The 57,671-nt window shown below is 36.6% G+C and carries 46 protein-coding genes and 1 tRNA gene (2 of these 47 running past the window's edge); 20 read left to right on the forward strand and 27 right to left on the reverse strand.

The window, feature by feature from the left end:
* The 13 genes from LOK78_RS08280 to LOK78_RS08340 form a co-directional block, all read left to right on the forward strand.
* On the forward strand, positions 1 to 995 hold the 3' portion of the coding sequence (locus tag LOK78_RS08280) for an MliC family protein (protein WP_232634563.1). 211 nt of this gene lie to the left of the window's left edge; 995 of the gene's 1,206 nt are visible here — the last part of the coding sequence; its start codon lies beyond the left edge, outside the window; the stop codon is at positions 993 to 995.
* 92 nt (positions 996 to 1,087) lie between these two features.
* Positions 1,088 to 2,053, forward strand: coding sequence for a bile acid:sodium symporter family protein (locus LOK78_RS08285; protein WP_232634564.1), 966 nt, complete (start codon positions 1,088 to 1,090; stop codon positions 2,051 to 2,053).
* A gap of 245 nt (positions 2,054 to 2,298) precedes the next feature.
* Entirely contained in the window at positions 2,299 to 2,754 is a 456-nt protein-coding gene (rplM, locus tag LOK78_RS08290) for a 50S ribosomal protein L13 (protein ID WP_053970500.1), read from the forward strand.
* On the forward strand, positions 2,754 to 3,140 hold the full coding sequence (rpsI, locus tag LOK78_RS08295) for a 30S ribosomal protein S9 (RefSeq protein ID WP_053970501.1): 387 nt from the start codon (positions 2,754 to 2,756) through the stop codon (positions 3,138 to 3,140). Before rplM ends, rpsI begins: the two co-directional genes overlap by 1 nt.
* A 187-nt stretch (positions 3,141 to 3,327) precedes the next feature.
* On the forward strand, positions 3,328 to 4,092 hold the full coding sequence (rpsB, locus tag LOK78_RS08300) for a 30S ribosomal protein S2 (RefSeq protein WP_053970502.1): 765 nt from the start codon (positions 3,328 to 3,330) through the stop codon (positions 4,090 to 4,092).
* Between the two features lie 94 nt (positions 4,093 to 4,186).
* Positions 4,187 to 5,161 (forward strand): translation elongation factor Ts, encoded by a 975-nt coding sequence (gene tsf / locus LOK78_RS08305; protein ID WP_232634565.1) that lies wholly within the window; start codon positions 4,187 to 4,189, stop codon positions 5,159 to 5,161.
* Between the two features lie 144 nt (positions 5,162 to 5,305).
* Positions 5,306 to 6,013 (forward strand): UMP kinase, encoded by a 708-nt coding sequence (gene pyrH / locus LOK78_RS08310; RefSeq protein ID WP_053970504.1) that lies wholly within the window; start codon positions 5,306 to 5,308, stop codon positions 6,011 to 6,013.
* Between the two features lie 66 nt (positions 6,014 to 6,079).
* Positions 6,080 to 6,634 carry a ribosome recycling factor gene (gene frr / locus LOK78_RS08315; RefSeq protein WP_053970505.1) on the forward strand — a complete coding sequence of 185 codons (555 nt, stop codon included), beginning with the start codon at positions 6,080 to 6,082 and terminating at the stop codon, positions 6,632 to 6,634.
* Positions 6,635 to 6,692: 58 nt separating this feature from the next.
* Entirely contained in the window at positions 6,693 to 7,976 is a 1,284-nt protein-coding gene (locus LOK78_RS08320) for a DUF5686 family C-terminal domain-containing protein (protein WP_166956157.1), read from the forward strand.
* 60 nt (positions 7,977 to 8,036) lie between these two features.
* A complete protein-coding gene (locus LOK78_RS08325; protein WP_232634566.1) occupies positions 8,037 to 10,454 on the forward strand; it encodes an efflux RND transporter permease subunit in 2,418 nt (805 codons plus the stop codon).
* A gap of 53 nt (positions 10,455 to 10,507) precedes the next feature.
* Positions 10,508 to 11,941, forward strand: a complete 1,434-nt coding sequence (asnS, locus tag LOK78_RS08330) for an asparagine--tRNA ligase (protein ID WP_053970508.1) — start codon at positions 10,508 to 10,510, stop codon at positions 11,939 to 11,941.
* A gap of 91 nt (positions 11,942 to 12,032) precedes the next feature.
* A complete protein-coding gene (gene rpoN / locus LOK78_RS08335) occupies positions 12,033 to 13,499 on the forward strand; it encodes an RNA polymerase factor sigma-54 (protein ID WP_232634567.1) in 1,467 nt (488 codons plus the stop codon).
* On the forward strand, positions 13,496 to 14,104 hold the full coding sequence (locus LOK78_RS08340) for a hypothetical protein (RefSeq protein WP_232393412.1): 609 nt from the start codon (positions 13,496 to 13,498) through the stop codon (positions 14,102 to 14,104). Before rpoN ends, LOK78_RS08340 begins: the two co-directional genes overlap by 4 nt.
* Here LOK78_RS08340 and LOK78_RS08345 read toward each other — a convergent pair.
* The 8 genes from LOK78_RS08345 to LOK78_RS08380 form a co-directional block, all read right to left on the reverse strand.
* On the reverse strand, positions 14,099 to 14,812 hold the full coding sequence (locus tag LOK78_RS08345; protein ID WP_232634568.1) for a porin family protein: 714 nt from the start codon (positions 14,810 to 14,812) through the stop codon (positions 14,099 to 14,101). The two genes, LOK78_RS08340 and LOK78_RS08345, sit on opposite strands and share 6 nt — an antisense overlap.
* A gap of 88 nt (positions 14,813 to 14,900) precedes the next feature.
* The gene (locus LOK78_RS08350; protein WP_053970512.1) at positions 14,901 to 15,386 is read right to left on the reverse strand and encodes an ExbD/TolR family protein; all 486 of its coding nucleotides are present in this window, start codon (positions 15,384 to 15,386) and stop codon (positions 14,901 to 14,903) included.
* A 24-nt stretch (positions 15,387 to 15,410) separates the two neighbouring features.
* Entirely contained in the window at positions 15,411 to 16,043 is a 633-nt protein-coding gene (locus tag LOK78_RS08355) for an ExbD/TolR family protein (protein WP_053970513.1), read from the reverse strand.
* A 2-nt stretch (positions 16,044 to 16,045) separates the two neighbouring features.
* A complete protein-coding gene (locus LOK78_RS08360; protein WP_053970514.1) occupies positions 16,046 to 16,495 on the reverse strand; it encodes a hypothetical protein in 450 nt (149 codons plus the stop codon).
* A gap of 21 nt (positions 16,496 to 16,516) precedes the next feature.
* The gene (locus tag LOK78_RS08365) at positions 16,517 to 17,293 is read right to left on the reverse strand and encodes a MotA/TolQ/ExbB proton channel family protein (protein ID WP_053970515.1); all 777 of its coding nucleotides are present in this window, start codon (positions 17,291 to 17,293) and stop codon (positions 16,517 to 16,519) included.
* A 73-nt stretch (positions 17,294 to 17,366) separates the two neighbouring features.
* A tRNA-Ser gene (locus LOK78_RS08370) sits at positions 17,367 to 17,454 on the reverse strand.
* Positions 17,455 to 17,528: 74 nt separating this feature from the next.
* Entirely contained in the window at positions 17,529 to 18,557 is a 1,029-nt protein-coding gene (locus LOK78_RS08375) for an asparaginase (RefSeq protein ID WP_232634569.1), read from the reverse strand.
* A 1-nt stretch (position 18,558) separates the two neighbouring features.
* Entirely contained in the window at positions 18,559 to 19,326 is a 768-nt protein-coding gene (locus LOK78_RS08380) for a TatD family hydrolase (RefSeq protein ID WP_232393414.1), read from the reverse strand.
* Between the two features lie 50 nt (positions 19,327 to 19,376).
* Here LOK78_RS08380 and LOK78_RS08385 point away from each other — a divergent pair, with 50 nt between their 5' ends.
* Both LOK78_RS08385 and LOK78_RS08390 read left to right on the forward strand, forming a co-directional pair.
* Complete coding sequence (locus tag LOK78_RS08385) at positions 19,377 to 19,820, forward strand: retropepsin-like aspartic protease family protein (protein WP_166956177.1); 444 nt, start codon at positions 19,377 to 19,379, stop codon at positions 19,818 to 19,820.
* A gap of 61 nt (positions 19,821 to 19,881) precedes the next feature.
* Positions 19,882 to 20,508, forward strand: coding sequence for a response regulator transcription factor (locus tag LOK78_RS08390; protein WP_053970519.1), 627 nt, complete (start codon positions 19,882 to 19,884; stop codon positions 20,506 to 20,508).
* 454 nt (positions 20,509 to 20,962) lie between these two features.
* On the opposite strand, the gene odhB is transcribed toward LOK78_RS08390, so the two are convergent.
* Together odhB and LOK78_RS08400 are read right to left on the reverse strand one after the other, a co-directional pair.
* Complete coding sequence (odhB, locus tag LOK78_RS08395) at positions 20,963 to 22,180, reverse strand: 2-oxoglutarate dehydrogenase complex dihydrolipoyllysine-residue succinyltransferase (RefSeq protein WP_166956180.1); 1,218 nt, start codon at positions 22,178 to 22,180, stop codon at positions 20,963 to 20,965.
* A gap of 26 nt (positions 22,181 to 22,206) precedes the next feature.
* The gene (locus LOK78_RS08400; RefSeq protein ID WP_166956183.1) at positions 22,207 to 24,966 is read right to left on the reverse strand and encodes a 2-oxoglutarate dehydrogenase E1 component; all 2,760 of its coding nucleotides are present in this window, start codon (positions 24,964 to 24,966) and stop codon (positions 22,207 to 22,209) included.
* A gap of 112 nt (positions 24,967 to 25,078) precedes the next feature.
* Between LOK78_RS08400 and LOK78_RS08405 the strand changes: the two genes are divergently transcribed.
* Positions 25,079 to 25,612, forward strand: a complete 534-nt coding sequence (locus LOK78_RS08405) for an alpha-ketoglutarate decarboxylase (RefSeq protein ID WP_232634570.1) — start codon at positions 25,079 to 25,081, stop codon at positions 25,610 to 25,612.
* Here the strand turns inward: LOK78_RS08405 and LOK78_RS08410 are convergent.
* Both LOK78_RS08410 and LOK78_RS08415 read right to left on the reverse strand, forming a co-directional pair.
* The gene (locus LOK78_RS08410) at positions 25,609 to 25,959 is read right to left on the reverse strand and encodes a hypothetical protein (RefSeq protein ID WP_232634571.1); all 351 of its coding nucleotides are present in this window, start codon (positions 25,957 to 25,959) and stop codon (positions 25,609 to 25,611) included. The two genes, LOK78_RS08405 and LOK78_RS08410, sit on opposite strands and share 4 nt — an antisense overlap.
* Positions 25,959 to 26,933: a polyprenyl synthetase family protein gene (locus LOK78_RS08415; RefSeq protein ID WP_232634572.1), complete on the reverse strand. Its 975-nt coding sequence runs from the start codon at positions 26,931 to 26,933 to the stop codon at positions 25,959 to 25,961. The genes LOK78_RS08410 and LOK78_RS08415 overlap by 1 nt, the downstream gene beginning before the upstream one ends.
* Positions 26,934 to 27,040: 107 nt before the next feature.
* Between LOK78_RS08415 and LOK78_RS08420 the strand changes: the two genes are divergently transcribed.
* The 4 genes from LOK78_RS08420 to LOK78_RS08435 are packed head-to-tail and all read left to right on the forward strand — an operon-like array spanning position 27,041 to position 33,712.
* Positions 27,041 to 27,676 carry a TetR/AcrR family transcriptional regulator gene (locus LOK78_RS08420; RefSeq protein ID WP_232634573.1) on the forward strand — a complete coding sequence of 212 codons (636 nt, stop codon included), beginning with the start codon at positions 27,041 to 27,043 and terminating at the stop codon, positions 27,674 to 27,676.
* The gene (locus LOK78_RS08425; RefSeq protein ID WP_232634574.1) at positions 27,648 to 28,994 is read left to right on the forward strand and encodes a TolC family protein; all 1,347 of its coding nucleotides are present in this window, start codon (positions 27,648 to 27,650) and stop codon (positions 28,992 to 28,994) included. Before LOK78_RS08420 ends, LOK78_RS08425 begins: the two co-directional genes overlap by 29 nt.
* A gap of 18 nt (positions 28,995 to 29,012) precedes the next feature.
* Positions 29,013 to 30,188, forward strand: a complete 1,176-nt coding sequence (locus tag LOK78_RS08430) for an efflux RND transporter periplasmic adaptor subunit (RefSeq protein WP_053970526.1) — start codon at positions 29,013 to 29,015, stop codon at positions 30,186 to 30,188.
* Positions 30,189 to 30,226: 38 nt separating this feature from the next.
* On the forward strand, positions 30,227 to 33,712 hold the full coding sequence (locus LOK78_RS08435; protein WP_232634575.1) for an efflux RND transporter permease subunit: 3,486 nt from the start codon (positions 30,227 to 30,229) through the stop codon (positions 33,710 to 33,712).
* Positions 33,713 to 33,759: 47 nt separating this feature from the next.
* Here LOK78_RS08435 and LOK78_RS08440 read toward each other — a convergent pair whose 3' ends face one another.
* The 15 genes from LOK78_RS08440 to LOK78_RS08510 form a co-directional block, all read right to left on the reverse strand.
* Positions 33,760 to 34,587: an endonuclease/exonuclease/phosphatase family protein gene (locus LOK78_RS08440; RefSeq protein ID WP_232634576.1), complete on the reverse strand. Its 828-nt coding sequence runs from the start codon at positions 34,585 to 34,587 to the stop codon at positions 33,760 to 33,762.
* A 2-nt stretch (positions 34,588 to 34,589) separates the two neighbouring features.
* Positions 34,590 to 36,443, reverse strand: a complete 1,854-nt coding sequence (locus LOK78_RS08445) for a family 43 glycosylhydrolase (RefSeq protein ID WP_232634577.1) — start codon at positions 36,441 to 36,443, stop codon at positions 34,590 to 34,592.
* Entirely contained in the window at positions 36,440 to 38,131 is a 1,692-nt protein-coding gene (locus LOK78_RS08450; protein ID WP_232634578.1) for a sulfatase family protein, read from the reverse strand. The genes LOK78_RS08445 and LOK78_RS08450 overlap by 4 nt, the downstream gene beginning before the upstream one ends.
* Positions 38,131 to 39,015, reverse strand: a complete 885-nt coding sequence (locus LOK78_RS08455) for a carboxylesterase family protein (protein WP_232634579.1) — start codon at positions 39,013 to 39,015, stop codon at positions 38,131 to 38,133. The genes LOK78_RS08450 and LOK78_RS08455 overlap by 1 nt, the downstream gene beginning before the upstream one ends.
* Positions 39,016 to 41,577 (reverse strand): glycoside hydrolase family 2 TIM barrel-domain containing protein, encoded by a 2,562-nt coding sequence (locus LOK78_RS08460; RefSeq protein ID WP_232634580.1) that lies wholly within the window; start codon positions 41,575 to 41,577, stop codon positions 39,016 to 39,018.
* A gap of 71 nt (positions 41,578 to 41,648) precedes the next feature.
* Positions 41,649 to 42,566, reverse strand: a complete 918-nt coding sequence (locus LOK78_RS08465; RefSeq protein ID WP_232634581.1) for a T9SS type A sorting domain-containing protein — start codon at positions 42,564 to 42,566, stop codon at positions 41,649 to 41,651.
* Positions 42,567 to 42,572: 6 nt separating this feature from the next.
* Positions 42,573 to 44,402 carry an SGNH/GDSL hydrolase family protein gene (locus LOK78_RS08470; protein ID WP_232634582.1) on the reverse strand — a complete coding sequence of 610 codons (1,830 nt, stop codon included), beginning with the start codon at positions 44,400 to 44,402 and terminating at the stop codon, positions 42,573 to 42,575.
* Between the two features lie 25 nt (positions 44,403 to 44,427).
* Entirely contained in the window at positions 44,428 to 46,650 is a 2,223-nt protein-coding gene (locus tag LOK78_RS08475) for a glycoside hydrolase family 3 N-terminal domain-containing protein (RefSeq protein WP_232634583.1), read from the reverse strand.
* A 6-nt stretch (positions 46,651 to 46,656) separates the two neighbouring features.
* The gene (locus LOK78_RS08480) at positions 46,657 to 48,573 is read right to left on the reverse strand and encodes a family 43 glycosylhydrolase (RefSeq protein ID WP_232634584.1); all 1,917 of its coding nucleotides are present in this window, start codon (positions 48,571 to 48,573) and stop codon (positions 46,657 to 46,659) included.
* Positions 48,574 to 48,654: 81 nt separating this feature from the next.
* On the reverse strand, positions 48,655 to 50,928 hold the full coding sequence (gene bglX / locus LOK78_RS08485) for a beta-glucosidase BglX (RefSeq protein WP_370465564.1): 2,274 nt from the start codon (positions 50,926 to 50,928) through the stop codon (positions 48,655 to 48,657).
* Positions 50,929 to 50,978: 50 nt separating this feature from the next.
* Positions 50,979 to 51,749 (reverse strand): carboxylesterase family protein, encoded by a 771-nt coding sequence (locus LOK78_RS08490; RefSeq protein WP_336246331.1) that lies wholly within the window; start codon positions 51,747 to 51,749, stop codon positions 50,979 to 50,981.
* A 27-nt stretch (positions 51,750 to 51,776) separates the two neighbouring features.
* On the reverse strand, positions 51,777 to 53,132 hold the full coding sequence (locus LOK78_RS08495) for a glucoamylase family protein (RefSeq protein ID WP_232634656.1): 1,356 nt from the start codon (positions 53,130 to 53,132) through the stop codon (positions 51,777 to 51,779).
* Complete coding sequence (locus LOK78_RS08500; protein WP_232634586.1) at positions 53,132 to 55,303, reverse strand: glucoamylase family protein; 2,172 nt, start codon at positions 55,301 to 55,303, stop codon at positions 53,132 to 53,134. The genes LOK78_RS08495 and LOK78_RS08500 overlap by 1 nt, the downstream gene beginning before the upstream one ends.
* Positions 55,296 to 56,663 carry a glucoamylase family protein gene (locus LOK78_RS08505; protein WP_232634587.1) on the reverse strand — a complete coding sequence of 456 codons (1,368 nt, stop codon included), beginning with the start codon at positions 56,661 to 56,663 and terminating at the stop codon, positions 55,296 to 55,298. Before LOK78_RS08505 ends, LOK78_RS08500 begins: the two co-directional genes overlap by 8 nt.
* 122 nt (positions 56,664 to 56,785) lie before the next feature.
* Positions 56,786 to 57,671: the 3' portion of a LamG domain-containing protein gene (locus tag LOK78_RS08510; RefSeq protein ID WP_232634588.1), read on the reverse strand. It continues 860 nt past the right edge of the window; 886 of the gene's 1,746 nt are visible here — the last part of the coding sequence; its start codon lies off the right edge, out of view; it ends in the stop codon at positions 56,786 to 56,788.

Consider the following 57,671-nt stretch of genomic DNA (forward strand, 5'->3'; position numbering starts at 1 on the left):
TGACGAGGAAGTCATCGGGAAGTGGCGAAAAATATATGACTGCCGACGGAAAGATTCTTTGGCTGAAAGGGGAAAACTTTATGTGGGGAACGGATAACCAAACTGAATATCAAGGTACCATTCGCAGTGCAGAATCTATCACTATGTCAAGTAGCGAATCCCATGGAATCTATGGTACTTATGTTGATGATAGTTATGAGAAACGTAATGAAGGTTATGATTGGGTTTCAGTAACTGTGACTCCATTCAATGAGCACCAAGCGCTCATTTCTGTAAGATCTCGCATCGACCAAAAGAAACCAACATGCTCATTTGATGCTTTGGCAAATATTCAAGACACCAACACCATGAGCTGTAATATAGATGGAGCATATATAATCTTTTCTTTCAATGACGATAAAATTTCCATTAACGGGAATAATGAAGAAGACAACAACAAATTGTACTTTTTCTGTTCAGGTGGTGGAACCATAAAAGGAACTTATAAAAAATTGGATACCCCAATTGACAAAACACAAGTAGACAATACCGATTACATTAGGTTTCATAGTTACCCAAACGGGTTGGCTGCTAGGATAACTACTAAGGACAAAAACTTACAAATCTCTCCCATTGGTCTTACCCTAAAAGACCAAGATGCAAATATCCCTTATCAAGGTGATGTCTATAATTCTGAAATGGATGACCTAGACGCCAATGGCTCACCCGAAATCTATATTTATGTACAAGAATTAAAAAATGGCATCCCATTTAGAAAAGTCATTGCTTACTCCTTTAATGGAACATCTTCTATGACTCCAATTTATATGGCGCCTATTGAAGATAACCCCGAACTATCAATAGGTTATGAAGGTTATGATGAGTTTGCTGTAGTAGAAGGCAGCTTGATCAGGCGGTTTCCTAATGCAGAAGGAGGTATCAAACAAATACAATACAAACTTACTCCAGGAGAAGCCATGTGGCAGCTAACGCCCGATAAAGTGACTACCTATTAAAGGAATTTGGATATTTATTAAAATCAGTTTTTTTAATTTTATCAAACCCAATTAATTAGGAAAGGTTTACTTTTGTCCACCAGTGTTCCCAAATGAAATTTAAACTAGATAAATTTGTTTTAGCTATTATAACGGTGGTTATTTTAGCTTATTTTTTTCCAGATCTCGCTAAGGAAGACAGCCCAATAAACTTGGGTAGAATAGGCAGTATTGGCATTTCATTTATTTTTTTCTTTTACGGTTTGAAATTAAGCCCCAAGGAAATCGCTTCCGGCCTTAAAAACTGGAGACTACATGTATTAATTCAAGCTACTACTTTTTTACTGTTCCCTTTATTGGTGCTTCCATTTAAACCGCTTATTTCAGCTGAAAATGAAACCTTGTGGTTGGCATTTTTATTTTTGGCGGCACTCCCATCTACGGTATCTTCATCTGTGGTAATGGTCTCCATAGCAAAAGGCAATATTCCTGCTGCCATTTTTAACGCCAGTATTTCTGGATTAATTGGTATAGTTGTGACACCTTTATGGATTGGACTGTTCCAAAATCAAAGTAATTCTGATTATGATTTAGGGCAAATTTACCTCAAATTATTAACTGAAATATTACTCCCAGTTTTCATAGGTTTGATCCTCCATCGCTTTCTAGGCAAATTCGCCAAGAAGAACAGCAAGTACTTGACCCTTTTTGATAAATCGGTTATCCTCCTTATTATATATAAGAGTTTTTCTGAATCTTTTCTTGGGAAAATTTTTGAATCCGTTAATTTCATGGATTTGATTCTTATTTTTTGTTTGGTGATCACCATCTTTATAATAGTCTATTTAACCATAGGGAAAATTTCAAAATGGTTGGGTTTTTCAAAAGAAGATCAAATAACAGCCAAGTTTTGTGGCACTAAAAAATCACTAGTACATGGAACCGTATTCTCAGATATTCTATTTCAACACACTTCGGCCATCGGAATCCTATTATTGCCTTTAATGTTATTTCACGCCATCCAGATTTTCATCATCAGTATCATTGCTAATAAATTATCCCAACACAGCATAGAATAGAATTAAAAGTATTACAATAATCGTTATAAGAAACCTAGTTTTACCTTGGAATTGAATTATGCGCACCAGAAGACCCCAAAAATATTTTCAAAACATCCTTCAATAATCTTCTTTATACCAAACTTTTACCTTAAAAACAAGCCATTCTAAAAAATAAAACCATACTATTTGGTAATCAGCAAGATTATCGTAAATTTGCAAACTCTTTTTAGGAGAGGAATGTTTAATTATTAAATTTTAAAAGTGTGGACACATTAAGCTACAAAACAGTTTCAGCAAACAAAGCCACTGTAAACAAAGAGTGGGTTTTGGTTGATGCTGAAGGACAGTCTTTAGGTCGCTTAGCTTCTAAAGTTGCAAAACTTTTAAGAGGTAAGCACAAGCCTAACTTCACGCCACACGTTGATTGTGGGGATAACGTGATTGTTATCAACGCGGAAAAAATCAACTTAACCGGAAACAAGTGGACGGAAAAGGTTTACCTACGTCATACAGGTTATCCAGGTGGGCAAAGAAGTTTAACCGCTACCGAAATGTTCGCTAAAGATCCAGCGAGATTGGTAGAAAAATCAGTAAAAGGAATGTTGCCTAAGAACAAATTAGGGGCAAATTTATTCCGTAACCTTAGCGTTGTTGTTGGTTCAGAGCACACTCACGAAGCTCAAAAACCAAAAACAATCAATTTAAACGAATTTAACTAATGGAAGTAATTCACAAAATTGGCCGTAGAAAAACGGCTGTTGCACGTGTGTATGTTGCCCCAGGAAAAGGGAACATCACGATTAACAAAAAGGACTTGGCTATCTACTTTCCTACTGCTACATTACAGTACAAAGTAAATCAACCTCTAGCCATGACCAACAATGATGGCAACTTTGACATTACTGTTAATGTCTATGGTGGTGGTATTACTGGTCAAGCAGAAGCAGTTCGTTTGGCTCTTTCTCGCGCTATGTGCGAAATTGATGCTGAAAACAGAACTATTTTGAAACCAGAGGGATTATTGACAAGAGATCCAAGAATGGTAGAGCGTAAGAAATTCGGTCAGAAGAAAGCTCGTAAGAAATTCCAGTTCTCTAAACGTTAATATATTCCGCTTGATTTGGGATATCATCCAGAATTACTCAAATCATTATATAAAATTAAATTATTAACCGTTTTTGTTGTCCTAGAGTAATTTCGGGATTTAGTTTAGCATCTAAATGGCTAAGGCATCTTTTTAAAGTACCACTTAACCATTGCTAATTCAACAGAACGTAAACTATTTACAAAAAATGGCAAACGCAGACGTAAAAGAGTTATTAAAAGCCGGTGTTCACTTTGGACACTTAACTCGCAAATGGGATCCAAACATGGCTCCTTACGTGTATATGGAGCGTAATGGCATCCATATCATTAACCTTTACAAAACAGCAGCTAAAATTGATGAGGCTTCTGAGGCATTGAGCAAAATTGCTGCTTCAGGTCGTAAAATTTTATTTGTTGCTACTAAAAAACAAGCAAAAGATATCGTAGCTGAAAAAGCTGGAGGAATCAACATGCCTTACATCACTGAAAGATGGCCAGGTGGAATGTTGACCAACTTTGTAACTATCAGAAAAGCTGTTAAGAAAATGGCTTCCATTGATAGAATGAAAAAAGACGGTACTTTCGCTTCTCTTTCTAAAAAAGAGAAATTACAAATTGATCGTCAAAGAGCTAAATTAGAAAAGAACTTAGGTTCTATTAGCGACATGACCCGTATTCCAGGAGCATTATTTGTGGTGGACATTAAGCGTGAGCACATCGCGATTAAAGAAGCACAAAAATTAAACATTCCAATCTTCGCGATGGTGGATACAAACTCTGATCCACGTCAAGTTGATTACGTAATTCCATCAAATGATGATGCTACTAAATCAATTGAAAAAATCTTAACCTATGTAACAGAAGCTATTTCTGGAGGTTTAGCAGAACGTAAAGCTGAGAAAGATTCTTCTAAAGCTGATAAGCCTGCAAAAGCTGCAAAGAAAAAAGCAGTTTCAGAGGAAGAAGAATAAACTAAACATAATCATTACATAACATTAAACAAGTCGTTTAGTTTGTTTCTTTACTGAACATCAACTAAACGACTTTTTTTAAAATACATAGACTATGAGTACTACAGTAAAAGTAACAGCTGCAGAAGTAAATAAACTAAGACAAGCTACTGGTGCAGGTATGATGGACTGCAAGAAAGCTTTAGTTGAGGCTGAAGGTGACTTTGATAAAGCCATTGATGTATTACGTAAAAAAGGACAAAAAGTAGCTGAGAAAAGAGCAGATAGAGATTCTTCTGAAGGAGCTGCTGTTGCTAAAATCAATGCAGACCAAACTGCTGGTGTTGCTATTGTTTTAGGTTGTGAAACTGATTTCGTTGGTAAAAATGAAAACTTTTTAGCGTTAGCTAACGAGTTTGCTGAGCTAGCTTTGAATTATGACTCAAAAGAAGCCTTTTTAGCAGCAGACTTTGGTGGAATGACCGTGGCTGATAAATTAGTTGAGCAAACTGGTGTTATCGGTGAAAAACTAGATATTACCTCTTTCGAGAAAATAGAAGCTGCTTATGTAGGTTCTTATGTTCATATCAATAAAATTGCTGCTTTAGTAGGAATTACTGCTAAAGTTGACAATGCTGATGTTTTAGTGAAAGATGTAGCTATGCAAGTAGCCTCCATGGGAGCATCTACTTTATCTTACAAAGATTTTGATCCTGCATTCGTTGCTTCAGAAACTGAAGCTAGAATTGCTGTTATTGAAAAAGATAATGAAGAATTAGCTCGTTTAGGAAAAACATTGAAAAATGTTCCTAAATACATTTCTATGGCGCAATTAACTCCTGAAGTATTGGCTCAAGCTGAAGCAGATGCTAAAGCGGAATTGGCTGCTGAAGGAAAACCAGAACAAATCTGGGATAGAATTTTACCAGGTAAAATGGAGCGTTTCATTTCTGACAACACAACTCTTGACCAAGAGAAATGTTTGTTAGATCAGAAATTCATCAAAGATGAAAAGCAAACCGTTGCTGATTATGTTTCTTCATATGGTGATGTTGAAATCTCTGGATTTAAACGTGCTACAGTAGGATAATAAACGGTCCTGATAAGTCAGGTAACCAATAAATACAACCACCATTCTTTTATTAGAATGGTGGTTTTTTTATTCATAAAACCCAATTGATATAAATTCAAAAAAGAAAAAATTATGTAGTTTTGCTAAACTTTCAAAGTCAGCATGAAATACAAAAGAATTCTCTTAAAATTATCAGGTGAAGCCTTAATGGGCGGTCGCCAATATGGAATTGATCCAGAACGTTTAGCCGAATATGCAGAAGACATTAAAGCCATAACAGAGCTAGGTGTAGAAGTTGCCGTTGTTATAGGTGGTGGTAACATTTTTAGAGGTGTTGCAGGAGCCAGTAATGGTATGGATCGTGTGCAAGGAGACCATATGGGTATGTTGGCAACCATTATCAACGGGTTGGCGCTCCAAAGCGCTTTAGAAAACGCAGGTGTTGGAACCCGACTTCAAAGTGCCATTAAAATTAATGAAGTGGCAGAACCTTTTATTAGAAGACGTGCCATGAGGCATCTTGAGAAAGGACGTGTCGTTATTTTTGGTGGTGGTACAGGGAATCCTTATTTCACTACAGATTCTGCAGCTGTTTTAAGAGCTATTGAAATTGAAGCTGATGTGATTTTAAAGGGAACTCGTGTAGATGGCATATACACAGCCGACCCTGAAAAAGATTCCAATGCAGTTAAGTTTGATTACATTTCTTTTGATGAAGTCCTTAAGAAAGGTCTTAAAGTTATGGATACAACCGCTTTCACTCTAAGCCAAGAAAACGAATTACCTATCATTGTATTTGACATGAATAAAAAGGGGAATTTGTTGAAAGTAGTTTCAGGTGAAAAAGTTGGAACTAAGGTTAATTTATAATATCTTTTACATCAAGCTTTGGCTTGTTTTTTGTAGCTATCATTTAATTTTTAATTACAATATTCTATGAACGAAGAGATTGATTTCATTTTAGATACCACAAAAGAATCTATGGATAGTGCCCTTAAGCACTTAGAAAAACAACTCGTAAACATTCGTGCCGGTAAAGCAAGTCCTGCTATGCTAGGAAGTGTCATGGTTGATTATTATGGATCACAAACTCCTTTAAGCCAAGTGGCCAATGTTAATACTCCTGATGGTAGAACTATTTCAGTACAACCTTGGGAAAAATCCATGCTTCAAGAAATAGAAAAAGCCATCATGATTGCTAACTTAGGTTTCAATCCTATGAATAATGGAGACATGATCATCATTAATGTTCCACCTTTGACAGAGGAAAGAAGGAAAGATTTGGCTAAACAAGCAAAATCTGAAGCCGAAGATGCCAAGGTAGGAGTTAGAAATGCACGAAAAGATGCAAACAATGATTTAAAAAAGTTGGATGCTTCAGAAGATTTAAAGAAGAATGCAGAAATTGATGTACAAGAATTAACTGATAAATACGTTAAGCAAATAGACCAAATATTAGAAGTTAAGGAAAAAGAGATCATGACAGTATAAGAAAAAGCGACTTCTATAGGTCGCTTTTTAATTGCTATTATAAACCCACATACAATTAATGCTGAAGTACTGTGCCATTTTTTTCATTTTACTGTCCTTCCAATTTGCACAGTGCCAGAACAAAGGCGCTAAAGAACAAGACAGCATTAAATCCCAAAATGATTCTATAAGAAGATCCCAATTTCTTAAAAAATTGGGAAACGGTTATATAACGCTCGGACAAGCCTTTGAAGTAGATATTAAATATCTATTCAAATACAACCAACATGAAGCCATACGAACTGGTTTTGGAGGTGTTACCAATGACGAGTTTTCAAAGCGCTATCATTTGGATGGTTATGGAGCTTATGGATTTGGAGATCAAAAATTTAAATATTCCTTAGGTGGTGGTTTTCGACTAGCCCCCAAAAGCAATACCTGGATTGATCTCTCCTATACCGATGATATTGAGGAGACGGGTAGTTCTACATTTTTAACAGACAAACGCTTTTTTACTTTTTTCCAACCCCGCCTTCTTAATATTGAGCTTTTTCATAGACATGTAACAAAATCTATTTCTATAAGCCATAAATTATCTCCTAAATTACTTTCTGAAGTAAAACTAGCAGTAAGCAATATCAATCCAACCTACGATTACACCCTGCAGGTAGGCAATAAATCTTATCAAGATTTCGACTTAACGTTTTCCACTTTTTCATTCCAATGGAGTCCCTTTAGTATCTATGAGTTCAAGGATGACGTGTTAAAAGAGGTAAAAAACGGATACCCCAAATTCACGCTTCAATACACCCAAAACTTTAGAAATGTTTTTGCCAGTGAATTTGATTTTTCAAAAGTTGAATTTAGATCGGTCTATGTCTTGGAACATAAAAACAAGTCAAAAACAGGTGTCAATCTTTGGGCTGGGATAGCAAGAGGTGTTACACCCCTCACTCACATGTACCATGCCTACCCTAACAATATTAATAAAGGCAGTGTGATGAAACGATTTTCAGTAGCTGGTATTAATAGCTTTGAAACCATGTTTTTCAATGAATTCTTTTCCGACAAACTATCAACTCTTCAAATAAAACACTATTTCAAACCTTTTGAAATCTCACCAAGATACCAACCTCAATTGGTACTGATCAGTCGTTTTGCTCTGGGAAATATGTCAAACATAGAACGCCATCAAGGTTTTGAGTTTGACACATTAGATAAAGGGTATTCAGAAATAGGCCTTGAATTAAACAAAATACTCTTCCCATTTGGACTTAGTTTTGCATATAGATATGGGGCTTACCACTTACCTAATTTTGAGGACAATCTTGCTTTTAAATTCACTTTCAACCTAACTTTATAAGCAATTTAACTTAAGTAATCCACATGTTTTTAATACCTTTGCGGCTGTTTTATTTTATCTATGTTTAAACTGCTTACAAAAGGGTTTTGGGATGTTGTAGCCAGACTTATTCTTAGGAATAAAATCATTATCCTATTAGGTATTTTGGCAATTACAGTTTTCTTGGCATCTAAGTGGGAAAACATGAGATTTACCTATACTGAAGCCAATTTACTACCCAGTGACCATCCTGCAAATATTGAATACGACCATTTCTTAGATATTTTTGGAGAAGAAGGTAATTTAATCGTTCTTGGGATTAAAGATTCCACCTTTTTTTCTCAAGAAAAATTAAATGCCTGGAATGATCTATCTGATAAATTCAAGCAGTATGACGAAGTCGAATCGGTAGTGTCCATCAGAGACTTGCAAAAACTGGTCAAAAACACCGAGAAACAGAGCTTTGAATTAGAACCTTTTATTAAAGACTCCCTTAAATCTCAGCAGGAAGTCACAGAATTAAAAGAAGACCTTTTCCACAAATATCCGTTTTATGATAACTTCCTGTTCAACACCAAAACACAGACCATCAGAACGGCTATTTATCTTAAAAAAGATATCGTAAATACTCCTATAAGAAAAGACTTTATCTTTAATATTCTTGAACCACAGATTGCTTCCTTTAAAAAAGAGACCGGACTAAATGTTAGGGTTTCAGGAATGCCTTATGTTAGAACCTTAAATGCTCAAAACATTGTTGATGAAATAGGAGAGTTCATTGCGTTGGCCCTTGCCGTCACCTCAATGATTTTCTTTTTCTTTTTCAGGTCCTTTAGAGCCACTTTTATATCCCTATTTGTAGTCTGTATTGGTGTCATGTGGACCTTTGGTATTATTGGTCTATTAAACTATGAGATTACGGTTTTAACGGCCTTGATTCCACCACTCATTATTGTCATAGGAATTCCTAATTGCATTTTCCTCATCAACAAATACCAGCATGAGGTTAAAAGCCACGGAAACAAAGTGAAATCTTTACAAAGAGTTATCACCAAAATTGGGAATGCTACGTTAATGACCAATGTTACTACAGCCAGTGGCTTTGCAACTTTTATATTGACAGAAAGTAATCTACTTAAGGAATTTGGTACTGTAGCGTCCTTGAGTATTATAGGCATCTTCATTTTATGCCTTTTGATTATACCCATTATTTATACTTTTTTACCCTATCCAAAAGATCGTCACCTTGAACACCTAAACAGAAAATGGATTGGCGGGTTTGTGAACTGGATTGAGAAAATGGTTCGTGAAAGACGAATAACCATTTACATTGCTTCTGTGGTCCTTTTAATTGCCAGTATCATTGGAATATATCAAATAAGAATTTCAGGTAGCTTAATTGAAGACATGTCAAAAGATTCTCAATTTTTTAAAGACATTCAATTCTTTGAAACCGAGTTTGACGGTATTATGCCTTTAGAGATTCTTATAGACACTCAAAGGAAAAAAGGTGTCATGAAATTGAATACCTTAAAAAGAATGGAAGAATTGGAGGAGGTTATTGAAGAAACTCCAGAACTATCCAGGCCTATTTCTGTTGTAAGCTTAACGAAATATTTCAAGCAAGCTTATTACAATGGCAATCCAAAATATTATCAATTGCCGTCATCGCAAGAAAATAGCTTTATTCTGAGCTACGTAAAAAATACCTCGACCAACGATAACACTTTGATCAATACCTTGATGGATAGTACGGGGCAATATGCCAGAATTACAACCTTCATGAAAGACATTGGTACTGATAAGATGGAAAAGATTGAAGAAAACTTGGAAACGAGAATTCATAAAGTATTTCCAGATGACAGGTACAAAGTGTCCATCACCGGAAAAGCTCTAGTCTTTCAAAAAGGAACTAAATACCTGGTTAAAAATCTAGCTATTTCATTAACCTTAGCCATCGTTTTAATTTCAATTTTCATGGCCTTTATGTTTAGGTCCTTTAGAATGATTATTGTATCACTTGTTCCCAATATTTTGCCATTGGTAATCACTGCAGGAATTATGGGATTCATAGGTGTCCCTATCAAACCTTCAACTATTTTAGTATTTAGTATCGCCTTCGGAATTTCCGTAGACGACACCATCCACTTTCTAGCAAAATATAGGCAAGAACTACAATTCTATAATTGGAAAATCAGAAAATCAGTTTACGCTGCCTTACGAGAAACGGGGGTTAGTATGTTTTATACCTCTATTGTTCTGTTCTTTGGATTTTCGGTATTCACAGTTTCCAGTTTTGGGGGAACAGTGGCATTGGGAGCGTTAGTTTCTACGACTCTTTTATTTGCGATGTTATCCAATTTACTATTACTACCATCATTGTTACTAGGTTTGGAACGAAACATAGCCAATAAGGAAGTTTTAAAGGAACCTGTTATCGATATTTTAAGTGAAAACGATGAAGAGGTTCAAGAATTAGAGGAAAATCACCAAAAATAACCTTCATTAAAATTCTATAAAGAATTAAATTTACACATTAAATTACGAATTAAATGAAAGCAAGTACTGTTTCAGAATTATTAAAAAGCGATAAAAAGCTTCACGACATTGAGATTAAAGGATGGGTTAGAACTTTTAGAGCCAATAGGTTTATTGCTCTCAATGATGGTTCAACCATAAATAATATTCAATGCGTTGTTGATTTTGAAAATACTGATGAAGCAATTTTAAAACGTATTACAACTGGTGCAGCAGTTCACATTAAAGGAGAATTGGTAGAAAGCCAAGGAAAAGGTCAGTCTGTAGAAGTTCAAGTAAAATCTATCGAGATATTAGGTGATTCTGACCCTGAGGAATACCCTATCCAGCCTAAAAAGCACACGTTTGAATTCTTACGTGAAAATGCCCATTTAAGAACTAGAACCAATACGTTTAGCGCGGTAATGCGTTTACGTTCGTCTTTGTCTTTTGCCATCCATAAATATTTCAATGAAAATGGCTTCTATTATATGCACACACCTATAATTACAGGAAGTGATGCGGAAGGCGCTGGAGAAATGTTCCGTGTGAGCTCATTGGATGCTAAAAATCCACCTTTAAATGAAGATGGAACTGTAAATTACAAAGAGGATTTCTTTGGGAAAGAGACCAACTTGACGGTTTCTGGACAGTTGGAAGCTGAAACCTATGCCATGTCACTTGGTAAGGTATACACCTTTGGTCCTACTTTTAGAGCCGAAAACTCTAATACATCACGTCACCTAGCTGAATTCTGGATGATTGAACCAGAGGTAGCTTTTATGGACTTAGATGGCAACATGGATTTGGCAGAAGATTTCCTTAAATATACCATCAACTATCTATTAAAGAACAACCGTGAAGACTTGGAATTTCTTGAAAGTAGATTGTTGGAAGAAGAAAAAACGAAGCCTCAAAATGAACGTAGCAGCATGAGTTTGATTGAAAAATTGAACTTTGTTGTCGATAATAATTTTAAAAGGGTAAGCTATACGGAGGCTATAGATATTTTAAGAAATAGCAAACCAAACAAAAAGAAAAAATTCAAATATCTTATTGATGAATGGGGTGCAGACCTGCAAAGTGAGCACGAACGATTTTTAGTGGAAAAACACTTTAATTGCCCAGTAATTTTATTTGATTATCCAGCTAACATCAAAGCGTTTTACATGCGATTGAATGAAGATGGTAAAACCGTTAGAGCTATGGATATTCTATTCCCAGGAATTGGGGAAATTGTAGGTGGTTCTCAACGTGAAGAACGCTTGGAAGTTTTACAAGAAAAAATGGCGCAACTAGATATTCCAGAAGAAGAATTATGGTGGTACTTAGATTTAAGAAAATATGGAACCGCTGTGCATTCTGGTTTTGGCCTAGGTTTTGAAAGATTGGTTATGTTTACAACGGGTATGACAAACATTAGAGATGTGATTCCTTACCCAAGAACACCTCAAAACGCCGAATTTTAATTAAAAACATTTAATATTTTCATAAAACAATCTACCACACATCATTGGTAGGTTGTTTTTTTTTATTTTTATAAGAAACCAAATCACATCAATGCTTAAACAACATTTACAGTTTAAACTATCTCAGAAGTTATCTCCTCAGCAAATTCAATTGATGAAGTTAATTCAATTGCCAACCTTGGCATTTGAACAAAGATTGAAACAGGAAATAGAGGAAAACCCTGCCTTGGATACTGGTAGGGAAAAGACCAATGAAGATGATTATGACAATTATGATGATAGTTATGAGGACTCTGATTACAATGACAATGACAGCATAAACGCAGAGGATATTAATGTAGATGAATATTTAAGCGATGATGAAATTCCAGATTACAGAACACGCTCAAATAATTACAGCAGTGATGATGAGGAAAAAAATGTGCCTTATGCAGCTGGAACTTCCTTTACACAACATCTAAAAAACCAATTAAGCACATTTATACTAGATGAGGAAGAGGAAGAAATTGCTGAATTTTTGGTAGGCAGTATTGATGAAAGTGGTTATATCAGAAGATCATTAACCGAAATAATGGATGATTTGGCCTTCACCCAGAACATTTTCACCTCGGAGAAAAAAATAGGTGAGGTTTTTAAAATAGTTCATCAACTAGATCCTTCTGGGGTTGGTGCCAGAAATTTACAGGAATGTTTGAGTATACAGCTGCACCGTAAGGACAAGTCTGAAAGTACTGATTTAGCAATCAAAATAATAGATGACGCCTTTGATCAATTCACAAAAAAGCACTATAAAAAGTTAATTCAAAAATTTGACATTACCGAGGACCAATTAAAAGCTGCTATTGAGGAAATAGAGCATTTAAATCCCAAACCTGGTGGCTCTTATTCTGGAAACAACCGTATCGTGGAACATGTAATTCCCGACTTTTCAATCAAAATTGCTGATGGAGAGTTGGAGCTATCCCTCAATGGAAGAAACGCTCCAGAATTGCATGTATCTAAAGAATACAATGACATGCTCAAAGGTTATAAGGAGTCCAAAGAAAAATCGAAATCCCAAAAGGATGCGGTTCTGTTTATCAAACAAAAGTTGGACGCTGCCAAATGGTTTATAGAAGCTGTTAGACAACGTCAACAGACCTTATTTGTAACCATGAGTGCTATTATGCATTACCAAAAGGAATATTTTTTGACTGGAGATGAAAGGAAATTAAAGCCAATGATCCTGAAAGATATTGCTGATGAAATTGAAATGGATGTTTCTACCGTATCCAGGGTAGCTAATAGTAAATATGTTGACACACCCTATGGGACCAAGTTAATTAAGGAATTTTTCTCTGAATCCATGAAAAACGATCAAGGAGAGGATGTCTCTACTCGAGAAATCAAAAAAATCTTGGAAACAGTTATAGATGAAGAAAACAAAAAGAAACCTTTAACTGATGATGCTTTAGCTAAAATATTAAAGGAAAAGGGATATCCTATAGCTAGAAGAACTGTGGCTAAATATCGAGAGCAATTAGATATTCCTGTGGCCAGGTTACGGAAAAAAATATGATCAACCAGCTCATTAAAAGCATATCATTTATATTCCACCCCATTCTTATGCCCATGCTTGGAGTGGTGTTTTATTTTTCCAAGACACCTAGATTCATCCCTGGTGAAATTGTTCAAGCCAAAGTATTTTCAATACTTATTCTAACCATCGTTTTACCCATTCTAACTTACTATCTACTAAAAACCATAGGTAGGGCTAGATCGATCTATATGAATGAGCCAAAAGAGCGTATAATACCTCTTTTTTTAAATTGTTTGATTGTCCTTTTAATTATCTTAAAGGTTTTTCCCTCAGCTGAAGTTATAGAGCTCTATTATTTCTTTATTGGAGTCTTGATTTCTACATTCTGTTGCCTAATACTAGCTTTTTTTGACTTTAAAGCCAGCATCCATATGATAGCTGTTTCAGGAGTTTATATGTTCTTTATTGCATTAAGCATGCATTTCAGTATAAACATCAATGGAACCTTAGCTTTAATGGCGATACTTACAGGAGCCATTGCTTCTTCACGCCTACAATTTAAAGCCCATTCCTATATTGAATTGTTAATTGGTATTCTTATCGGGGTCATACCTCAATTGACTTTGATTACATACTGGCTATAAAATGTAAAACATCAGACCCAATTTGACAGAGTACATATCTAAATTTTCATTCCCAACCAAAGTTCCTTCTTTGAAAATAGGATTGAGACCAAAACAAGCATGAAAATTCCAAACGCTATATCCAGCGCTTAAGGTAACAGCATATTGTAAATCATTGATATTATCAATATTCTTGAGTCTAAAATCTCCATAGCCACCTTTATGTTTAGCCAAGTTAGCAAATTGATATCCGATCTTAAATCCGGGATAAATTCGCCAAAATTTAGATTCAGTTGCCGTTGAAGTACGCCACCTAAATTCGATAGGTAATTCTATTAAATATAAATTGAATCGATTCTTACTATAGGAAATATTTTCTGTATCCAAGTTTAAAAATCCAATCTGGCTTCGTTCATCTTGGTAAACCAGAATATTACTATTGAAAGAATTCATAGAACCTCCAAGACCAACAGCAAAGGCAACATTACGGCGTTGATTGATTGGAAAATCTCTCATAAAACCCAAATGCAACCCACTTGAAAACCCTGATTGGGCACCATTACTAGGTTTCCTAACCAAAGCATTGTAAGTAATCCCCAAATAAAATTGATCTTCCCGATACTTTGAATCAACAATAGAGTCTTCCTTTTGAACAGGAATTTCATCGCTTTGACCAAAAACAATTGAGTTAAAAACAAATAGAAAAATAAAGGAATAATAATATTTCATGGGTTCCCCAATTCTAAAGTTAAAAATAAAACAAAAGGCGTATTGATTTCTCAAAACGCCTTTTGTTTTTATAAAATTAAGAGTAAAATTATCTATTCAAGCTTGCCAAGGCATCGCCATTGATCGTTGTATAGTTAATTTTTAATGCATTAGCTTTACGTAGTTCTTGTTTTATGTCAGTTACAAGTCCCATGTTAGCCTCTCTATCAACTTTAAGAGCAGTTGTTAAAAAAGGAACTAATTCCTCTCTTTTAGATGCTCTTTCAGCCGCTATAAAAGCTTGTATTTCTGATACATCAGCAAATTTATCATTTAACTGAATTCTTGGTTCAGTACCATATTTATCCTTGTAAGAAGAACTAGGTTTACCCACGTAAATATACATCACCAAGTCTTTTTTATCCAGTTTCTCAACTTGATCAGCAGCTGGCAATCTGTTTTCTATCATCAAGGTGTTTTCTCTCATCACGGTAGCAACCATGAAAAAGAAAAGCAACATGAAAACGATATCAGGCAATGATGCTGTTGAAATAGCTGGTAAATCTCCTGACTTTTTCTTTTTAAATTTAGACATTATCTCGTGTTTATCTAATTATACTTACGATTTCTTAGGCTCTGCTTCAGAGAATTTCTGAGGAATTAACAATTTAATTTTCTCTAGTTTTTCTTTTAGACGCTCTTTGTCTTCTTCTGAAGTTCTAGGATCATTATACATCTTTTCTGCTTCAACAAAGTTGACTCCCAAATTAGGATTGTCTCTTAAGAATTCTCTGTTTCTCAACTGATTATAGGCTGCTAATATCTCGTTTTGGACAGCAATGTAAGTCTCATATTTCGTTCCTCTATCATTTTGAAGAGAAATAATAGCCTTATCAAAATTGTCTGACGATCTAGGATTTTTCTTTCCTTGGCAACGTCTACAAGCATCATCGCCTGCACCTCCACCATTATCTAGAAAATCCACAGCTGCCTTTTGAAGATCTTTAAGCTTAATTACCTTTTCTTCTCCCCCAGTTTTTAAGAACAACTCATTGTTCTTATTCACATTCAATTGGAAGATATTCTTCTCCTTAATAACTGGAGGATCTACTACATCTTCCATAGGAGGTAACTTTCTACTTAAACCCGAATCGGTTTCAATGGTAGTAGTTACCAAGAAAAATATTAAAAGTAAGAAAGCAATGTCGGCCATAGAGCCTGCATTAACTTCTGGTGCTGCTCGTTTTGCCATAATTATCTACTTGTTATTTTTTTCACTCCAGAGAACAACATAGCAACGGCAGCAGTAACGATTAAGATATAAAAAGCTATCAAACCTGCTCCTACCATATGAGATTCTCCTTCACTTACAGCTTCACCACCGTATAAATATGTTTTTGGATCGCCTCCAGAAACCATATATGCAATGATCAATACAGCTGCAAATATTCCTACTCCTATTAACGTATTTTTGAGCGTTGCCGTATTTGTAAAGAGGTTTTTTAACATAAAAACCACAACAAATACGATCGCTATCACCATAATGAAGTACGCAACATATGCAAATGGATCTACTATAGAAGTATCTCCCATTGCAGCTGCCGACTTGATCGCATCATCTCCTTCAGCAATAATTCTGACAAGGAAAATGAGCCCAAGTACTCCTAAAATGGCTGCTAGTATTTTTAAAATTTTATGTAACATGTTATGTTTTTTTAGCAGTTATTACTTTCTATTATGTCTAATCAACAAGTCCATTAAAGTAATTGACGCATCTTCCATGTCGTTAACGATGCTATCAATCTTAGCAATAATGTAGTTATAGAATATTTGAAGAATAATTGCTACGATCAAACCGAATACGGTTGTCAATAAGGCTACTTTAATACCTCCCGCAACTAATGACGGTTGCATATCCCCAGCAGCTTCAATTTTATCGAATGCTTGAATCATACCAATTACCGTACCCATGAATCCTAACATCGGAGCCAAAGCGATAAATAATGAAATCCAAGAAACATTTTTCTCTAATTGTCCCATTTGAACACCTCCATAAGCCACAACAGCTTTTTCAGCAGCGTCTAAACCTTCATCAACTCTATCTAAACCTTGATAGTAGATTGAGGCAACAGGCCCTTTTGTATTTCTACAAACCTCTTTAGCAGCTTCTACTCCTCCAGAATTCAGAGCGTCTTCTACTTCTGCTGTTAATTTTTTGGTGTTGGTTGTGGAAAGATTTAAAAAGATAATTCTCTCAATAGCTATAGCTAGACCAAGAATTAAACACAATAATACAATCCCCATAAATCCTGGACCACCTTCTATAAAACGCTTTTTTAATTCTTGATGAAATGAAACTTTTTCTTCAGTTACCGAATCATCAGCATCGTCTTGAATAGGTGAAACAACTGTTGCAGCTGCAGTCATTGCAGTTGTCGTTGCATTAGCTTTTCCGATTGCCATAAAACACATAATGGCTAGGATAGAAAATAATCTTTTCATTGTTATTGTTCTTAATTTTATTAGTTAAAGTGTTAAAGATAAAAAAAAATGCGCTTATAAAACAAAAAAGTAGCAGAGAGGAAGGGATTCGAACCCTCGATACGCTTTTGGCGTATACACACTTTCCAGGCGTGCTCCTTCGACCACTCGGACACCTCTCTATTATTATGCTCTACAAAATAGCGTAGCAAATAACAAAAAAACTTTTGAAAGCTAAAAATTTTAGGAGTTAATTTTATGTGATTTCTCCGCGTAATGAGGCTTCAAACATGGTTTTGAATGAGTTAGAAGAAATCTTCTCACCTAGCATATACATAAGTTTTGCTACCGCAGTCTCTGATGTCATGTCTTTTCCAGAAATCACCCCTATTTGTTTTAACTCCGAACTGGTTTCATACTGCCCCATGTTAACACTTCCTCCAGGACACTGGGTTACATTAACCACTTGCACGCCTCTTTCTATGGCCTTTTTGAGGGCATTCACAAACCATTTTTCTGTTGTAGCGTTCCCAGCTCCATAAGTTTCCAAAACAATCCCCTTTATTGAAGGATGGTTGACCATGCACTCCAAAATGGTATCACTAATTCCCGGAAACATTTTAACCAAAACTATATTGGTGTCGAAATGTTTATGAACTAAAAGTTTTTCATTAACATCTGGAACAAAAAGCGCCTCATGGTTTACTTTTAGATGAACACCAGACTCTGCCAAATTGGGATAATTAAAAGACTCAAAAGCCTCAAAATGCTCCGCATTAATTTTTGTGGTTCTGTTTCCTCTGTATAATTTATATTCAAAATAGAGACCCACCTCTCTTACAATAGGTTGATTATTCTCCTGCAAAGAAGCCATTTGAATCGAAGTTATCAAATTCTCCTTAGCATCGGTTCTCAAATCTCCAATAGGCAACTGTGAACCAGTTAGTATAACTGGTTTAGCCAAATTTTCAAGCATAAAACTTAATGCGGATGCCGTATAGCTCATTGTGTCACTTCCATGCAACACTACAAAACCATCAAACCTATCGTAACTGGATTCAATTATTTCTGAAATTTGAACCCAAAACTTTGGATTCATATTGGAAGAGTCAATTGGCTCTTTAAAAGACAGTGCTGTAATATCACAACTCAATAATCTTAACTCAGGTATACGTTTTAAAAGATTGGCAAAATCAAATGCCTTAAGCACACCTGATTTTGGATCTTTCATCATTCCTATGGTACCTCCTGTGTATATAAGCAGGATTTTAGGTTTTTGTTGCATATTAAATCTTAAAGACGTCTTTAGAATTTTGAGTTGTCATACGGGCAATTTCCTCTTCTGGCATACCATACAATTCGGATAGTTTTTCAAGCACTTTAACTATGTAAGCGCTTTCATTTCTTTTTCCTCGAAAAGGTTTCGGTGCCAGATAGGGAGAATCGGTTTCCAAAACTATATGTTTTAAATCAATTTTATTCAAAAACTGATCTATTTTACCATTTTTAAAAGTAACCACACCTCCAATACCCAATTTCATATTATAGGATAATGCTTTTTCTGCCTGATCTAAAGTACCAGTGAAACAATGAAAAATACCAAATAATTGTTCATCGTTCTCTTCTTCGAGTATTTCAAAAATTTCATCAAAAGCATCCCTACAATGAATAACAATGGGCAATTGATGCTTTTTGGCCAGTTGAATTTGAAATTTAAAAGCCTCTTGTTGAATTCCTAAAGTTGATTGATCCCAATACAAATCAATTCCTATTTCACCAACAGCACAAAATTTTCGTTCCGATAGAAAAGATTCAACCAAAGCTAACTCTTCCTTGTAATTCTCTTTCACAGATGTTGGATGTAATCCCATCATTAAAAAAACATGATTGGGAAACATCCCTTCAAGTTCAAACATCGCTTTATTGTAGGAAGAATCTATCGCTGGAATAAAAAACCTCTCAACTCCAAGATCCAGTGCACGCTGAACCATTTCCTTCCTATCATCAATGAAGGCATCACTATAAAGATGTGTATGTGTATCTGTTATAATCATGCCGCAAAAATAGTCCTTTTACTTAAGTATATTTGCAAGAAAAATTTTAAATGGAAAACAACCTCAGGGATTACCTTGTTGACAAAGGATATACAAAAATCAAGTTGCATCTCACAAAAACGAATCATTTTGAAATTAGAGCGAGTATCAATGGTGTAAAAGGCGTCTTTATTTTAGATACGGGAGCTTCAAATTCCTGCGTCGGGTTTGAGGCAGCCGAAACCTTTAAGCTCAAAACCATGGAGTCTGAGATTAAAGCCGCAGGTGCAGGAGCCATTGACATGGAAACCCAATTATCAAAAAAGAATAAAATAAAGATAGGTAAGTGGAAAAAGGACAAAGTAGCATTGATCCTTTTTAATCTCACTCATGTCAATACAGCATTAGTAAATCACAATGCGCAACCAGTAGATGGCATTCTCGGAGCTGATATTTTAAAAAAAGGAAAAGCAATCATTGACTATGATAAAAAATACCTGTATTTAAAATTGTAAAATTTTTCTTTCCTTAATTCCCGACAGTCAGTATCTTTACATTCCCCTGAAAGACTGATTTATGGAAACTTCTATCGTCATAGCCGATGACCACCCATTAATATTAAAGGGCCTTTTTGATTTCTTGGTAGAAAAAGGCTATAATGTTATAGATAGTGCTGAAAATGGAAAAGATGCATTTGAACTCATCTCTTCCCAAAAACCAGATATCGCTATTTTAGATATTCAAATGCCTTATTTAACGGGATTGCAGATTGCAGAAAAGTGTCAAGAACTACAACTGCCCACTAAAATTATTTTAATTACGGTCGAAAAAGATGAATCCATATACCTAAAAGCCAAGGAATTAGATATATACGGATATGTATTAAAGGAGTTTGCCCTAGCAGAAATTGAAATATGTATCGCTTCAGTATTAAATGATAAAGCCTACTTTAGTCCAGAACTCTTGTCTCATTTAGAGGTTGAACAGGTCCCCGAAGAATTGGAATCGCTCACAAAAACTGAAAAAGAAGTTTTAAAACATATCGCTCAAAATAAAACAGCTAAGGAAATTGCAGATATTATGTTTATCTCTGACAGAACCGTTGAAAAACATAAAAGCAACATGCTTAAGAAATTAAAATTAGAATCCAAACACACCACCTTAGCTCTATTTGCTAAAGAAATTGAACCCTTTTTAGACTAAAAATACGTAGTTCTACGTATTGTTTGGTATGTAATTTATTCCGAATTTTACAATGCTATTAATTAGTTCTTAGGGAGAATTAAGAGGCTCTGTCAACCAAAAGTTTTCAGGGCCTTTTTATTTACAAAAATTACGTAATTCTACGTATTGCATCATAGCGAAATAATAGCGAGCTTTACAAAGCTATTAATCGATTGCCTAATTAAGGGATTTTCAACGCCCTGTGCCACATGGCACAGGGTTCCTTAAATCTACAAAACCTATTTAAACCATGGAAAAAGAATCTAATTCTCTAAACAAATATTTGATCATTGGATTGATGGTTATAGTGTTAATCGTCATCTCCATCAACATCTTTGTAAATTTTTATTAGTTTTAGTTTTTCACGTTAAAAAAGAAAGGGCTTTCAGATATCTGAAAGCCCTTTTTATAAATCATATTGTATGCACTTCGCTTATAGCTCGAGTGCTTTCTTCACATCTCCATTCATTAAAAATTCCACAGGATTTTCCAAGGCTTCTTTAACCGCCACTAAGAATCCTACAGACTCCTTACCATCAATAATTCTATGATCATAAGATAAGGCTAAGTACATCATTGGGTGAATTTCAACTTTTCCGTCTACTGCAATAGGCCTTTCAATAATGTTATGCATTCCTAAAATGGCACTTTGAGGAGGATTAATGATTGGTGTTGACAACATACTTCCAAAAACCCCACCATTTGAAATGGTAAAAGTTCCTCCTGTCATTTCATCAACCGTAATTTGCCCATCACGAGCTCTAATTGCCAATCGTTTTACCTCAGCTTCTACACCTCTAAAAGTTAAATTCTCTGCGTTTCTAATAACAGGCACCATCAAACCTTTAGGACCAGAAACAGCGATGCTAATATCACAAAAATCATAGCTCACCATTTCCTTTTCATCGATCATGGAATTAACCGCAGGATACATTTCCAAGGCTCTAACACACGCCAGAGTAAAAAACGACATAAACCCAAGTCCTACTCCATGTTTGCTCTTAAATTCTTCTTTATATTGGTTTCTAAGCTCAAAAATAGGTGTCATGTTTGCCTCATTGAACGTTGTCAACATGGCTGTCTCGTTTTTAGCAGAGACCAATCTCTCAGCTACTTTACGACGTAACATAGACAACTTAGAACGAGATTCTCCACGAGTTCCTCCTGTTGGGGTTCCCATGGATACCTTGGCATTAATTGCATCTTCCTTAGTTACCCTTCCATCTTTACCTGTTCCAGTTACTTGAGAAGCTTCCATCCCTTTCTCAGCAAGAATCTTTTTAGCTGCAGGACTTGCAGATCCAGTAGCATAGGTACTTTTCTCTGCTACAGGCTCAGCTTTCTTCTCTTCAGCTTTAGGCTCCGCTGGTTTGCTCTCCTCTTTCTTTTCAGATTCACTTCCCTCTGGTTTTGCCGCGTCGGTGTCTATCAAACATACAACTTGGCCCACAGCAACAGCATCCCCTTCTTCAGCTTTTAAGGTAATAGTCCCACTGGCTTCTGCAGGAAGCTCCAGGGTGGCTTTATCACTATCTACTTCAGCAATGGCTTGATCTTTTTCTACATAGTCACCATCTTGTACTAGCCATTCAGCGATTTCAACTTCTGTAATGGATTCTCCTGGTGAAGGAACTTTCATTTCTAAAATCATTGGTCTATAATTTTATGTTTTGGGTATTATATCTTTTGGTTATCTTTTGTTTTATCAAAAACGTAATCTATGACTTCTTGATGACGTCTTTTTGATCTAGTCGAGCTTCCAGCTGCAGGAGCTCCATAAGCTCTTCTGCTGGCTACTCTAAAGGACCTTGCTTCATTAAAATGCATAAGTATAAAGCCATAAGCCCCCATATTTCTTGGTTCTTCTTGAGCCCAAACAACATCATCAACATGTCCATATTTACTAAGAACTTCTCTCATTTCTTCTGCAGGCAGAGGAAATAGTTGTTCAACTCTTACTAAGGCAACATCGTTTCTTCCCAAGGCTTCTCTTTGTTCCAATAAATCATAATAAAATTTACCAGTAACAAAGACTAATGTTTTTACATCTTTAGTTTTAACTGACTGATCATCAATTAACATCTCAAACTTGCCATTTGCAAATTCATCCACGGTTGAGACACATTTAGGATGACGCAACAAACTTTTTGGAGTAAATACAATAAGAGGCTTTCTATAATGAGCCTTCACCTGTCTTCTAAGCAAGTGATACATGTTAGCTGGTGTTGTACAATCGGCTATAAACATGTTATCCTTAGCACATAACTGAAGGTAACGTTCCATTCTTGCTGAAGAGTGTTCTGCTCCCTGACCTTCATAGCCATGAGGCAGCAACATAACCACACCGTTTTGGGTTTTCCATTTATCTTCTCCAGAAGAAATATACTGGTCAATCACGATTTGAGCCCCATTACTGAAGTCCCCAAATTGTGCCTCCCAAACAGTTAAGGTGTTAGGACTTGCCATGGCATAACCATATTCAAAGCCTAAGACCCCATATTCTGACAATAACGAATTGTAAATAAAGAAACGTCCTTGATCTTTGCTTACATTGTTAAGCAATACCACTTCCTCTTCACTATCTTCAACTTTTACAACAGCATGACGGTGAGAGAATGTTCCTCTTTCTACATCCTGACCTGAAATCCTAACCTCATAGCCTTCTTCCAATAAAGTTCCGTAGGCTAAATGTTCTGCCATGGCCCAATCTAACCTATCCTCTTCGAACATGGTTTTTCTAGACTGAACCAACTTTTCAATTTTACGGATGAATTTTTTATCAGATGGCAAAGTTGAAATTACATCTGCAATTCTCTCAAGGCCAGATTTGGAGAATGTGGTGTCAACATTCTTCATCATGGTATCTTCCATGACTCTTTCTAGACCTTTCCATTCATCTTGCATAAATGGCGTAATGACGGTCTTTTCTATTTTTCTTGAATCTTCTAGATTCTCTTCTAATTTAGCTTTGTATTCATCTTCCAGTTGCGATACATAATCAGCATCAATGACCCCTTCAGACATCAACCTTTCAGCATAGATATCTCGTGGATTTTGATGCTTAGAAATCAATTTATACAACTTAGGTTGTGTAAATCTTGGTTCATCTCCTTCATTATGTCCGTATTTACGGTATCCTAACAGGTCAATAAACACATCCTTTTTGAATGCCATTCTAAAATCCAAAGCAAACAAAGTAGCGTGAACTACGGCTTCAGCATCATCAGCATTCACGTGAAGCACCGGCGATAAGGTTACTTTACCTACATCTGTACAGTAAGTACTTGAACGGGCATCCAAATAATTGGTTGTAAAACCAATCTGGTTATTTACTACAATATGAATAGTTCCATTGGTCTTATACCCATCCAATTGTGCCATTTGCACCACTTCATAAGCAATCCCTTGACCAGCAATAGCAGCATCTCCATGCACTACAATTGGCAATACTTTTGAAGGATTGTCTACATATTTATCATCTTGTTTTGCTCTTGCGATTCCTTCAACAACTGAAGCAACAGTTTCTAAGTGCGATGGATTGGGAGCAATGTTTAAATTGATTTCATTTCCTTTAGAAGTAACCCTGTTACTGGTCCAACCAAGGTGGTATTTTACATCGCCATCAAAGATTTCTTCTTCATAGTCCTTACCATCAAATTCACTGAAGATATCTTTTGCCGACTTCCCAAAAATATTGGTCAAGGTGCTTAATCGTCCACGGTGGGCCATACCCATTACAAACTCTTTAACACCATAATCAGCGGCCTGTTCAACCAAAGCATCCAATGCCGGAATTAAAGTTTCTCCTCCTTCCAGCGAAAAACGTTTTTGCCCAACATATTTGGTATGCAAAAAGCTTTCAAATGAAACCGCTTCATTCAGTTTCTTTAAGATATGTTTCTTTCTATCGGTTGAAAATTCTGGATGGTTATCGTTAATGTTTAGTTTATTCTGGATCCACTGAATATGCTCGGGAGTACGAATGTACATGTACTCAATCCCGATGGATTCACAATAAATCTTGTTTAAATGACGAAGAATCTCTCGAAGATTCTGAGCTCCGATGCCTAAAATCTCTCCGGCATTAAAAACGGTGTCCAAATCAGCTTCGGTCAACCCGAAATTCTCTAATGCCAAAGTTGGCTCATATTTTCTTCTATCCCTAACCGGATTGGTTTTGGTAAATAAATGTCCACGAGTCCTATAGCCATCAATCAACTTAACAACCTGAAACTCTTTTTGAACATGTTCTGGAATTTGGGCAGAAACCCCTTCCACGATCTCTCCGTTCATTCCATAGCTTTCACTCCCAAAGTCATATCCTTGAAAAAAGGCTCTCCAGCTGGGTTCTATTGAATCGGGATTTTTTTGGTATTGTTCGTATAAATCAGCGAAAAATGCTGTATGTGCGGCGTTTAAAAAGGAATATTTATCCATTATTAATTTCTGCTTTCTAGCTTTTGGAAAATTTTGTCAAAAATACAACTTTTACCAAAATTAGATGCGGTTTTATTATATTTATGATAACTTTAATTCAAGTATTTACACCATGATACCAACCTACAAACCATTTTCGCAAAAAACCATTTCTATATTTTGCTTTATCCTGTTAATCAGCACTTCCATTCAAGCACAAGAAAAAGAATCTGACTTTTGGAATCATGTGCGATTTGGTGGTGGTATCGGACTGAGTTTTGGAAACGAATTTTTTAGCGGCACTTTGGCTCCGAGCGCCCTTTATGACATCAATCCTTATGTTTCTGTTGGACTCGGACTGAATGGAACCTACAGCAGCAGAAAATACTATCACAAATCAACCATTTTTGGAGGCAGTGTCATAGGCATTTTCAATCCCATTCCACAACTTCAGATATCCACAGAATTTGAGCAATTAAACGTAAACAGGGATTGGGACAGTCGCTGGGGAATTGCCGATGAAAATTACTGGTATCCAGCCCTATTCCTAGGAGCCGGATTTAGAGCCCAAAACGTCACTGTGGGAATGCGCTTTGATGTACTATATAACAGTGAAAAAAGCATTTATGCCCAATCTTGGATGCCGTTTGTAAGGGTTTATTTTTAGGAATATTGATTTCTTAACCACACCTTTTGCCACTCCCGTTGCAGAATCAAAAAGGCCACATCCTCAGATAATTTTAAGGTATCCATTCCGTCTAATTGTTTGATCTTGGACTCTGATACATCTACAATATATAGCAGATTAAGGTATTCGGCGAACCGTTCCTGAATCAGTTTGTAAATGGTTTCATGAAGGATTAACTTGAGGCTACTAGGCAAGATGTCTTGATCAAAATCCAAATCGATATTGGCATATAAAAAGTCCTTATTCAACTGTTTGACAAGCTTTGCATAAAGCTCCTTACCTTGAGCTTCTTCTATTAAATCATTAAAAGTTGCCGGAAGTACCATTATACCGTTCTGTTCATCAATTGTTCTCCAAAAGCTCGCAATAATTGTTTCTTGTCTGCTGAAATATCAAGATTATCCAACATTGAGAATGCTTTTTCTGTATACTCTTTAATAGCCAATTTGGTGGCATCGGCAGATCCACTGTCAGCAAATATGGTTTTGACGGCTTCTATTTTTTCACCCCCATCGTTGGTTTTAGCCGAATAAAAACCTTGAAGCTGATTTCTACTATCAGATGAAGCCATTTCCAATCCTTTTAAATACAAATAGGTCTTCTTATTCTCAATAATATCTCCTCCCACCTGTTTCCCAAAGGTTTTTGGGTCTCCAAAAGCATCCAAATAATCATCTTGCAATTGGAAAGCAACACCAAGATTCTTTCCAAAATCATAAATGCGATCTTGATCTTCTTCTGAAGCTTGAGCAACAATCGCTCCCATTTTCATGGCGGCACCAATCAGAACAGCCGTTTTATATTCGATCATTTTAAGGTATTCTGCAATGGTGACATCGTCTCGAGTTTCAAAATCAATGTCATATTGTTGACCCTCACATACCTCCAAGGCCGTTTTGCTAAATAATTTGGCCAAGTCCTTAAATATTTCTGACTCATAATTTTCAAACAATTGATAAGCCAAAATCAACATGGCATCTCCTGAAAGGATTCCCGTGTTGATATCCCATTTCTCATGAACGGTTTCATTTCCTCTTCTCAGCGGTGCATCATCCATGATATCGTCATGAATCAAGGAAAAATTATGAAACACTTCTATGCTTAATGCCGCATCAAGGGCTTTTTGGTGGTCTCCACTAAAAATATCCGAAGTCATTAAGGTTAAAACAGGCCTTAAGCGCTTTCCTCCTAAAGACAAAATATAATTGATGGGATTGTAGAGATTGGCGGGTTCTTTCTGAACTTTAAAGGTCTCCAAATAATTTAAAAATACCTCTTGGTAAAATGAAATTTGCTGCATGAAACAAAAATAGTTTAAATGCGGGAAGAAGGCAATATTAAAAAATTGTTAAAACTTAGGAAACTTTTTTTGTTTTAAAAGTTTCCTTGACTACTTTTGTCCCGATTATGAAGAATGAAATTTTAAAGACGGCAGCAGACATGTTCTTGAACTATGGATTCAAGAGTGTCACCATGGATGAAATTGCCAATGCTTTGGGAATGTCAAAAAAAACACTCTATCAACATTACTCCAATAAGGAAACCCTTGTTGAAGCAGTAGTGCTTTATATGTTTGAAATTATTTCTACGGGTATTGACGAAATCAGAAAAAAAGAAAACAATCCTATTGAAGAAATTTTTGAAATAAAGGAGTTCCTCATGAGACACCTCAAGGATGAAAAATCATCTCCTCAATTTCAACTTCAAAAGTATTACCCAAAAATATTTGAAAATGTAAAATCCAAACAACTTTGCGTCATGCAAGATTGCGTGGTGTGCAATTTGGAACTAGGTGTTTCCTTAGGATTATATAGAGATTCCATTGATGTTCCATTTATATCAAAAATATATTTCAACTGTATGATGGCTTTAAAGGACAAAGAATTATTCCCACTAGAACGATTCTCCATGCGGTCCTTAATGAATCACTATTTGGAATACCACCTTAGGGGAATTTGTACCCCAAAAGGATCTGAAATTCTTGAAACCTATTTAAAAAATCAAACATTACCCAATGAAACAAACCCTGATACTAATCTTTAGCCTTTTATTAGGCCTTCCTATCCTTTCTCAGGAAATTCAGGAGCAAAGTTTTAGTTTACAAGAAGCAATCGATTATGCATTGGAGCATAACCGATCTGCGTTAAATGCTCAAAAAGACATTGAGGCAGCCGAACAACAAAAATGGGAAACCACGGCAACCGGTTTACCACAACTGGATGCTAAAATTGACTATCAAAATTTCATAAAACAGCAAGTTCAATTAGTTCCTGCAGAATTTTTTGGTGGAAATCAAGGCGAATTCTTACCTGTTACCTTTGGAACGAAGCAAAGCGTCAATGCTTCAGCGACATTGAACCAATTGTTATTTGATGGTTCCTACTTAGTTGGCTTGCAATCTGCCAAAGTGTATTTGGAAATCTCAGAAAACGCCAAAGAAAAAACCGATTTAGAAGTTCGTAGGGCGGTAATCAATGCGTATGGAAATGTTTTGCTCTCCAAAGAGTCCGTAAAAATATTGAATAGAAACATTCAGGTGGTTGAAGAAAACTTGAATGAAACGGACAAGATTTTTCAAGAAGGATTGGAAGAGCAAGAAAGTGTCGAGCAATTGCAAATCACCCTTTCTAGTTTAAAGAGCAACTTAAACAGATCTGAAAGACTGGAGAAATTGGCTTATCAAATGCTTAACATTACTCTTGGTTTGGATATCAATTCTCCTGTAACGCTTACCGATGATTTGGAAGCCTTGGCATTACAAAACATGAGTTTAGACCTGCTTAATGTTGAAGAAAATGTTAGTAATAATATTGACTTTCAAATTGCAGAAAATGATAAAATTTCCAAAGAGCTACTATTGAAATTAGAAAAAAGCAAGTTTTTACCAACTCTTAATGCTTTTGTTAATGGAGCCTATATGGGTAACAGTAATGATTTCTCTTTCTTGCAAAACGACCAGCTTTGGTATGGTTCCTCTCTCCTAGGTGTTAGTTTGAACATTCCCATATTTAGTTCTGGAATGCGAAGTGCCGCAACCCAACGCGCAAAAATCAATTTGGAAAAAGCGGAAACAGATTTAACAGAAACAGAGCAACAAATAAAACTGGAAATCGCAAAAGCCAAAACCGAATACCAATATGCCATTGAAGATTATGAAATCAAAAAAGAGAATCTGGAATTGGCAGAACGCATTGAGCAAAAAAACCAAACAAAATTCTTTGAGGGAATCGGCTCCAGTTTTGACTTAAGACAAGCCCAAACTCAGCTATATCAAGCACAACAAGACTTTTTACAAGCCATGTTAAATGTGATCAACTTCAAAGTTGACCTAGAAACGGCTTTAAATACTATTAACAACTAATTTTTGAAAATCCTTATCATGAAAAAGATATACATCCTTTTGGCCACTGTCCTTATTCTTACCTCTTGTGGAGGAGAAAAGAAGAAGAATTCCGTAGAGAATGTCTTAGAGTCAAAAAATATTGAATTACTTAGAAATAAAAGGACTGAAATTGTTGCAAAGCAACAGGAGATCGCCGACCAGCTTAAGCTTATTGATGCAGAAATCTCTAAGCTGGATACCGTTAAGCATGCTCCTTTGATTACTACCATCAAGGTGAATACTGAAGAATTTGTGCATTACTTAGAAATACAAGGAAATGTTACCACCAAAAACTTAATTACCATTTACCCTGAATATAATGGAATCCTAACTCAAGTTTTTGTAAAAGAGGGGCAAAAAGTAAACAAAGGTCAAATTCTCGCCAAGATTGATGACGGTGGATTAAGCCAGCAATTGGCCCAACTTAAGATTCAAGAAGATTTGGCTAAAACCACATTTGATCGCCAAAAAAGACTTTGGGAGCAAAATATTGGTAGCGAAATGCAATACCTTCAAGCCAAATCAAATTATGAAACACAAGCTGAAGCAGTCAATCAATTAAAACAACAAATAGGAAAAACTACGGTGACAGCTCCTTTTTCTGGAACAATTGACGATGTTATTACAGAACAGGGTAATGTGGTTTCAGTAGGCATGTCTCCCCTATTCAGATTGGTGAATTTAAGTGATATGTATATAGAGACCGATGTGCCTGAAAGTTATTTGACAGATATCAAAAAAGGAAAATCGGTAATCGTTGATTTCCCAATTCTAGGAAAACAAATAGATACCGAAATCAGACAAGTGGGTGATTATATCAATCCGGCAAACCGCACCTTCAAAGTGGAAGTAGCCATTCCAAATGATGATAAATCGATTAAGCCAAACTTAACAGCCAAACTGAAGATCAATGATTACACCAGTGAAAAAGCCCTATTGATTCCTCAGAGTATTATTTCTGAGAATGCTCAAGGAGAACAATTTATCTATACAGTTAAGGATAAACAAGGTGAAAATGAAGGAAAAGCCCAAAAAACCATTATTAAAACAGGTAGAAACCAGGGGGACATTGTTGAAGTACTTGATGGAATTACAGATGGAGAAGAAATAATCATGGAAGGTGCTAGAAGTGTTAAAGACGGGCAACCTGTAAAAATCATTGAGGTTAAATAACCTTGTTACAGCTATTCATTGATCCAAACTAGAAACCAATGACCAAAAATAAAAAACAAGTCGATAAAGAATTTAAATGGTCTTCGTGGGCCATTAACAACAAGACCACCATTTATGTCCTCATTTTGGTTTTCTTTTACTTAGGTATTTCGGCCTTTTTTGAGATGCCAAGAGAAAACTTTCCTGAGGTAAATGAAACCAAAATTTATGTCAGCACCATATTTCCTGGAAATACGGCTGAGGACATTGAAAAATTGGTCACAGACCCTCTGGAAGATGAGCTGAATACGGTGAGTAATGTGGTTGAAATAACCTCAACATCTCAGGAAGATTACTCCATGATTGTAGTGGAATTTGATGAGCACTTAACCGTAGAACAAGCCAAACAAAAGGTTAAGGATAAAATTGACACCAAAAAATCAAGTGAAGATTGGCCCACCTTTAATGAGGCCAAAGTAGAACCAGATGTGTTTGAGTTGAGCATGTCTGAAGAGATGCCCATTTTAAATATCAATATCTCTGGGGATTATCCTATTGAGAAACTGAAGGAATACGGAGAAGTTCTTCAAGATGAAATTGAAGATCTTATGGAAATCAAGGAGGTTGCCATTAGAGGTGCTCAGGAAAAAGAAGTTGAAGTAGCTGTAGACATCTATAAAATGATGGCCTCTCAAGTTACTTTCAATGATATCATTGGAGCCATAAATGGGGGAAATACGACCATGTCTGCCGGAAATCTTATAGTAAGTGGACAGCGGAGAACCATCCGTATTTTAGGAGAAATTGATAATCCTACACAACTAAACAATTTTGTTGTTAAGTCGGAAGACGGACATGCCATTTACTTAAAGGATGTAGCTAAAGTTTCTTTTCAAGAAGAGGATAAAACCACATTTGCACGTGAGTTTGGACAACCTGTTGTGATGCTTGATGTAAAAAAACGAGCTGGAAAGAACATGGTGGATGCCGTTGATAAGATAAAAGTGATTGTAGAAGATGCCATTGAAAATGAATTTCCGCAGGATTTAAAAATCACTTACGCAAACGACCAATCATCTGTTACCATTGGTCAAGTAGATGACCTAGTAAACAACATCATCTTTGGGGTGATTCTGGTTGTTACCGTCTTAATGTTCTTTTTAGGCTTTAAAAACGCAGTATTTGTTGGTTTTGCCATACCTATGTCCATGTTTATGTCCTTGATGATTCTAAACTTCTTTGACATTACGTTGAATACCATGGTACTTTTTGGACTCATTATGGGACTAGGAATGTTGGTTGACAATGGTATTGTAGTTGTTGAGAACGTATACCGATTAATGGATGAAGAAGGCATGAGCCGTAAAAAAGCAGCCAAAATGGGAATCGGGGAAATTGCGTTTCCTATTATCATTTCTACAGCGACGACCGTGGCGGCATTTATTCCTTTGGGTCTTTGGCCAGGAATTATGGGTGAATTTATGATTATCCTACCGCAAACCTTATCCATTGTACTTGGATCATCTCTTTTCGTTGCTATTTTCTTTAATTCGGTACTAGTATCCCAATTTATGAGTACTGAAGATAAAGACATGCCACTCAAGCGTATCATTGTCTTGACCTCGATTATTGCCTTTTTTGGCATTATAGTTTTTGTCGTGGGTGGTGAATACCGCGCCTTAGGAAGTTTGATGGTTTTTACCGCGATTATGTTATGGGTGTACCGCATCTTTTTACGTAAATGGGCAAACAATTTCCAAACCAAGACACTAGTTAAACTCGAGCGCTGGTATGAAGGTCAATTGCGTTGGGCGCTTTCGGGATGGAGACCTTATGGTTTGACTATTGGAATCTTTGCAATGTTAATTATATCAATTTTTGGATTTAAAATTTCTCTAGAACAAAAAAGAACCAAAGTGGAGTTCTTCCCTGACAACAAGCCCAATCAAATTATTGTTTATATCGAATACCCTGAAGGAACAGCCATTGAAAAAACAAATACTATTACCAAGGAAATAGAGAAACGTGTTTATACCGTTTTGAATGATAAAGAATATACTGACGATGGCTATAACTATATGGTGGAAAGCGCCGTTTCCCAAGTGGGAGAAGGAGCTGGAAACCCGCAAACTGATGGTGGATCTGCAGCAGAAATGCCCCATAAGGCTAAGATTACGGCCTCTATGCGCGAGTTTAAATACAGAAGAGGAAAAGACAGTGAATTACTAAGACAAAAGGTTCAGGAAGAATTAGCTGGTATTTATCCAGGAGTACTAATATCCGTAGAAAAGGATGCTGCTGGTCCACCAGCTGGATCTCCCATTAATATTGAGCTACAAGGTGAAGATTACGATCAATTGATTAACACCGCAGAACAAATGCGTGAATTCATCAACAGTAAAAATGTCCCTGGAGTTGATGAACTTAAAATTGATGTGAATAAGGACAAACCAACCATGAAGGTTGTTGTAGATCGTGAAAAAGCAGGGGAAATGGGTATAAGCGCCGCTCAAGTAGGTCAACAACTTCGAAACTCCGTTTTTGGTTCCAAGGCAGGAATCTATAAAGAAGGCGGGGACGATTTTGATATTTATGTGAGATTCAATGAGACTAACAGATATAATTTAAATGCCTTATTCAATCAAAGAATCACATTCAGAAACAATAAAGGACAATTGATTGAAGTTCCTGTTTCTGCAGTGGCTTCATATGAGAACAATTCTGGATTTAATGCCATTAAACACAAAGACACCAAAAGGGTTGTTACCGTGTATTCTGCTTTAGCACCAGGATTTACTGATGCAGGTGCTGTGGTATCTCAAATTCAAAATGAAATGAAATCCTATGAAGGACTTCCTGAAAGTATAAAAATTGATTACACGGGGCAAATTGAAGAGCAAAACAAGCAGATGGCCTTCTTGGTAAGTGCATTTTTCACAGGACTGATGTTGATTTTCTTTATCCTAATCTTTCAATTCAATTCAATCTCCAAGCCAGCTATTATTATGATTGCTATCTTCCTAAGTTTTATTGGGGTATTTGGCGGACTTGTAATTACTGGAAAAGCTTTCGTTATTATGATGACTATGGTGGGAATTATATCCTTGGCTGGGATTGTTGTAAACAACGGGGTGGTTCTTTTGGATTACGCACAACTATTGATTGACAGGAAGAAAAATGAATTGGATCTAGACGATGACGAATATCTTGAAGAAAAGGACTTGTTTGAAGCTATTGTTAGAGCAGGGAAAGCACGTTTAAGACCGGTATTACTAACCGCAATAACTACCATTTTGGGATTAATCCCTTTGGCCATAGGTTTAAACATCAACTTCTTTACCCTGTTTAAAGAGTTTGACGCCAATATCTATTTTGGAGGAGATAATGTGGTCTTTTGGGGGCCATTGGCTTGGACTGTAATTTATGGTCTGTTTATAGCCACCTTCTTGACCTTGATCATTGTTCCTATTTTGTTTTTCCTAATTACGAAATTCAAAATGTGGTTAAAAAATAGGGTTAAAGATACCGAAGCTTTAACCTCCTAAAATTAATATAAGAAAAGAAAAACGCTTCCAAATGGAAGCGTTTTTTATTAGTTTAAATGAAGCTCTACCACTATAGGAAAATGATCAGAAGGATAGTGTAAATCCCAATTATCACTCAAAACGGCATACTTGTTTACCTGAATGTTTTCACTTACGAATATAAAATCAATTCTTCTTGTGACCGGTTCATTGAAATGAAACCCATTGAAGGTGCCAGTGGGTCCAAAAGCCAAATTGGAAATGGTTTTGGAATCCTTTAAAGTCCGAAGAATATATTGTATACTTTCATGTTCTGGCTCCATATTAAAATCACCCGTTAAAACTACTGGTAATTGATCCTTGTTAAGCTCCTTAATTTTTTCAATAATTAATACGGCACTATTTTTCCTGGCTTCCTTTCCCACATGATCAAAATGGGTATTGAAGATCCAAAATTTCTCATCAGTATTTTGATTTTGCAGTAAAGCATAAGTACAAACACGGTTACAAACAGCATCCCAACCCATACCAACTTTTTCCGGAGTTTCAGATAACCAAAAGGTAGAAGATTCCAGTACTTTAAATTTCTTCTTTTTATAAAAAATAGCCGAGTATTCCCCTTCATCCTTACCATCGTCCCTACCAACTCCCAATGAGGCATATTCTGGTAATAAAAGAGACATATCTTTCATCTGATTGGGCATCGCTTCTTGAACTCCCATCACGTCTGGCTCATGAAATTTTATTTGATTTATAAAAAATGGCTTTCGGTTGGTCCAGCTATTTTCACCCTCCTTAGGGTAATCCAGCTTAATATTATAAGTCATTACTTTTAATTCTTGCGATTGGGCAAGAACAACCAATAACATAAAAATTCCAGTAACTATTTTTTTCATGATTACTCTACTAGTATAATTTCACTCTTGTCTGAAATCCCATTTTCATTAAAAGCTTCAATGGTAAAATAGTAAGGTGTATCTCTATCTAAACAACGCATAAAATGTTCATTGGTATCATAAACCAACCAAGACTGGTACAATTTATCTGGAGCAATTCCCCAACGAATATTATATCCTTGTGCTCCATTTACCGCATTCCATTTAAGAGTTGCATCCCTTCTATCTTTTTCACGCTCAATATTAAATCCTTCAACCTTTTTGGGTTTTTCACCAAGACCCAAACCAAAAACTCGAAATTCTGACATAGCAAAATTGGCCCCCGGTACTTTTATATTTTTATAACGAACAAACTTAGCCTGTACGGGGTCATCCAGTACGATGTATGCATTTGGAGCATCAATGTCACTTTGACTTCTATCAACCATCGTTTGCCATTGCTCACCATCTTCTGACACCTCTATTACAAATTGATGTTTCAACCCTTCCGTACGGGTATAGATCCCTGTCTCGTAATCGTGAAAATTAAGTTGGAAAGCGTAAACTTTTCCCGGGTTTACCATTTCAATTTTAATCCATTGTTTATCGTCATTAGCTTCAGACACCCAAAACGTCTTTGGATTTTCATCAGTAAATACTTTAGAAATTATTTCTCCCTTAGCATTAGTTTCTACAGGTAATTCTGTAACCTTTACTTCATCATCATTAGAAGTAAATTTCATGATTTGTTTTAAAGAGGAGGACACCGTAGCATCCCCTTTATAGGAAAGTAACATCCATCCGTTATGCTCTCCTGCTTTTGTAGGATGACTGGGGGCATATCTAGGATAATCGCCATAGGACGTATTAGAGTACATCAAACCATCGGCATCAAAAAAGGTAGGAAACATACATAAACGGCGTTCCCATTGTGAATTTGAAGCCAAGGCCATTGTTGCAAAATGCCAATATTGTCCATTGGTTTGTTTTACGGTAATACCGTGTCCCGCCCCATTAGTAAAACCTCCAGGTTTGAAACTCATAGGGTTATTTTTCATGTATGTAAAAGGCCCTAGTGGTGTTTCACCCACATAAACTCCATCAGCATACACATTAAACTGGGTTCCAGGAGCTGCATATTGTAAATAGTATTTCCCGTTGTGTTTGGTCATGGAAGCTCCTTCCATATAACCTTCTTTCAAAGTAGGATGAAAATTATTTTCTCCAAATCGCTCCCAGCCATGTTCATCTTCAACTAAGTTGATTAATTCTTTCCTGACTCCTGTTTCTAAAAAACGATCATCTCGATTCAGCATTTTCACCTGAATGGGGTGAACATTTGATGAGCCCCAATACAAATATGCTTTTCCATCATCATCTATGAATAATTCGGAATCTTGAATATTATTAGAAATGGAAGGAGTAGGTGTCCATTTTCCACTTTTAGGATCATCAGTATAAAGGATACTACCATAGCCTGCGGGGTCTCCCGCAAAATATACTAAGGAATCTTTATAGTTGAAAGCTGTAGGAGCATTGCAACCCTCAAAGAACCATTGTTGTGGTTTAATAAACTTCCAATTTACCAAATCGGTTGAATGCCAATACCCAAATGATCGGGTTACGAACATATAATATTCGCCTTTAAACTCAATAACTGCAGGATCGGCTCCCGAACGATATGATATATTCCTACTTGAATTGTAAACCATATAGGTATAATCAATATCTAATGGATTACAATAGGTCTCACTTTCTTTATTTAACTGCTCTTTTTTTCCAGAGTCAGAATTCGTCATTTGCTTTGATTCAGATTCCTCTTTACAGGAAGTAAAACCAATAAAAAAGATTAGCGATATAATAGTTAAAACTCTCATGGTGTGTAATCTTTATCTTTTATAGGGTCATAAGCTGTTCCAGTATGACCTCTTAATTTTTCAAATTGTTTGTAAGCCCTCTCTACTTTTTCCTTTGGAGCTTGTTCCAACTCTTTTTCTGTGACTTGATATTGCTCTTCAAGTTCTGCCAGCCTTTTTCTTAATTGAGCTTCAATGGCATCATACTCTGGATTATCAATCTGATTATGAATTTCCTTTGGGTCTTCTTCTAAATCATATAACTCCCAGGTATCAATATCATCATAAAAATGCATGAGCTTATAGCGATTGGTCCTTACCCCATAATGCTTTTTCACCATGTGAAATGCAGGATAATCATAGTAATGGTAATACACGGCATCCCTAAAATCTTCATCTTCCATGGAATTTTCCATTAAGGGCCTTAAGGATTTACCTTGCATATCATTTGGAATTTCAGCCCCTGCATAATCCAAAAATGTTTCAGCAAAATCAAGGTTTTGTGTAAGAGCTGTCACTTCAGAACCTGCTTTGATATGGCCAGGATACTTCATCATCAAAGGCATTGCCAAAGATTCTTCATACATGTAGCGCTTATCAAACCACCCCTTTTCACCTAAATAAAATCCTTGATCGGTGGTATAAACTACAATGGTATTTTCCTCTAACCCATTTTCTTTAAGATAATCCAAAATTTCCCCAACTCCTTCATCAACTGAAGCAATCGTAGCCAAGTACTCTTGTAAAAATCGCTGCCCTTTATATTTTGCCAATTCCCTACCAGTCAAATTAGCATCATGAAACGCATCATTTTTGGAAGCATATGCTGAATCCCAAATTTTTCGTTGTTCAACTGTCATCCTATCAAAATCATTAGTCCATGGATTCCAAGCCAATTCAGGCTTTCCCTTTTCTTTGGTTAATTTTAAATCATGGCCCTCATAGGTGTCCTTATAAATGGTTTGAAGTTGTTCCTGAGAACCCAAGGATCCCTCATGATTCGTAAAATAGGTATCTGGAAGAGGGAACTTAATGGAATCGTATTTGTTTAAATGACGAATAGCTGGCATCCAATTTCTATGAGGCGCTTTGTGTTGAACCATTAGCATAAACGGTTGCCCCCCATCCTTAGCAGTCTTCATAAAATCTAGGGCTTGATTGGTAATAATGTCTGTTGCATAGCCAGGAATATCCAAAGTATCAGCCGTTTTACCTTGTTCTCCTTGTTTTATAAAGGTGGGGTTGTAATAGTGCCCTTGATCTTCAAGAATGTTCCAATAGTCAAATCCTTGAGGCAATCCATTTAAGTGCCATTTTCCAACTAACCCCGTTTTATAACCCTCTTTTTGAAGCATTTTTGGAAAGGTCGGTTGGCTACCATCAAAACTTTCTCCATTCATCCTAAACCCATTGATGTGGCTAAACTTACCTGTTAAAACTACCGCTCTACTTGGTCCACACAACGAATTGGTACAAAAATTATTTTTAAACAACACGCCTTCATCTGCAATTCGGTCAATATTTGGCGTGGGAGCCAACTTTCCAATAGGATGACCATATGCACTGATGGCTTGTTCGGCATGGTCATCTGCCATAATGTAAACGATATTAGGTCTTTTGGCTTCTTTCTGCTCAGGCTTTTCGTCTTCTTTTTGTTTACAACTTTGACCTATAAGTATTAAACAAATTAGGTATACAATATGTTTCATTAGGATTTAGTTTTAATAATGGTTGTTTGAATAACCTCATCATTAATCATCGTTCTTTGAAAAAAATTGAAGACCTTATCCAACTCCTCATAAGGAATTCGTGAAATTTCATGCTTCCCTCCTTTAACAATGTTAAAATAATATGAGGTTTCAAAGTCTTCTAACTTATCTACAATCACCTTTGCTCCATCCAGAAATAAATAACCAGGCTTCTCTGGATCACAAAAGTGATGTGGCGCCGATGCAAATGGCACTAAGTTATCTTCTGTGCCATGGTAAAAGACACTAGGTATGGCATTCTCTTTTGTTATGTATTCAGCATTTACAATAGCCCCAGCACATGAAAACATGCCTGCAAATTGAACCTGCTTATATTTCTCTAAATTATCTGCAAAATGCTCTTTCATAAACACCGCGTTCAAAGTGCCCTCTGCCCCAGCGCTACTTCCTCCAGCAATAAGGAGCTTGGTGTCGACATGCAATTGATTAGAATTGGAAACCACAAAGGCTGCTGCATCTAAATAATCAATAGCTGCTTGTTTAAAAACCTCCAGTTTATCCTCTTTAGTACAATCGCAACCGAATCCTGTTTTGGTACCTTTTCTAAGTAACCTATAAGAAATAGAAATACCAATATATCCATGCTGTGCGGCATATTGGCAAAGTTCTGCATCATCTTTAAAATCTCTAGAACCCACAGAAAATCCACCCCCATGCATCCATAACAATGTTGGTAGTTTATCCCCTGCCTTAATATTCTCTGGAGTATAAACATCCAGTTTTAAAGTATCCTTTCCTTTAATAGAATAGGTATAAGTTGTTTTGGTTTGTGCGGTTGCATATACACCAAGAAATAAGAAAAGTGCAATAGTTAAAACTCTCATTTAATTAATTTTTTTTATTAAAATGCCACTTAGGACGGGTTTACCTTCTACTGGTTTTAAAGTGATCTTAAGACCTTCATTCTTCGGAATAAGGATATTTGATATGATACTAACTCCATATTTTTCTGGATATTCTGAAGCCAGGTTGACATTTTTCTGAACCAAATGCCCATTAAGATATATGTCAAATATGCGACGGTTTGCTACTTCAACATCCTCAGCAGATTGGGTCAAGTTATAAATGTTTTGAGTGGGTTTCATTTTTGGTTCAGCAAAAAACAAACTTACTTGATATTCACCGCTAGGTATATCTACCTTATAATCGGTACATCCTTCTAACATGGTTTGAAACAAGGGGTCTGATGTGGTGTTTCTAACATTAAACGGAACGCCTTGATTTTTATCCTTGGTCATACCATAAGGGGCTCCACTCAGATAACCATATCCAGGGGTTTGATATGTCTGGTCTGGTACAAATGTGAGATTTCGTTCTTGATCATGAAAATAAAAATGTCCCCCAACATTAATCCCAAACTGATCAAAGTTTTTAAAATCTAAGGTCTCTAATTTATGAACTGAAACCACTTTTTCTACAGAAGAATTACCGGCCTCTAACCTCAATATGTTTTCACCATCTCGAAAAGGAACTTCCACGCTTGCTGCCCCATTTTCAAATGAAATTTCACCCAAGTTTATTCCATTTACATAAACCATCCCTTTAGGTTGATTTGAATACACTTGAATAGGATAAGTTTCATCTTGAAACAAGGTTAGTCCCGACAAGAAATCAGTTGCGATATATACAAAAGGTTCTCTTTTATCTAAAACTGATTTATACCAGAAATAAATATCCTTTGGAGTTCTATCGTATTGCACTAATCCTTTTTGATTGACGTGCGGTATGGCGTCTCCTCGAAATTCTGAACCAAAATCTGCAAAATTCCACGCTGTCATTCCTGTCATAAAAGGTCGTTCCTGAATCTGTTTTACATAGGATTGATGCAACTTAAATTGGTAATCTGTTGAGAAATCAAACTTTTTGGGGGTTTTTGTAAAAATGCGAACATCGGCTCCAGGACCGTATTCAGAAAGTAACATGGAACGTTTTGGAAACCGTTGGTGCTGTTCATCTAAAAATGAACCTAAGTCTTTTATCTCAGCATCGTACCATCCAAAATACAGGTTCCAACCTAAAACCATTGGTAGATCTGCAATGCCTGTTTCATTATAGATTTCATTTAAATGGCAAGCCATAACGGTTAATCTATTTGGCGCTAACTCACGAGTCAAATTCTCCAATTGATTGGCTAATTTAAGTGTGGTTGATTTGAGTGCAGTTCGTTCCTCTTCAGAGTATTTATCAAACACCATACGAATGAAAATTTCATTCATATACCCAAACATCACCACCGAAGGATAATTATAATATTGTTTAATATGCTCCTTTTGCATGTTGATACAAACATCAAAAAACTCAGGAGAGTCTGTTACTTTATTAACGATGGGGATTTCAGTCCAGACTAAAATTCCCAGCTCATCACATAGCTTATACAAATCCCGATGATGGGGGTAGTGAGCAAACCGTATAACATTCCCTCCCATATTTTTAATGAGATAAATGTCCTTTTCCTGAAGCTCAATAGGAACCGCATTACCTAAACCTTGAAAATCTTGATGTCTATTGACTCCTATTAATTTAATCGGCTTCCCATTTAAAAAGAATCCTTTATCAGGATCCACAGATGTCCATCTAAAACCTACATGAGAATGCTTTGTTTCTAACACTTCCCCATGAGCATCTTTTAATTTTAGAACAAGGTCATATAAATAGGGTTGCTCTGGCGACCACAGCTTTGGCTGATAAACCAAAGGCAGTTTTACTTTAAATTCATTGGATGATTCTGCCGGTAATTTGAAAGATTCTGTGCGGCTTTTTACTAATTCACCATTGGCATCCAATAATTCCATATGCAGAGATACTTCAGAATTTGTATTGGAGGTATTATCTAATATTGAAGAAACTTCAACCCCAGCCTTTTCATTTGACACTTCATAATAATCGACATAGAACCCTTCCGAAGCAAAATCATTAAAACTAAAATGTTGCTTTGGTAAAGAAATGAGTTCAACCTCCCGATAAATCCCTCCATAAAAGGTAAAATCGGCATTTAAAGGTGGGATGTTCTCATTATGAGAGTTGTCAACTGTAACTTCAATAAGATTATATTCCCCAAATTTAATGAATGGTGTGATATTAAAATTAAATGCTGTATATCCTCCTTTGTGATTACCAATCAACGTACCATTTACGTAAACGGTAGCCTCTTGATTGACGGCATTGAATTTTAGAAATTGAATTTCATCCTTTTCCTCTACAGGAATATAAATTTGTTTTTTATAATATCCTTGACCTCTCCTATAACCAGGGTAATCATCAAAAGCATCTTCAAGATTCCATGTGTGTGGTAAATTAATGGTTTCCCAAGTATTGTGATCCTCTGAAAATTGCCAGCCAGAGTTTATGGTTTGCGTTTGGCAAAAGAAAACATCACAGCAAAACAACGCTAATAATAGGATGCTTGCTGTAACGTTTTTGCCAGATGGTAATTTAAATTTGATAATAAATATTTAAGTTATTTCAATATCAATTTAGTGGTTTGTTCGCTATCGTTTACTTGCATTCTAAGGAAATAAACTCCTGAACTGATTTGCTGATTATCATATCTATCCCAGGTAAATTGGAAATTCCCTGCAGGTTGCTGTGCATCTAGAAGTTTAGAAACCAAACTACCGTTTATATTATAAATTTCCATTTTAACTTGAGAAGATTCTTTCAAATCCATTCTTACCTCCAAAATATCAGTAACTGGATTTGGATACAAACTCAACATATTTTTTAATTTAAAATCGCTTACAGAAAGGGGCGCATCAGATTTAATAATCTCAATTGCTCCTAAGTAATAAAACCCGAAACTATTGTCATTGTTTGGTCCAGGCTCTGCTGTGAATGTTATTTCTCCACTTCCGTTTGGCTGAATGTTCATAGCATCTGCTGTATTTGCCGTATTATTGGAAGTGTTCAACGCAACTACTTCTGTTGTAGAACCTGCAACTGTATATTGAGTTTCCCTGTTATCGCTTACCCCATTTCTTGAAGCAAAAATCGAAAATGAGTAATAAAAAGAGGGGTCTAATCCAGTTAGAGTAAAACCTCCTGTAGCCTCTAAACTTCCATTAAAAGTAGACGTTTCACCAAAAAAACTATCTGCGGCTGCTGATGAAGGAAACGGCAAAGAAGCATCTGGGGTCGGATTTCCTGCTGTATTAACCGTATCAAAAGCATCATCAATGGTTAAAGTAACTCCAGTACTAGCCCCATTCGAGTCTATTAAAACACCTGAAAGCCCATCAGCATCTACTGCATTTGCTACTGAAAAGTTGTTCCAATTACCCTCAGTTTCATTCGTTGTAATACCAAAATCAATGTATGTATATTCCTGAGCGAAGGAAATACAAGAAAATAAAGCGAAAATAAATGTAATTTTTTTCATAATTCATTAATTTAAAATTAGACGTTTGGTTAAAGACTTATCATTATTGGTTATAGTCATGAGATACACCCCATTTTCAAGATTCCCTCTAGACCAAGAAATTTTATGATTTGAAATTTGATGGTTACCGTCATAAACTCTTGAGCCTAGAAGGTCATAAACTTGAATATTGGCTTGATTTCCCACAAATTCGCTGTTGCTTATAGTACAGGTTTCACTCACCGGATTAGGGAATAATTTAAATTCTGTGCTAAATAAAAATTCTTCAACACTCAAAGCATTTTGTACTGCAGTATGCACTCCTTTACCTAGTACTCTTTCAAAAAGAATAAAATGGGCATCATCATTCATATGAATTCCATCCCCAGAATCGTATTCAGATAAAATACCATTGCCATCGGCTTCTCCTAAATCAGTCCAAAAGTCAATCGTATTTTCCCCATACATGGTATATGTCTCATCTATCATATCCAATTGAATATTTAAGTTGGTGGTATTTGATCCAAAATCTCTTGGTTGTGGTGTCGTTACCCAAAGTGGAATATTAGCATTTGCTGCCACGTCACTTATCAGACCATAGTTATACAATTGGTCAGCTACCGGGTAGCCACTAGCGGCGTCATTTGATGGAAGGTTGATAATAATTCCACCTGCTTCCAGTTCGACAGCCTTTGATATGTTTCGTTCCACATCGATGGTTCTATTAACTCCCGCAGGAATTGGTGTCCCAGTTGGCAAAATATTGTATGTAGCAAATCCACCTAATGCCAAATTAACCACCTCAAATCTGGTATCCATTTCCGTGAGATAGGTGTTATATCTCCACACCCATGCATTATTAAGATCGGAAGGACCTGTTCCGGCCGCTGTTGAGGAACCAAGCACTATAATTCTATAAACTTCTCCCTCATTAGGGATTACCTCAAAAACATTTTCACTTGTATCAGTTAAACCTTCTCCCGAAATTCGAACCAAACATTCAGTTGAAATTTCATCAGGAACTACCATATCATAATGTTGCGCTGAACCTACTGCCGTTGCTATAGTAGACCATGTGGCACCATTATCTGAAGAAAATTCTATCAGCATATCAGGAACTGATATACTAGTCCATTTAACTCTCACAGTCTTTCCAACTTCCCATAGATGACCTCCATTAGGATAATTAAGAGCCAGTTCAGGGTCAGGAGTGGTATCTGAAATTGGTGTTTCACTAACAATCAACTGTACTGCCCCTAAATAATAAAACCCGAAACTATTATTGTTATTTGGGCCCGGCTCTGCGGTCAATACAATCTCCCCACTTCCGTTAGGTTGAATATTCAAAATATTGGCCGTATTCGTCGTGTTATTGGCTGGGTTTAATGCTTGAGAATCTGTAGTTACACCTTCCACAGTATACAACGTTTCACGATTATCACTCACTCCAGATCTTGAGCTAAAAACGGAAAAAGAATAATATAGGGCAGGATCCAAATTAGACAATGTAAAACCGCCTGACGGATTCACATTACCATTAAATCCCGATTCTGTTTCCCCAAAGAAACTATCCATTGATGCCGAAGAAGGAAAAGGCAAAGCCCCATTAGGACTTGATGTCCCGTTGGAATTAATATGGTCAAAAGAATCGGTGAGCGTAAACAGGACTCCCATATCAGCACCTGAGTCATCTATCAAGTTTGCTGTAAGGCCTTCTTCGTTCTGTGAAGAAACCACTATGTTATTCCAATTGCCAGAAGTTGTGTTGGATGAACCTCCAAAATCTATGTAGGCATATTGTTGAGCAAAACCAACATAGCCTATCATAATTAATAAAAAAAGTAATAGTCTCTTCATAATTATAAAATTTAATTTGTGTGTATTATTCTAAATAAAAACTCGTATTAAACTTAAATTCTGAGTTTGGGGCAATAGCAATTTCAAATTCTCCCGGTTCCACCCCAAAAATCATGTCGCTGTTATAAAATTTCAAATCCTCAATAGAAATTGAAAAAGACACTTTTTTACTTTCACCCTTTTTCAAGAATATTTTTTCAAAACCTTTTAATTCTTTCACAGGTCGGGTGACACTTCCTACTTTGTCATGAATATATAACTGCACAATTTCATGCCCATCCATATTTCCTGAATTAGTAATGGTTACTGAAGCCTCCAAAGTGCCATTAGCATCTAAGGTCTTGGAAGACAATGTGAGATTCGAATATGTAAATTGAGTGTAACTCAACCCATATCCAAATGAGAATAAAGGTGAATTTGGCACATCGATATAATTACTTTTATAATCTTCCTTAGGATTAGTCTCAGGAATTGGCCTTCCCGTATTTTTCATGTTGTAATAAATAGGCACTTGACCCACATTTCTGGGAAACGTCACCGTTAGTTTTCCTGATGGGTTCACTTCACCAAATAATAAATCTGCAGTTGCTGCACCACCCATGGTACCTGGAAACCAAACTTCTAATATGGCATCAACCAATCCTACTTCTTCAGAAAGATTTAATGGACGTCCATTCATGATCACCAAGGTGATTTTTTTATTAGGATTGGCTTCTCTAATTTTCTTAATAAGCTTAGGTTGTAATCCAGGAATTTTCAAGTTGGTTCTTGAAGCCGCTTCCCCACTCATATGATGCCCTTCACCCATTACCAGAACAATTTCTTCTGCTTGTTTTGAAACTGAAATAGCTTCAGCAAAACCTGATTCATCATCCTTTAAAATATCGCAACCTTTGGCATACAAAATTTGATTGGACTTGAGGTATTCTGAAATGCCCTCAAAGACGCTGACTGCCTTCCCCTGCCTATCACCTTTGGCTGCCCAATTTCCTAGAATATCATATTCATCTTTGACTAAGGGTCCTATAAAAGCTATTTTATTTGTGCTTTTTGAAAGCGGTAAGGCTTCCCTATTGTTTTGTAGTAATACCGAAGATGCCGCTGCGATCTCTCTGGCTTTAGCTAAAAACTCCGGTTTATATTTAGTAGTGTTTTCTCGTTCTTCATTAATGTATCTGTAGGGATCTTCAAATAATCCCAATTTGTATTTAGCTAATAGAATTCTTCTACAAGCATCATCGACATAACGCTCAGGAACTTGGCCTTCCTCGACAAGATCTTTTAAAAAATGATGGTACAATTTACCCACCATATCCATATCTACTCCTGCATTCATACCAATTCTAGCGGCGTCAATACTATCCTTGGCAAACCCGTGAGGAACTAGCTCATTAATAGATGTATAATCTGAAACTACGAATCCTTTAAAATTCCATTCATCACGCAGGATATCTCGTAAGGTGAATTTATTCCCAGAAGTCGGCACCCCATTTAACTCATTAAATGCAGACATGAACGTTTCCACTCCAGCATCTACTGTAGCCTTGAAAGGGGGCAAATACACATTTCGTAATTCCCCTTCACCCATATTGACTGTGTGATAATCGCGGCCTGCTTGAGCTGCCCCGTACGCTACATAATGTTTAGCACAAGCCAAAATCGTATTAGGCTGCGATAAGTCGTCACCCTGGAATCCTTTAACATAGGCTTTTGCTATTTGACTACCTAGGTACACATCTTCACCTGCACCTTCTGAAATGCGCCCCCAGCGCGGTTCTCTAGAAATATCCACCATGGGCGCAAAGGTCCAATGCAAACCCTCCGCCGAGGCTTCTTCGGCAGCAATACGCGAACTTTCTTCAACCATATTCAAATCCCAACTACATGACATTCCTAAATTGATTGGAAAAATGGTTCGGTGACCATGAATCACATCATAACCAAACAACAACGGGATACCAAGTCTGGATTCTTCAATAGCAATTTTCTGTAAGTCTCTTGTGCCTTTGACCGTAAATGCATTCAGCATAGCACCCAAATTGCCTTCACGGATGTATCTACCATTGTCTGTTCCTACGATAGGCCCCGTTTGATCCCAACTTCCACTATACATTACCGTCTGACCAATCTTTTCCTGAAGGGTCATAAGCTTCATTAAGGAATCGACTTTTGCTTCATAGTTTTGGGACCAAGAGATAATTCCCGTCAGAAAACAAATTAAAAAGGTCGTATGCTTAAGCTGATTCATATCAATCTATTTTGCTTTAATTATTTTGGTTCGTTCTGAAATGCCGCTTTCATTAAAAGCTTCGATAGTGAAAAAATACTCGGTATCTTTATCCATACCTCGGAAATCGTAAAAATCCTCTTCATAAACCATGATGCTGTTATATAACTTATCGGGAGCAATTCCATAATAGATGTTATACCCTATTGCTTGTCCTTGCTTTTTCCAAGTAATCATAGCATTTCGCGAATCTTGCTGGCTTCTATCAACCTTAAAACCAGAAACTGATTTTGGCTTTTCTGATAACCCTTTTCCAAAAACTCTGAAATCAGACACTGCAAATAATCCAGAAGCATTATGAATATTTACCATCTTGATATAACGTGCTTGTTTAGATTTTGTTAGCTGCACATAATCATGTGGCACATCTTTATCATTCCTAGATTTATCAACTACCAAAGTCCAATTTTCAGCATCATTTGACATGAATATTTGATATTGGTAATAGATATCCATCGCTTTATTGAATTGCGTTGCCTTATGGTCTGCGTAGTTAATTTGAAGCGCCTTTATTTCCATGATTTTGCCCAAATCAACCTGAAGCCACTCACCTTTATCTCCTGTTTTTGCTGACCAGTAGGTTTGAATGTTTTCATCTGTTAGATTTGAAGCTCCATAACAGATTCTTTCATAAACCTTTTCTCCTCCATGATCCATTCTGTTTGTCTCCACATCCTGACATGCTTCAAATGAAGAAACAGTCACAGGTTTTTTATAGGATAGTAACATCCAGCCTGAGGAAGCTCCCTTTGAATGATCTCTGCTTTCAGTTGGAAGCAGAATTGGAAAATCACCATAAGACGTAATAGAATACATCACATCATCTTTATCAAAACCAGCAGGAAACATATCAATTCTTCTTTCAAAACGATCTTTAACTGATATTTTACATGTTCCTGTATTCCAATAGTTACCGTAGTTATCAGCAAAAGTATTTCCGTGACCTGCTCCAACTACAAAGCCCCCTGGCTTATAGGACATGGGATTGTGTTTTTGATACTCAAACGGTCCTAATGGATGATCTCCAACATGAACACCGTTGGCATACCCCTTAAATTCAGTTCCTGGAGCACCATATTGCATATAATATTTACCGTTGTGCTTAGTCATCCAAGCACCTTCAATAAAATTACCCCAAGGTGCAGGCTCCATATCATTATTGGGGCCAAAACGTTCCCAGCCATGTTCTGAAGGCTCTAGACCGACAACTTCCCTTATTTCCCCGTATGCTTTCTGAATATCATCAACTTCGGTCGCTTGATATAAGGTTTCATAATCTGCTTGATCTCCTTTAGGCAACCACGTATTATAATCTACTTCAACACCCACAAGTGGCAATTTTCCACTTGAACCATAATACATATAAACTTTACCATCATCATCCTGAAAAATAGCCGGGTCCCAAGTGGGAAGCATTGCTGTATTAACATGTCTTGTCCATCGTCCAGATTTTGGATCGGCCGTTTTCCAGACTGGGTGATCTCTTTTCCAAGTAGAACCTACGTAAAACAACGTATCATTCACCACCCAAGCCGCAGGAGCACATTGGTCATCTTCTCTAGGATTTCTTTGAAAACTGTCATAAACGAAATTCCAATCAGACATATCTTTACTCCAAAAAAATCCCGCTTGATTGGTAGCAAATAAATAATAATCACCTTTATAGGTAATAATGACAGGGTCTGCGCTTGATCTGCGAGACACAGGAATATTATTATGATTTTCAGTCACATAATTGTAGCCAATATTTATTGGGTTACAATAAGTTGTTGCAGGAATATTAGGATCAAACCACTCCGTTTTCCCGTTGGTCTGAGAGACCAACTTAATTGGAATGGATACCATTACTATTAGAATAAACAATAAAAACTTGATCCTATTCATGCTTATACATTTTCTTTAAACACCAATGACAAAATCTTCATGCAGCCATGAATTTATTAAGTCATTATTTGTCTTAAGTTTTTAGTTTTTTAATTCAAATTCTCTCATCATTTCAGTCGCTGAATCGGTGCCAACAAAAACTTGGAAAGCACCTGGTTCTGCAACAAAATTCAAATCGTAATTATAGAATTTTAGATCCTCTTCTGTTATATCAAAGGTCACCCTTTTAGTTTCTCCTTTTTTAAGGTCTATTTTCTTGAATCCCTTCAACTCTTTAACTGGTCTGGTAACAGAACCTACAACATCCCTGATGTAGAGTTGAACCACTTCCTTACCGTCATAATTTCCCACATTGGTTACATCAACTGCAACTTCAATACTTCCATCGGCATTCATGGTATTTGCACTCAGACTGTAATTGGAATAATCAAACTTGGTGTAGCTTAAACCATATCCAAATGGATATAGAGGTTCATTTCTAACATCTAAATAATTACTTCTGAATTTTTCAAACCTTCCTTCCTTATTCGAAAGAGGTCGACCTGTATTCTTATGATTATAAAAAATAGGAACTTGTCCCACATTCATAGGGAAAGTGGATGTCAATTTTCCGGATGGATTCACATCTCCAAATAAGACGTCGGCTATGGACAAACCGGCTTCGCTACCCGGGAACCAAACATTTAAAATAGCTGGTACCGTTTTATTTTCTTCTACAATAGCCAAAGGTCTTCCTGTAAATAAAACCACCACCACTGGTTTCCCAGTCTCCAACAAGGCGCTTAATAAATCCTTTTGGGCTTGCGGAATTTGAAGTTTGGAAACGCTGCTACTTTCTCCACTTAACTCGGCTGTTTCTCCTATCGCAGCTACAATAACATCAGATTTAGAAGCAACCATCAGGGCCTCATCTATTAATTGTTTATCACTTTTATCATCCCTTGGTATTTCCTTACCAAACATGGTGATACGTTTCTCAAAATCTAAATCAAAATCTACATTACTTCCCTTGGCATAAAGAATATTTACTTGGTCTCCTACTGCTTGTTTTAAACCATCCAATACAGTAATAGACTTTTCTTGTTTAGTAGCCACACTCCAGGTTCCTGCCATATTAACAGCTGTATTTGCTAAAGGACCAACCAAAGCAATAGTTCCTGACTTTTTAAGAGGCAACAGTTGATTTTCATTTTTCAGCAACACCATAGATTCAGCTCCAACTTTTCTAGCAAAAGCCCTATGTTCTTCAGAGAAAACCTCGGTCTTGGCACGCTCTACATCACAATATTTATAAGGGTCATCAAAAAGGCCTAGTTTGTATTTGGCGGTTAAAATTCTTTTAACAGCTGTATCAATATCATTCATTGTCACCTTCTCTTCGTCCAATGACTTTTTTAAAGTGCCTGATAAACCCTCACCAACCATATCCATATCAATCCCAGCCTTTAGTGCTAAGGCAGAAACGTCTTGAAGATCACCCATTCCATGAGCAATCATTTCAGGAATCCCGGTGTAATCTGTAACTACAAAGCCATCAAATCCCCATTGATCTCTCAATAAGTCAGTCATCAGCCACTTGTTACCAGTTGCTGGTATCCCATCTACTTCATTAAAGGATGCCATTACCGATCCTACTCCAGCTTCAACTGCAGCTTGATAAGGATATAAGTATTCGTTAAACATTCGGTATTTACTCATATCTACCGTGTTATAGTCCCTACCAGCCTCTGGCGCTCCATATAATGCAAAATGCTTCACACAGGCCATCATAGTATTGTTTTGGGTTAGGTCATCACCTTGATAACCTTCTACCATAGCTTTTGCTATTTCTCCACCTAAAAAGGGATCTTCTCCATTTCCTTCTGAAATTCTACCCCAGCGTGGATCTCTTGAAATATCCACCATAGGCGAAAACGTCCAGTTGATACCATCGGCAGTAGCTTCCTGAGCTGCAATTTGTGCTGTTCTCTTTATCATTTCCATGTCCCAAGTACAAGACAAACCAAGGGGAATTGGAAAGGTAGATTCATAGCCATGAATAACATCCATACCAAAAAGTAAAGGGATTTTAAGACGGCTTTTCTCAACTGCTATTCGCTGTACTTCCTTAATTTTTTCTACGGTTTTTATATTGAATAACCCCCCTACTTTTCCTTCTTCTATCTTTTGGGCTATGTTAGAGCTTTGCGCTTGTCCCGTAGTTATATCTCCAGAAGATGGTAAGTTTAATTGGCCTAATTTCTCATCCAAAGTCATCAACCCCAAAATGGAATCCACTTGAGCCTCAAATGGGTTTTCGGTATTGGAATTAGACAACTTTGTTTTGTTGGAAGCTTCTTGATTACAGGACATCATTGAAAAAATAAGTAATCCTGCAGTAAGGGTTTTTAGTTTCGTCATTGTACTCATTGTTCTAATATTTTCGATTTTGAAAAAAGCCAGGGCAATAAATTGGGTTCAGCAAATGTTGAATCCCAACTGTTATGATTTGCGTCTCCATATAAATTAAAATTTGGCTTTCCTCCATAACTTAATAGGGCTTGTACCATTTGGATGGAATGTTCAGGGGTAACCACATCATCTTTGGCTCCATGAAAAATCCACATCGGTAATTTGGTCGCATAATTTTCTGCCAATTCTGGATTTCCGCCTCCGCAGATAGCAAAAGCAGCAGCAAAGACATTAGGCTTTCTTGATAAAAGCTCAAAGGTCCCCATCCCTCCCATGGAGAGACCTCCAAGGTATATTTGATCTTTCTTAATGTAAGGTTTGGCTATGGTTTCTTCAAGTAATTTCATTACCAAATCCATGGCCTTGGTAGGTGCAGCATCCTTCGGAAATGTCAATGTTAAAGGGTATGAACTCCTATCTACATTGGCATTGGCCCAATAGTCATCTTTAGGACATTGTGGAAAAATCACAATTGCCGGAAAGGAGTCTCTATTCTTTTCAGAAGCAAATAAACTACTGCCATGTACTAATTGTGATTGATTGTCATTACCTCGCTCTCCAGCGCCATGTAAAAACAACACTAACGGGTATTGCCTACTCTCCTTAAAATCCTTGGGAAACATTATGCGATACATTAACGTATCATTTCCATTAATGAAATTTTCCTTTTGATATAATTCCTTTTGTGCGTGTCCCATTCCGTAAATCAATAGGATTGTCAGCACTAAATATTTCTTTATACTCACCATCTTTTAATATGTAAAACCTAAAATGTTTAATCCGTTTTGAACATCTTCATTTGCCATAAACAAGTCCCATAAAAGTCCTGTTCTGTAATTTTCAATCATCACAATTTGAGGGCCTTGATCAATAGCTAAATAGGCATTAGCGACCCAGTAGTTGTAAGCAGGACTAAAGGCATCGTAAAAACCTGCAGGCCCCAAGAGTACATTTTCTTTACTGTAGAAGAAGTGCATCGCATTTAAGGACTCCTCTGGTGTGTAGGGAATGGAGCTTATCGCTGCTGTCGGGGAAATGACTCCCGTATCATTCTCTGGTTCATGGGCACTATATCCTATAGATCCATCACCATTTCTACTGTAACTAGCTGTCAGGCCCCAACAATTAGGACCATAATCCGTGTAATTATTAGGATTATCCACACAATAAGAATAATTGATTAGTGTATGATTTCTATTTAAATCCCAATAATTGGCATATTGATCTGATAAATTTCTAGGGTCTAAGCCTAAATATGAGTAGTGTGCCCAAAATAAAGGTCCTGTTCCTGATCCGACATGATCTAAAACTAGAGGATACCCATATTGATTGGCAGAAGACACGATACCACCGTTACTAGCCCATCCTTCATGATAAACTTCGGGAGCAATAGGATGATCGGGAGAAGCAGCACCAAGAATAAAGGCAATCAAGGTTTCATTATAACCCTTTAATTCCAAATTAATGGCGAACTCATGATTTGGGCTCCAGTGCCAGAATAATTTATTTTGACCTTGGGTATACCAATCCCATTCCACGCCTTTCCAAAGCATATCTGCTTGATCGGAAAGTGCGATTTCATCTGTAGAGCCTTCTTTAAAATACTCTTTGACACAAATCAAGCCTTGAACAAAGAATGCTGTTTCAACGATATCCCCTCCATCATCCAGATTACTGAAAGGTAAAGCAAATCCTGTTGGTCCATCAATCCAATGAGACCAAGCTCCATGAAATCTATCGGCACCTTCATAAAAGTTTAAAATTTGCTGAAGTCTAGCTACGCCTTCTGATCGTGTGATAAAACCACGCTCAATCCCCACTAATATGGCCATTAATCCAAATCCTGATCCTCCTGAAGTCACAACATTTTGATTTAGGGTAGGATTACTGGGGTGATATCTTTCTTTAGCCGCACCAGAATTAGATTCGGCATAATCCCAAAAGTATTTAAAGGTTTCCTCTTGAACCAAGTCCATGATTTCATCATTGGTCAAAGGATTTTCTTCAGGGTCTGGGTTTGGGTTAAAAGGGGGTTGATAACCTGGTCCATCATCATTATTACAACTGGTAATTAGAAGCAACAAACACCCAAAAATTAATCTCTTCATCATTTATTTATTTTTTCAGTTTCTATATTTAGATTTTTCAACCCTTCTTTTATGTCTTTATTTTTCATAAATAGCTCCCAAATCAAACCTGATCTATGATTTTCAATCATGATAACAATAGGAGCTTGATTTAAGCCCATAAATAATGGAGATCTCCAATGATCCTTCAACGACATAGCGTCATAGAACCCATAATAGCCATACCATCTTTCTCCATAGTTTCGATAAAAATTCTTTAGAGCTTTCATAGAAGCCTCTGGTGTATATGGAAAACTGGATAAGGCTCCAGTAGGGGTAATTTTACCATGATCATTGATAGGATTAGGCTCATCAGCTGAATATTTATAAGGGCCGTCACTAGCTGTCAAACCCCAATAATCAGAACCATATCCGGGATGATTTTTCGGATTGGTTATACAGTAATTTTGATTGATTTTTGCAATTCTCTTATTATTCTCGAAATAGTTAACATAGGCATCCGTCAACTGATGAGGATCTAATCCGAAATAGGAATAATGGATGAAAAATAATGGCCCTCCATTTGATACGCCAACAGGCAATTCTATTCCATCATAGGCATGACCATTTTTATACATAGAGCCATCCTTAGTCTTTCCCCAATTAGTCCTATATTCTTGAGCTTTTTTTGATGGACTTGCCCAACCAGTGTAATACATCGAAGCCGGAATATAATGGGTTGGTGATGCAATTGCTAAAAAATAGGTAATCATTGTTTCATTCCAACCGATCAATTGATGATCGATGGTCCATGATTGATCTGGTGACCAATGCCAAGTTAAAAAGTCTTTACTCGATTCTTGACGAAACCAATCCCATTCAACTTCTTCCCAAAGTTTTGTTATATTATTTCTTATTTCAATTTCTTTAGGATCGTTCTTATCAAAAAAGGATTTTGCTGTTAATAGTCCTTGCATTAAAAAGGATGTTTCTACTAAATCTGCTCCATTATCACGTTTTCCGAAGAAAGGAACTACTTTTCCTGTTTCCCCATTCAAAAAATGTGGAAAAGCCCCATGAAAACGATCAGCTTTCATTAAATATCTGGTCATTTTTAAGAATCGTTCTACCGCTTCCTCCCTAGAAATAAACTTTCTATGGATGCCAGCAATTATAGCCATCATTCCAAACCCAGAAGCACCTGTGGCAATCATAGTTGTTCTTCCCGGAATATTTTCCAAGGCAAGTCCAGAATTAGATTCTGCACCATCCCAGTAATATCTTAGGTGGGACTCTTGAACCATATCCAAAAGTTCGTTATCAGTCATTTCCCTTGTTTGAGTACTCAACACATTGGAAGGCGTGGTATTTAAATAATCTTTATTTAAATAGGAAATTTGGTAAGTGTAAGTCTCCTTGGAGTCTCCAACAAAATCTGTATATCCAGATATCCAAGGATGTTGGATTCCTATATATTTAAAATCGGAATCCTTGCCAGATTTTCTATAAATTTGAATGTATTTCACATTCATGTCTGTTGGTTTTTCCCAGGTTAAATCAATGTGTTTTTCAAATCCCTTCACAGAAATTAAGTTGGGTTTCTGTGTTATAAAGGGTGCCGGTTCCTCTGAAATAAACTCAATCTGATCGATTAAAAAACTATGGTTGGAAATACTTGTAGCAGCTTGAGATAACTTCAAACCCGAAATCCCATTGATTACTATATTCTCGCCAAATTGATCTAATGGGATCTTAATTTGCACCCATTGTTTAATTGGACGATTTTGAAATACGTCTTTCAAAGACACCGATTTGCTTTGGCCATTATAGCCCAAGCTTAAATTGGGTAGCGATGCCATAGCATCCTTATTGGGAAGAAACATCCAAAAGGACAAAACATCTGCTGGTACAAAATAATCTATTCCACGAATTTTATCATACAATATTTCGGCAGTCCAATTTCCAGATACCGCAGAATGATATTGGACAAACAAAGCATTTTTTGGTGTAAAGGAAATATGATTGTTGACTAGAAGTTTTCCATCTATATTTTTCACCCAGCTCTCTCCCGTAAATTCCACATTCGAAAAGAAATAGGCATCAGGCATCGGGCTATCTTCAAACAAAACCTTTAAATATGGACTCTCTTGAGAATATGAGGTGCTAACAAACAAGAAGCAAATTAGTAGTATGTAACTCTTAATCTTACTCATTTGTAAAACCTAACTTATCCAGTCCTTCTTTTACATCCTTATTTTTCATGAATAAATCCCACAACAATCCCGTTCTATAATTCTCAATCATTACAGGTATGGGTCCTTGATCAATAGCTAGATAGCGAGGTAAATACCATTTATATTCTAAACTAAATGCATCATAGGGACCGTATTTTCCTATCAAGGAATCTTCATTTTTATACATATACCTCAGCATTTTCATACTAGCCTCTGGAGTATAGGGGAATGAAGACAAAGCAGCTGTTGGAGAAATAACCCCTAAATCATTACCTGGTCTATGTCCTGCATATCCTTTCATGGAATAACTGGAAGTCAAGCCCCATAGGCTATCACCATAACCTTTAAAATGTTTAGGATTTTCTTGTGCATATTCATGATGGATAATGGCATGGTTTTGTACCAATTTCCAATAGTCTGCATACTGATCTTTTAAACCTTTAGGGTTCAACCCTAAATAAGAGTAGTGTGCCCAAAATAATGGACCTACGGCAGCATCATTATGCTCGTAATAATCAAGTACTAAAGCTTTTCCATAAAGTGAATCATTGGACATAATTTTTCCGTTCCTAGCCCATCCCTTTTCATAAACACTTTTGGAAATAGAATGTGTTGGTGAGGCTGCCGCTAGAACATACATGATCAAGCATTCATTATACCCCCCAACTGGAAAGTTCATTTCCCAACCATAATTAGGAGACCAATGCCAGTAGAGTACATCTTTACCTCCCTGAGTATACCAATCCCACTCAACATCTCTCCACAATTCATCTATCCTGGTAACCAAAGCTTCTTCTCTTTCATCACCTCCCTTAAAGTACTCTGAAACTGTTAGTAGTCCTTGAACTAAAAAAGCCGTTTCAACCAAATCTCCTCCATTGTCCTTTTTACCAAATGGGACAACCTTTCCTGTCTCTCCATTTAGCCAGTGTGGCCAGGCTCCATGAAATCGATCTGCTTTCTCAAGAAAATCAACAATTTGCTCATATCTTTCTAGTGCTTGCTGTCTCGTTACAAAGCCACGTTCTACCCCAACTAAAATGGCCATAAGGCCAAAACCACTTCCTCCAGTCGTTACTGTATTCTTTGGAGAAGTTGGATATTCATCATCCATATGTAATCTTTCCCTAGCCAAACCAGAATTGGGTTCTGCACCATCCCAGAAATAATCAAAGGTTTGTTTTTGAACGGTGTCTAATAATTGGTCATCAGATAATTCAACCTGGTCGGTCTTTGATTCTGAAATTTTGTGGTCTGCTTTCTTACCTTCTGATTTACATCCCAACAGAAATAAAACCAAGAAAAAGGAAAAGAAAAATTTAGGATTTAAGCGTCTCATTTTTAATTCGATTCGATTTTAAGAAATTTAGCTGCATTTCGGTTTAAAGGAAATACAGCTAAAAATCAAATAAGGCTAATTCAAATAATTACAATCACTTATGTGAAGGTAAATTGTGCATATTAAAGCATACTTTGTACCTCTTCTTGAGATAATGCTTTATTATAAAGTCTTAACTCATCCATATAGCTCAGGTCAGACCAGTGATTCCATCCTGTAAATCTAGGAGCACCAGACATGATGGATAAAATATCACAACCTGTCCAATCAACACCTCCAGAAACAGAACCTTGACTTACTATGTTTCCATTGATATAAACAACAACTGCTGAATCTGAAATTGTAAAGGCAAAATGCACCCAATCTGTTGTGCTAGGATCTACATCAGCTGCTGTACCTCCATCAAACCAAGAATCTGCAGTTCCATTACCGACATTCAATTTAAATCTTTGCATACCTCCAGCATTTTCACGGAAGAATCTAAAACCGCTTGTTCTGTTATTTTGAGCATCTGGATTATCTTCATCAGGCGGACCAATAACTAGTATTCCAGCACGATCTGGATCTGCATTGATATTCATCCAAAATGTTGCACTCAAGTCGCTTCCTAAGTTTAGCATATCTGTTGGAACAGTCAAATAAGAATCTGTTGCACCTGCATAAGCGTTATTACCCATATAGGCATCTGCTGAACCAGTAAATCCAGGAGTTCCTTCTTCAGTTGCATCCACATCATTTACAATATCAGTGTAGCTCCCATTGAAAGGCATATATAGAATTTGGCTGCTGTATGCCATTTGCTCCACAATTTCAGATTGACTTAAAGCCACATTGAAAATTCTTAATTCATCCATATAACTTAGGTCAGATAAATGATTCCAACCTGTAAATCTTGGAGCTCCTGACATGATTGATAAAATATCACATCCAGTCCAGTCAACTCCAGAAAAGGAGTTTTGGCTTACTACATTACCGTTGATGTAAACAACAGCTTCTGATTCAGAAATG

It is taken from the genome of Mangrovimonas futianensis, assembly GCF_021245805.1.
GTDB lineage: Bacteria > Bacteroidota > Bacteroidia > Flavobacteriales > Flavobacteriaceae > Mangrovimonas > Mangrovimonas futianensis.

Excerpts from the sequence above, each read along its gene's own strand:
- LOK78_RS08405 (WP_232634570.1), top strand. The coding sequence starts at position 25,079 with ATGATACCAACCTACAAACCATTTTCGCAAAAAACCATTTCTATATTT.
- LOK78_RS08380 (WP_232393414.1), bottom strand. The coding sequence starts at position 19,326 with ATGATTATAACAGATACACATACACATCTTTATAGTGATGCCTTCATT.
- LOK78_RS08440 (WP_232634576.1), bottom strand. The coding sequence starts at position 34,587 with ATGAAAAAAATAGTTACTGGAATTTTTATGTTATTGGTTGTTCTTGCC.
- LOK78_RS08425 (WP_232634574.1), top strand. The coding sequence starts at position 27,648 with ATGAAACAAACCCTGATACTAATCTTTAGCCTTTTATTAGGCCTTCCT.
- tsf (WP_232634565.1), top strand. The coding sequence starts at position 4,187 with ATGAGTACTACAGTAAAAGTAACAGCTGCAGAAGTAAATAAACTAAGA.
- LOK78_RS08480 (WP_232634584.1), bottom strand. The coding sequence starts at position 48,573 with ATGAATAGGATCAAGTTTTTATTGTTTATTCTAATAGTAATGGTATCC.
- asnS (WP_053970508.1), top strand. The coding sequence starts at position 10,508 with ATGAAAGCAAGTACTGTTTCAGAATTATTAAAAAGCGATAAAAAGCTT.
- rpsB (WP_053970502.1), top strand. The coding sequence starts at position 3,328 with ATGGCAAACGCAGACGTAAAAGAGTTATTAAAAGCCGGTGTTCACTTT.
- LOK78_RS08320 (WP_166956157.1), top strand. The coding sequence starts at position 6,693 with ATGCTGAAGTACTGTGCCATTTTTTTCATTTTACTGTCCTTCCAATTT.
- LOK78_RS08470 (WP_232634582.1), bottom strand. The coding sequence starts at position 44,402 with ATGAAGAGACTATTACTTTTTTTATTAATTATGATAGGCTATGTTGGT.
- LOK78_RS08495 (WP_232634656.1), bottom strand. The coding sequence starts at position 53,132 with ATGAAGAGATTAATTTTTGGGTGTTTGTTGCTTCTAATTACCAGTTGT.
- bglX (WP_370465564.1), bottom strand. The coding sequence starts at position 50,928 with ATGATGTCCTGTAATCAAGAAGCTTCCAACAAAACAAAGTTGTCTAAT.
- rpsI (WP_053970501.1), top strand. The coding sequence starts at position 2,754 with ATGGAAGTAATTCACAAAATTGGCCGTAGAAAAACGGCTGTTGCACGT.
- LOK78_RS08285 (WP_232634564.1), top strand. The coding sequence starts at position 1,088 with ATGAAATTTAAACTAGATAAATTTGTTTTAGCTATTATAACGGTGGTT.
- pyrH (WP_053970504.1), top strand. The coding sequence starts at position 5,306 with ATGAAATACAAAAGAATTCTCTTAAAATTATCAGGTGAAGCCTTAATG.
- LOK78_RS08360 (WP_053970514.1), bottom strand. The coding sequence starts at position 16,495 with ATGTTACATAAAATTTTAAAAATACTAGCAGCCATTTTAGGAGTACTT.
- LOK78_RS08420 (WP_232634573.1), top strand. The coding sequence starts at position 27,041 with ATGAAGAATGAAATTTTAAAGACGGCAGCAGACATGTTCTTGAACTAT.
- LOK78_RS08450 (WP_232634578.1), bottom strand. The coding sequence starts at position 38,131 with ATGAAACATATTGTATACCTAATTTGTTTAATACTTATAGGTCAAAGT.
- LOK78_RS08325 (WP_232634566.1), top strand. The coding sequence starts at position 8,037 with ATGTTTAAACTGCTTACAAAAGGGTTTTGGGATGTTGTAGCCAGACTT.
- LOK78_RS08505 (WP_232634587.1), bottom strand. The coding sequence starts at position 56,663 with ATGAGACGCTTAAATCCTAAATTTTTCTTTTCCTTTTTCTTGGTTTTA.
- LOK78_RS08350 (WP_053970512.1), bottom strand. The coding sequence starts at position 15,386 with ATGTCTAAATTTAAAAAGAAAAAGTCAGGAGATTTACCAGCTATTTCA.
- rpoN (WP_232634567.1), top strand. The coding sequence starts at position 12,033 with ATGCTTAAACAACATTTACAGTTTAAACTATCTCAGAAGTTATCTCCT.
- LOK78_RS08355 (WP_053970513.1), bottom strand. The coding sequence starts at position 16,043 with ATGGCAAAACGAGCAGCACCAGAAGTTAATGCAGGCTCTATGGCCGAC.
- LOK78_RS08465 (WP_232634581.1), bottom strand. The coding sequence starts at position 42,566 with ATGAAAAAAATTACATTTATTTTCGCTTTATTTTCTTGTATTTCCTTC.
- LOK78_RS08340 (WP_232393412.1), top strand. The coding sequence starts at position 13,496 with ATGATCAACCAGCTCATTAAAAGCATATCATTTATATTCCACCCCATT.
- LOK78_RS08375 (WP_232634569.1), bottom strand. The coding sequence starts at position 18,557 with ATGCAACAAAAACCTAAAATCCTGCTTATATACACAGGAGGTACCATA.
- LOK78_RS08430 (WP_053970526.1), top strand. The coding sequence starts at position 29,013 with ATGAAAAAGATATACATCCTTTTGGCCACTGTCCTTATTCTTACCTCT.
- LOK78_RS08345 (WP_232634568.1), bottom strand. The coding sequence starts at position 14,812 with ATGAAATATTATTATTCCTTTATTTTTCTATTTGTTTTTAACTCAATT.
- LOK78_RS08500 (WP_232634586.1), bottom strand. The coding sequence starts at position 55,303 with ATGAGTAAGATTAAGAGTTACATACTACTAATTTGCTTCTTGTTTGTT.
- LOK78_RS08435 (WP_232634575.1), top strand. The coding sequence starts at position 30,227 with ATGACCAAAAATAAAAAACAAGTCGATAAAGAATTTAAATGGTCTTCG.
- LOK78_RS08385 (WP_166956177.1), top strand. The coding sequence starts at position 19,377 with ATGGAAAACAACCTCAGGGATTACCTTGTTGACAAAGGATATACAAAA.
- LOK78_RS08445 (WP_232634577.1), bottom strand. The coding sequence starts at position 36,443 with ATGAGAGTTTTAACTATTATATCGCTAATCTTTTTTATTGGTTTTACT.
- LOK78_RS08390 (WP_053970519.1), top strand. The coding sequence starts at position 19,882 with ATGGAAACTTCTATCGTCATAGCCGATGACCACCCATTAATATTAAAG.
- odhB (WP_166956180.1), bottom strand. The coding sequence starts at position 22,180 with ATGATTTTAGAAATGAAAGTTCCTTCACCAGGAGAATCCATTACAGAA.
- LOK78_RS08410 (WP_232634571.1), bottom strand. The coding sequence starts at position 25,959 with ATGGTACTTCCGGCAACTTTTAATGATTTAATAGAAGAAGCTCAAGGT.
- frr (WP_053970505.1), top strand. The coding sequence starts at position 6,080 with ATGAACGAAGAGATTGATTTCATTTTAGATACCACAAAAGAATCTATG.
- LOK78_RS08455 (WP_232634579.1), bottom strand. The coding sequence starts at position 39,015 with ATGAGAGTTTTAACTATTGCACTTTTCTTATTTCTTGGTGTATATGCA.
- LOK78_RS08475 (WP_232634583.1), bottom strand. The coding sequence starts at position 46,650 with ATGAATCAGCTTAAGCATACGACCTTTTTAATTTGTTTTCTGACGGGA.
- LOK78_RS08415 (WP_232634572.1), bottom strand. The coding sequence starts at position 26,933 with ATGCAGCAAATTTCATTTTACCAAGAGGTATTTTTAAATTATTTGGAG.
- LOK78_RS08400 (WP_166956183.1), bottom strand. The coding sequence starts at position 24,966 with ATGGATAAATATTCCTTTTTAAACGCCGCACATACAGCATTTTTCGCT.
- LOK78_RS08365 (WP_053970515.1), bottom strand. The coding sequence starts at position 17,293 with ATGAAAAGATTATTTTCTATCCTAGCCATTATGTGTTTTATGGCAATC.